This window comes from Actinomyces oris (assembly GCF_001937445.1).
GTDB classification, from domain to species: domain Bacteria; phylum Actinomycetota; class Actinomycetes; order Actinomycetales; family Actinomycetaceae; genus Actinomyces; species Actinomyces acetigenes.
This window is the reverse complement of sequence record NZ_MSKS01000032.1, coordinates 1-57,671: the sequence shown is the minus strand read 5'-3', so window position 1 is coordinate 57,671 and position 57,671 is coordinate 1. Positions and strand designations below refer to the sequence as shown.

The following is a 57,671-nucleotide window of genomic DNA, read 5'->3' as shown; positions in this document are numbered from 1 at the left end:
GGAGCATCGCCTGGGCGATCTCGGGGGCGTAGGCCAGCGAGGAGATGCGCACCTCGACGATCTCCAGGCCCGCCAGCGCCACCCGGGCCGCCACCTCGGCCGCCAGCTCGGCGGAGACGAGGTCCGTGCCGCCGCGCAGCGAGGTCTCGCCCGGTCCAGGCTCGTCGTAGGGGTGGGTGGTGGCCACGTGGCGCAGCGCGGACTCGGCCTGGGCCTTGATGAACTCCCAGTAGGCCTCGACGGCGAAGACGGCGCGGGCGGTGTCGGCCACCTGCCACACGACAATGGCGGCGATGTTGACGGGGTTGCCGTCCAGGTCGTTGACCTTGAGCTCATGGGTCTCGAAGTTGTGGACTTTGACGGAGACCCTCCTGCCGGTGGTCAGCGGCGGAACGAGCACGAGACCCGTGTGGCGCACAGTGCCGATGTAGCGGCCGAGGAACTGACGCACGCTGGTCTCACCGGGCACCACGATGGTGAAGCTGCTGAACAGCGGAAGGGCGATGAGGAGCCCCACGCCCCCGGCGACGATGCGCAATGCCGCCCCTGAGTTGCCTGCGTCAGCGGCGATGCCGCCGACGATGAGGAGGGTGATCGATCCGGCGGTGAGCGCCAGGATGAGGAGCAGGGCGAGGAGGGCGGGACCGGAGCCCGCGGCCAGGGCCGGCTTCTCCGTGATGTCGACGCGGCTGGAGGAGTGCTGAGGGGCGTTGGTGGGCTGCTCCAGTGTGTCGGTGGGGACGGGAGTGGGGGAGTCGGTGGGTGGAACAGGGGACGTGGGCATGAGAACCTCCTTGAGTTAGCAAAATGATATCTATTTTTTGTGGAGGTGCAAGTGATGCTGCTGGACTGTGCCGCCTGTGCTGCGCTGCGGGGTGCGGAGCGGTGGAGTCTGATGGCATTGCGTCACGGCCGGGGACAATCGACGCGTGCGGTGGCCGTTCCATGCGGCCGGGGGCATGCGACGCCGTCGGGGGCCGGAATCCCGTCCCCGAACGCGCAGAGTGCCCCCGGCCGGAGGGGAATGTCCCCGGACGCGCGGAGTGCCCCCGGCTGAGCCGACGGGGTGAGGTCGACGTCCGCTTACTCTTCGCCGCGGCGCACGGCCTCCAGCATGAGGGTGGCCACGTCCGTGACCCGCACGTCAGCGCCCTCGGAGGCGACGCCGTCGGAGAGCATCGTGGTGCAGAAGGGGCAGGCCGTGGCAATGACCTGCGCGCCGGTGCCGATGGCCTCGCGCGAGCGCTCCACGGCAATGCGCGTCCCGATCGTCTCCTCCATGAAGGCGCGCGCCCCACCGCCCCCGCAGCAGAAGCCCCGCTCGCGGCTGCGCGGCATCTCCACAGTGGTCGCGCCGGTCGCCTCCAGCAGCTCACGCGGCGGGGAGTAGACCTGGTTGTGGCGGCCCAGGTAGCAGGCGTCGTGGTAGGTGACCGTCGGGATCACCGGCTCGCCCGTTGCCTTGCTGGCGGTCTCCCCGCCCGACGGCCTCGCCGGGGCCTCGGCCTGCGGCTCGGCGGCCTCGGCGCTCGACGTCGGGGCGTCCCCGGCCGGTGAGTCGCTGACCCGCCCGGAGGCGGGTGTCGACGTGGCCGGGGCAGCGGAGGCCGATGGGGCGTCGGGCGCCGTCGAACCACCCGCGGCCTGCGGCGGCGCCGGACGCAGCCGACCCTCGCGCACGAGCCGGTTCAGCAGTTGGGTGTAGTGGACGACCTCGTAGCGGCCCCCGATCTGCGGGTACTCCCGCGAGATCGTGTTGAAGCAGTGCGCGCAGGTCACCACGATCCGCTGCGCCCCGACCTCGCCCAGGGTCTCCACGTTCTGCGCGGCGAGCATCTGGTAGAGGATCTCGTTGCCGGCGCGGCGGGCCGGGTCGCCGGTGCAGGTCTCGGCGTCGCCGAGGACCGCGAAGCTCACCCCCGCGGTGTGCAGCAGCTCGGCCACCGCCCGCGTCGTCTTCTTGGCCCGGTCCTCGTAGGCGCCGGCGCAACCCACCCAGAACAGGTAGTCGACGTCCGCGGCGCTCTCGACGTCGTCGCCGATGACCGGCACCTCGAAGTCCAGGCTCTTGGCCCAGTCCAGGCGCTTGCGCGCCGGCAGCCCCCACGGGTTCCCCTTGGACTCCATCTTGCGGAACATGCCGCCGAGCTCCTTGGGGAAGGCCGACTCCATGAGCACCTGCTGGCGGCGCACATCGACGACGTGGTCGACGTGCTCGATGTCCACCGGGCACTGGTCCACGCAGGCCCCGCAGGTGGTGCAGGCCCACAGGACGTCGGCGGGGATGACCTCCCCGGCCAGGGGCGCCGGCCGCGTGGCCACGCCCGTCTCGGTGGGGGCCGCCTTGGCCGCCAGCAGCGCGCCGAGCACGTCGCCGGTGTGGGCGGTGCCCGGCTCCAGGCCCAGGTTCGTCTCGCGCGCCAGCCCGTCGTGCATGCCCAGCGTCTTGCCGACCAGCCCGCCGGAGGTGGGGCGGGAGGCCACCATCTCCTCGGTGACGTCGTCGGGCTCGACCCCCAGGGCGCCGGCGGCCCGCAGGTAGGGGGCGGCCGCCGCGTGGTGGTCGCGCAGCGCCATGACGAACAGCTTGGGGGACAGGGGCTTGCCGGTGTTCCACGCCGGGCACAGATCCTGGCAGCGGCCGCACTCGGTGCAGGTGGAGAAGTCCAGCAGGCCCTTCCAGGTGAAGTCCTCGATGCGGCCCACGCCCAGGCGCACCTCGGGGCCCTCGCCGGAGTCGGCGGCCTCCATGGCCTCCTCCAGCGTGTCCATGGTGGCCTCGGTCAGGGGCTCGTCGCCGACCATGAGCGGCTGGAGCGGGCCCAGGGCCTTGGAGCCGTCCACCTCGCGGCGCGCGTAGACGTTGAGGATCGCCAGGAACCGGTGCCAGGCCACCCCCATCGAGGGCTGCAGGCCCACGACGACGAACCACGTCATCGACAGCACCACCTTAATGGTGGCGACGACGAGGATCGCGTTGGCCAGGGCGCCGGCGCTCAGGGGGGTGAGCAGCGGGCCGGTCCAGGCCGTCAGCGGGAAGTGCGTCCAGGAGGCCAGGGCCCGCTGCGCCGGGTCGGGGGAGGCGGCCAGGTGGGCGTGCTCCAGCATCCGCAGCGCCAGCACGCAGGCGACCACGCCGATGATGGTGGCCTCGACGAACTTCGCTTGGGCAGACGTCGACCCGGCGAAGCGGGAGGTGCGCGGACGCTTACCGCCCTCGGAGTCCGGGGCGTAGGGCGGGGCGGCCCGGCCGGCCCGGGTCAGGCGCCAGCGCAGGATCGTCAGGCCCACGATCCCGAAGGTGGACAGCCAGGCGATGATCTCGACGACCCAGGCCCACCAGGCGGCGTGGCCAATGAGCGGCAGCGCGAAGTCGGGACCGCCCAGTACTTGCCCGTAGCCGGCCACGAGCGTGAGGAACAGCAGGGGGAAGGAGACCATGACCAGCCAGTGGGCGGCCTTGATGAAGGGGCGGCCCTTGAAGGCGGTGTGGCCCACGAGTGCCCCCAGCGTGAGTGCCAGGCGCCGGCCGACCGGGTGCAGGCGCTCCGGCGCGGTCGCGCGGCCCACGGCCATGCGGGCGCCAATAGTGCAACAGGCGCGTGCGAAAACTGCGATACCGATCGTCGTAGCGATGACGACGATGACGACACAGACGATCTGCACGGCACTCATCGGGGCGGGTTTCCTCAGGTCTCCGAAGGCAAAGGCGAAAGCGCTGGGAGGTGGGCCGGCGGCGCCCCGGAGGGTCGCCTGCGCGGCACACCATTGGCGCTCCCCGTCAGCCTACCTGGGGGTCGGCGGGGAGCGGGGCGGCTGAGGTGCCACAGTAGAAAAGTGTCACGATTGGCGACTTTTCGAGGCGCGGCCATCGGCCGCGAGCTCGACTGGATCCTCAAAAACTGGCTCTGACCTGCGCAGACACCGTGGTTCCGAGTGTGCGGAGGCCTCTTGCGAACGGTGTGCTGGCTGGAAAAGTCGCCCAGAGTGACACAATGGCATGCGGAACTGGTATGTCGATTCATGCACGTTTCAGAGACGACCATTACCGTGCGGGCCGACATCTCCAGGAGGCGCGTACCTCCGTTCCCACCGTCCTGCGCCAGCAACAGAGCCTGTGACCACCATCAGCGACAGGAGCAACTGTGTCCCCTCGCAAGAAGCCGACTGCCAAGACTCGCCAGTCCACGACACCCCGTAAGCCTGCCGCTCCCAGGCCGACGAAGGTGACCCTCTCCCGGGTCAAGAAGATCCTGATCTGTGTCGACGTCCCCGTGATGGTCAGTTGGGATGGGGTGCTCGTGGGCCTGACCGACAACAGTGCCCTGAGGTTCCAGGTGGTCCCCGACCTCCTGACCGTCTCTATCCAATGGCATTCGAAGGCCCCGTTTTACATGTTGGAGGCGCTGTGTATCCTCGTCGAGTCCTGGAACGCCAGTCCGGATAACGATGACATGCTGAGGGCCTATGTCGTCCCCTCGCCGGAGGATGACTCGGTGCTGTTGTGCGCTGCCTCCACACTGCCGGTGTCGGCTGGGATGACTGACGATCAGCTCGGCCACTACCTGCGCGAGGCCATTGACGCGTGCATGTTCTTCGAGGACTTCCTGGAGGAGACTTTCCCGCAGACACGCTTTGACGACTTCGCCAAGGACGCCGGGATCCAGATACCCGACAGCCCGGAGGAGTTGCTGGCCGAGCTGGGCGGGGAACCTGCCGAGGCCGTGAGCCAGCTGGTCGAGCGCGCCCGGGTGCTCCTCGATAGTGACATGGACAAGGCCTCCATGCTCCTGACCCAGGCCTCCAGGATTGCCGAGGCCAACGGCCTCGACCCGGTGGAGTTGGGCATCCATGACGTCTTCGCTGCCACGATGGAGAAGGTCCTTGGGCAGCCTGAGATGTTGGGTAGCCGTGAGGAGGCGCTGGGACGGGCCATGCTCGAGGCTCTTAAGGCGGAACGCGACGAACCGGATCACGCCGAAGGTGACGAGTCCGATGGTCCCAACGAGCTTGCCGAGCCGAACATGCTCGACGACGGCCAGGCCGAGGCTGCCATCGCGGACCTGTTCGGACTGAAGGGCCTTGGTCGTGTTCCCTCTCGGCTGCCTGCGCTGACTCTCTCGCTCGTGGTCGAAGCGCTGAACCCCGACTACGACTTCCTGGAGAAGGACGGTGCTGTCATCATCCCGATCGGGGATGATGCCTGCGAGCTGGTGGTCGGGGTCGAGGGGACGGAGCTCGTTGTGACGGCGCGCTGGAGCGGGATGAGCCCGTTGGACCGGGTGCTGGCGCCGATGGTTGCCAATGACTGGAACGTGGTCAGTCATGTGATGGGTGTGCGCACGGGCTTCGCTGATCGAATGGGTGAGGCGATCAGTGACGCAGCCACCGCTGGTCAGGCCCCTCCTCAGGCAGGTGACTCGGTGCTGAAGGCCCGGCCCGATACCGGTGGTGACATCATCGCCCGTGCCTCGTGGTGCCTGGGCGCGGGGGTCTCCAGGGCTCAGATCGTCGCGATGGTGGATGCAGCCGCTGCGGAGGTCGAAGACATTGGCTTGTTCCTCCGCGGTGAGGTCGGCATCTGAGAACGGGGGCCTGGGGCTGAGGCGCGACAGAGGAGAAAGTGTCACGATTGGCGACTTTTCGAGGCGCGGCCATCGGCCGCGAGCTCGGCCGAATCCTCGGAGGCTGGCTCTGACCTGCGCAGATGTAGCAGCGCCCGGCGCGTGGAGGCGCCTCGTGAACGGTGTGCCGGCTGGAAAAGTCGCCAATCGTGACACGGGACCACCAGAATAGTGTGCCGACCCCGCAATGGGGCCGGCACGGAGTCCTCAGGCGCTGATGGCGCGCAGCGCGTAGGGGGAGTCGGGACGGCGGGCGCTGTACCACTTGGCGGCCTGGCGCAGCCCGAGCTCACGCACCAGGGTGACGGTGGCCCCGGAGATGATGGCGAAGGTGACGATCTCAGCCAGCTTGTAGTTGAGGAGCTGGTCCTCCTCGCGCGGGGCGGGCCGGCCTGAGATCACTCGCCATCCGAGCGCCACGACCTTCTCGGCCACGAACCCGGAGGCGAGCGTTGCCACGGCTGCGGTCGCCTTCCACATGAAGTCGGTGGTCTGGTCGGTCTGGGCGGGGTCCTGTGCGCTCATGAGTCCTCCTTGCGCCCCGGTCGGGCGGCGTCGTGGGTACCTGCGTGCTTGGTGGTGGGGCCGACGGAGTCGGCCCGTTCCGTCCCGATCATGCCGTACCCGGGCCGACGCTGCAGCCAGTCCCGCCCGCGTGGCGCCAACTGCGGGGCCTGGGTGCTCGTACCGTGCGCCGCGCGTTCGGGGGTCAGGGCTTGAAGCAGCGCCTCACCCCACGAACGCGCGGGAGAGTGATGGGTGTCGTGGTGTGTGGTGCTGAGCCGCTGCCTGAATGGGGCGGCGGGCTCACACCTGGAGGCTTATTCACAGGGCTAGCCGACTCCAGCATCTGCGCAGGTCAGAGCACCTTTGACGGATGCTGTGAATAAGCCTCCTGGACTCACGCCTGGGCGGGGCGGATGGCGGCGTTGATCTGTGCGGCCAAGCCGGCGGGATCGTCGACCGTGAGGTAGAGGTGCGTGAAGCGCTCGTCCTCCAGGGTGACGACCAGCGTGTTCTCGTAACCGGAGATGTTCCAGAACTGAGCCGTGCCCTCGGCGTGAAAGGTCCCGGAGAGCTTGCTGCCGGCCTGCAGGCCGGGCCCACGCCAGCCCTTGGGTTCGTGGCGCAGGCCGGGGTCGTGCGTGGCGCCGCGTACGTGCGCGAGCGGGATCTCCAGGCGGGAGGTGTAGGACCACATCTTGTCCAGCCCGTGCGGCTCAACGCTCAAGGTGGTGTCGGTGATGGTGACGGTGTTGCGGCTCATGATGTCTGCTCCTCTCGTGGGCAGGTCGGTTGGGTGGAAGTGAGCTGGTGGTCTGGCTAGTGAGCGCGGGGCTGGAACGGATTACGTCGGCGGTGAGGCCGATGTCTTTCGGGTCGCTGCGGCCGAGCTCGACGTCGCAGCGCCGGCCCGCTCCAGCAGGCGCCGGCCCAGCGCCTCGGCGGTGATCTCCGCCCGGTTCAAGGCGACCTCGAGGGCCTCGCGCACGGCCGCGTCCCCGGGGGCGATCTCCATGAGCGCCACGAGGACCAGGTCGAGCTCCTCGTGGCTCGCCTCTGCGGCGTCGGCCGGGCTGCCTGAGGTGTCCGCAGGACTCAGAGCGGCCAGTGCCTCGGTGAGGCAGCGTTGGAAGAGCCCGTCCTTGGAGCCGAAGACCCCGTAGAGGCTGGCGCGGTTGACGCCGGTGGCCCGCACCAGGTCGTCCACGGAGGCTCCCGCGAAACCGCGCTCGGCGAAGACCGCCGTGGCGGAGCTGATGGCCTCGCTCTCGATGAAGGTACGTCGTCGTCCCATGAATCCAGAATAGACGTTCTAGAACGGTCATTCAAGAACAACCATTCTGAAATTCTTGGGCGGGAAAGGCCGCCTCCCTCAGCCGATATGCCCCGTCTGCGCGCCGAGGACCAGCAGCGCGTACAGCACGGCGAAGACCCCGGCGATACCGGCGCAGGCCAGGGCGGGGCGGCGCCGGTAGGTCAGGACGGCGACGTACTCGCGCAGCCAGGCGTTGACGATGTAGAACCAGGCCGTGCGCGCCGGCGCGACTGCCCACGGCACCCCCATGTCGGAGGCCAGGATCGCGGTGCGCACTGCGTGGAAGGAGCTCGTCACCAGCAGCACCTGCGGGTCCGTCATGCCGCGCTCGGCCAGGAGGTCGCGCGTGTAGGAGATGTTCGTGCGGGTCGTCGTCGAGCGGTCCTCCAGGAGGATCCGCTCAGGCGGGACGCCGCGGGCGATTGCGTAGTCGGCCATGGCGCGCGCCTCGCTGACCGGCTCGTCGGCGCCCTGTCCGCCGCTCATGACCAGCAGCGGCACGCCGGGGCGCAGAGCCTCCTCGTCTTGCCAGGCCTCGATGCCGCCCTTGATCCGCGAGCCCAGCAGCGGCCCGACCTTCCCGTTGATGAGTCCGGCGCCATGGACCACGACGACGTCGGGGTGCGGCATCGCCCGGCGCCCGCCCCAGATCCGCTGCACCGCCGTCTGGCCCAGGAAGATGAGGAGGAAGACGCCCAGGTAGGCGCAGGCGCAGAACATGAGGGCGGCGACCAGCAGGGTCCAGGGGCTGGCGGTGGCCACGAGGGCGACGGCGGCCACTGGTGTGGCGATGAGTCCCAGGCCGGCCGCCAGGCACAGCAGGTTGCTCAGGCGCCGGCCCTCGCGGCGGATGAGGACGACGCCGTTGAACATGAGCAGGAACGGCATGAGGGCGATGAGCAGGAAGAAGGCGGCACTGCTCAGTCCCACCGGGAGCTTGAGGGCGGGGATGAGGGAGGCCAGGTGGAGCAGGGCTCTGACCGTAGCGCCGGCCAGGAGCAGAAACAGGATTCCGTTGCGCAGCCGACGGTTGTCGCGGCGTCGCGAGAGCTTGAGGAGCCCCCACCACAGTGCCAGGGCGGCGACGTCGACCAGCGGAGCGGGGAGGAACCAGGGGGTGCTCATGGGGTGGCTTCCTCTCGTGGTGCAGGGGTGTCGGGTTTTTCTGAGGCGCGGGGTGGTGGGGCCGACGAGTCGGCGTTCATCACAGGTGCGGAGCCGGCAGATGCCGCCTTGATCGCCTTGCGCTCATGCGATCAGGTTAGGAGGCGGCGCTCAGTGAGTGTGAGCGTCGTTGGAACGATTCGTGGGAGGCGGCCCTCCACCCTTCGGACGACGGCGCGCGCCCCGGCTCCTCCCTGGGGTGAGGTGACCGGGCCGGTCGTGTGCCGGCTGTCGACCCCACGCGTTCGTACCTTAGGTCGCGCGTTCGGGGGTTCAGGGTACGAACCGGAGGCCTACGGTACGAACTGGCGGCAGACGCCGGAACGCGCGGGAGGGCGATGCGGGCGGGGGCCGCGGCGAGGCTCGGGCGCGTGGCACGGGCCGGACGGGGTTGGTGTCAGCGGGCGCCCTCGAACTAGAGTCGACCTGCAACGACAGGGGAGCGCCCCGTCGTCGGCCCGGCCGCCACTGGCCGATGGGCCGACGCCGACGGCGCTGAGAGTGCGGAAGCCCGCAGACCCTCGAACCTGCTCCGGTTAGTACCGGCGAAGGAAGTCGAGACCATCTCCCCGGCGCGCCGCAGGTGGTCGCCGGGCCCTCCGGAGAACCATCCAGGAGGCACACATGAGTATCCAGTCCACCCGCCGCCCCGGCCGGCCCCACCCGGCCCTCAGCCGCCGCGCCCTGCTCGCCGGAACCGCCGCCGGCGCCGTCGGCCTGGGCCTGGCCGCCTGCGGCAAGGGCAAGAAAGCCGACTCCAAGACCGTCACCGTCGTCACCCACGACTCGTTCCACGTCTCGGAGGACCTCGTCAAGGCCTTCACCTCCGAGACCGGCTACACCCTCAAGGTCGCCACCTCCGGGGACGCCGGCGCCCTGGTCAACAAGCTCGTCCTGACCAAGGACGCGCCCCTGGGCGACGCCGTCTTCGGCATCGACAACACCTACGCCTCCCGCGCCCTCGACCAGGGTGTCATCGACACCTCCGCCACCGTCACCCCGCCCAAGGGCGCCGAGATCTACGTCGTCGCCGACACCCCGGCCCTGGCGCCCATCGACGTCGGCGACGTCTGCCTCAACATCGACACCGGCTACTTCACCGGCAAGGGCCTCACGCCCCCGGCCACTTTCGAGGACCTCACCAAGCCCGAGTACAAGGGCCTGCTCGTGGCCATCAACCCCACGAACTCCTCACCCGGCATGGCCTGGCTGCTGGCCACCATCGGCCACTTCGGCGCCGGCTCCTTCGCCGGCTACTGGAAGCAGCTCATGGCCAACGGCGCCCGGATCGCCGAGGACTGGAGCGCCGCCTACGAGACCGACTTCTCCGGCAGCGGCAAGGGCACCTACCCCATCGTCGTGTCCTACGCCTCCTCGCCCTCCTTCACGGTCTCCAAGGACAAGAGCTCCAGCTCCACCTCAGCCCTGCTCGACACCGCCTTCCGCCAGGTCGAGTACGCCGGGGTCCTCAAGGGCGCCGCCAACCCCGAGGGCGGCAAGGCCTTCGTGGAGTGGATGCTCTCCAAGGCCGTCCAGGAGGACATCCCCGGCCAGATGTACATGTACCCGGTCCTGCCCGACGCCGCCCTGCCCGAGGCCCTCACCAAGTTCGGGCCGCTGTCGAAGTCGCCGGTGAAGGTCGAGCCCAAGGAGATCACCACCTACCGCGAGGAGTGGCTGGGCACCTGGACCGAGGCCGTCGGCAAGTGAGCGCGCCGGGCGAGGAGACCGCCGCCGACGCTGCCGCGCGGCCCGACGCCGGAGCCTCCCGGAACGCTGAGCCCGTCGGCACGCGCCGCCGGGCCCGGGTGGTGGCCGGGGCGCAGCGCTCGGCGGATGGCTCGGGAGGCGGTCCGGTCCGGCCCGACGCCGGAGCCTCCCCGGTGACAGCGGCGTCGGCGCCGGGGGTGGGGCTGACGTCGGGGACGGCAGTCCGGCCGGCTGGGGGCGGCGCGGCGGCTGCCCGACGCGCCGGCGGCCCCCGGCCCGGCTGGGGTGAGCGGGTCGGCTGGACCCTGGCCGTCGTCGGCCCGCTGGCCTTCCTGGCGGTCTTCTTCGCCTGGCCCGTGGCCACGCTCATGGGTCGCGGCCTCGCCCCCGACGGTGCCCTGGACCTGAGCGGCTTCGGCGAGGTCCTGGCCCGCGAGCGCACTTGGCGGATCCTGGGACAGACCCTCACCCAGGCGGTACTGGGCACCGCCGTGTGCGTGGCCCTCGGCATCCCCGGTGCCCTCGTCCTCTACCGGCGCGCCTTCCCCGGCCGCGACCTGCTGCGCGGGGTGGTGACCGTGCCCTTCGTGCTGCCCAGCGTCGTCGTCGGCGTCGCCTTCCACGCCCTGGTCACCCGCGGCGGGCCCCTGGAGGCCCTGGACCTGGACGGGACCCTGACCGCGGTGGTGGCCGCGCTGGCCTTCTTCAACTACGGGCTCGTGGTGCGTACCGTGGGCACCATGTGGTCGCGGCTCGACCCGCGCGCCGTGGAGGCCGCCCGGGCGCTGGGGGCCTCGCCGATGCGAGCCTTCGCCACCGTCACCCTGCCCGCGCTGGCCCCCGCCATCGCCTCGGCCGCCTCCCTGACCTTCCTGTTCTGCGCCACCGCCTACGGGGTGGTGCTCGTGCTCGGCGGGGTGGGGATCGGCACCGTCGAAACCGAGATCTACCGGCTGACCACCCAGTACCTGGACCTGCGGGGCGCCGCCGTCCTGTCCGTGGTTCAGCTCGGCGTCATCGCCCTGGCCCTGTGGGTGGCCGAGCGGGCGCGCGCCGCCACCCAGACGCGCCTGCGCCTGCGCACCGAGGTTCCCGCCTCGCGGCTGCGGGCCGCCGACGCCCCCGCGCTCGCGGTCACTGCGGCCACGGTCGTAGGGCTGCTGGTGGCGCCGATGGCGGTGCTGGTGGCGCGCTCCCTGCAGCGCGACCGCGCCTGGACCCTGGCGAACTACACCGACCTGGGCTCGACCGGTGGGCGCAGCGCCCTGCTCGTGACCGTGTGGGAGGCGGCCGCCAACTCGGTGGCCGTGGCCGTGGCGGCGGCGGCCATCGCCCTGAGCCTGGGGGTGGCGGTGTGCCTGGTGGTCTCGCGCCGACCCCGCAGCCGGGCGCTGGCCCGGGTCATCGCCGGGCTCGACGCCGCTTTCATGCTGCCGCTGGGCGTTTCCGCCGTGACGGTCGGCTTCGGCTTCCTCATCACCCTGGCGCGCCCGCCGCTGGCCCTGACCCGCTCCTGGTGGATCCTGCCGCTGGCGCAGGCCGTGGTGGCGGTGCCGCTTGTGGTGCGCACCCTGCTGCCGGCGCTGCGCGCCATTGACCCGCGTCAGCGCGAGGCGGCCGCCGCCCTGGGGGCCGGGCCCGGCCGGGTGCTGGCGACCGTGGACGGGCCCCAGCTGCTGCGCGCCGGCGGGCTGGCGGCCGGCTTCGCGCTGGCGACGTCGCTGGGGGAGTTCGGGGCGACGTCGTTCCTGGCCCGCCCCCAGGAGCCGACCCTGCCGGTGGTCGTCTACCGGCTCATCGGCAGCCCCGGCTCCCAGAACCAGGGGATGGCGCTGGCCGGGGGCGTGGTTCTGGCGGTGGGCAGCGCCGCCGTCATGCTCGGCTGCGAGTGGCTCCAGACCCGGCTCGGCCCTGGGCGGGGCGGGAGCGCGGGCGCGACGGGTGGAAGCAACGAGGCGGCTCGGGTGCGCGGGCCCAGGACGGACGGAGGCGAGCGGCCATGAGCCCTACTGCCAGTGACACCAGTGCTTCGACGGGCCTGTCCGTGCGCGGGCTCGCCGTGACCTACGGGGACCTGCGCGCCGTCGACGGCGTCGACCTGGAGGTGGCCGCCGGGGAGGTCGTCGCCCTCCTGGGGGCCTCCGGCTCGGGCAAGTCCTCCCTGCTGCGGGCGGTGGCCGGCCTGGAGGACGTGGCCGCCGGCGAGGTCGCCTGGGGCGGGCGGAGCATGGTGCGCGTGCCCGTCCACAAGCGCGGCTTTGGCCTCATGTTCCAGGACGGCCAGCTCTTCGAGCACCGCGACGTCGGCAGCAACATCGCCTACGGGCTCACCGGCCTGCCGCGTGCCCAGCGGGGCGAGCGCGTGCGCGAGATGCTCGAGCTCGTCGGCCTGCCCGGCTTCGAGCGGCGGCGTGTGACAACCCTGTCCGGTGGGCAGGCCCAGCGGGTGGCCCTGGCCCGGGCGCTGGCCCCGGCGCCGAGGCTGCTGCTGCTCGACGAGCCCCTGTCCGCCCTGGACCGGGCCCTGCGCGAGCAGCTGGCCACCGACGTGCGCACCATCCTGCGCCAGGGCGGTACGACGGCGCTCTATGTCACCCACGACCAGGACGAGGCCATGACCGTGGCCGACCGGGTCGGCGTCATGGAGGGCGGCCGCCTCCTGCGCCTGAACACCCCCCAGCGCTTGTGGGCCGACCCCGGAAGCAGCAAGGTGGCGCGGTTCCTGGGATTCGACGTCGTCGGCGACTTTGCCCTCGCGCCTGGCGCGCTGCGCGTGGTGGAGGCCGCGGCGGGGGAACCGGGGGAGCGGGGCGGGTCCGCGCAGGCGGAGACACCGGCGGCACCGGAGACACCGGGGACGCTGCCGGCCACTCTGCCGGCCACTGTGCTGGCCTCGCGGCTGCGTCGCGGTCAGTGGGAGGTGGAGGTCGAGCTCGACCCCGAGCGGCTCGCAGGCCTGGCGGGACCGGACGGGTTGGCCGGATTGGCCGGGCCGGACGGGCCGGACGGGCTGGCTGAGCCGTCCGGCGTCGGGGCGGACGTCCCGGCTGAGCGTGAGCCGGCCCGTGCTACCCGTGCTACCGCCCTGACCCGGTGCCCCCACGCCCCCGGGACGCGCATCGCCCTGAGCCTCGACCCCGCCCGCACCGCCCGCCTCTAGGGTCACCGGCCGGCCGTACCTCGATGCACCGGCCCAGGTGACCGAGACGACTTTCGCGATTCGGCAGGCTTCCTGCTACTGTCGGCTCGTCATCTTCCGGTGCCTCTCAGGAGAACATCATGGCCAAGCGAATGTGGAGCTGTTGCTGTCGCTGACGACAGCCCACGCCCCATTCGTTGAGCGCCTGCTCCTAACACCTGTGAGGTGCCCCCGTGCACTCGTCCACCCAGGACACCCCTGCCTCCACCAGCGCTACTAGCCCCCTCGAGACCGCTGACCCTGCCGACGCCACCGTCGAAGTCGCTGCCGAGGCCTCTGCCTCAGACGCCGCGTCGCCCACCGCCGACCGCGCCTTCCACGAGCGCCCCGGCGGCTCCCACCAGGTATGGCGCCGCCTGGCCGCCGACCGCTGGGCCCTAGCCGGAGGCGCCGTCGTCATCGCGACCACCCTCGTGGCCCTCCTGGCCCCCTGGATCACCCGGGCCCTCGGCGTGGACCCCTACACCTACCACCTCGACCTGCTCACGCCTTCCGGCATCCCCGCCGGCCGCCTCGGGGGCATCAGCGTCGCTCACCCCTTCGGCGTCGAGCCCCAGACGGGGCGAGACCTGTTCGCCGTCGTCGTGGAGGGAACCCGCACCTCCTTCTCCATCGGCATGGGAGCCACCGTTCTGTCAATGCTCATCGCCATCAGCCTGGGGCTGAGCGCCGGCTACCTGGGCGGCTGGTGGGACGCCATCGTCTCGCGCCTGACCGACATCACCCTCGGCTTTCCCCACCTGGTCTTCATGATCGCCATCTCCGCGATCATCCCCGCCACCGCCCCGCGCGTACCGGTCATGATCCTCATCATCGGGATCCTCGGCTGGCCCTCGACCGCACGCGTCCTGCGCTCGCGGACCATGGCCGTGCGCGCCCGAACCTTCGTGGGGGCCTCGCGCGCCATGGGCGCCGGTGGCCTGCACATCATGACCACTCAGGTCCTGCCCAACCTCGTGGCCACCATCATCGTGCTCACCACCATCTCCATCCCCGGCAAGATCACGGCCGAGGCCGCCCTGTCCTTCCTCGGGGTGGGCGTGCCCCCGCCGACACCGTCCTGGGGCCGCTCCATCGGCTCGGCCATCACCTGGGTCGCCACCGACCCCTGGTACCTCGTCTTCCCCGGCGCCGCCCTGTTCCTGGTGACCCTGGCCTTCAACCTCTTCGGCGATGGCCTGCGCGACGCCCTCGACCCCAGGACCGGTGAGCACCGATGAACCGCCTGCACTTCCTCAGCCTCAGGCTCGTCCGCACCGTGGCGACCCTCGTCATCATCGTCTTCATCACCTTCGCCATCTTCTCCCTGTGGCCCTCCGACCCGGCCACTCTGGCCTGCGGCCGGCCCTGCACCCCGGAGAACCTCGAGCGTGCCCGCGCCTTCATGGGGTACGACCTGCCCTGGTACACCCAGTTCTGGCACTACCTCCAGGGCATCGTCGGGGGGCGCACCTTCGGTGAGGGCTCCGGCGCCATCGTCTGCGCCTCCCCCTGCCTGGGCTACTCCTTCCGCCTGTCGACGCCGGTCAGCGAGCTCGTGGCCAGCCGACTGCCCGTGACCGCCTCGATCGCCGTGGGCGCCGCCGTCCTGTGGCTGGCCATCGGCGTGGGCGCCGGCGTCGTCTCCGCACTCAGACGCGGCTCGCGCCTGGACCGCACCATCATGACCGGAACGGTCCTGGGCATCTCCTCACCCGCCTACCTTGTGGGGCTGCTGGGCATCCTCCTGTTCGGCTTCACCCTCGACATGGTGCCGGTCTCCGGCTACGTCCCCTTCGCCGACAGCCCCCTGGACTGGGCCTGGCACCTCATCCTGCCCTGGTGCGTCCTCGCCCTTATCTCCGCGGCCGTCTACGCCCGCATGGTGCGCGGCGAGATGCTGGAGAACCTCGGCGAGGACTACGTGCGCACCGCCCGCGCCGTCGGCCTGCCCGAGCGCCGCGTCGTCGGCCGCCACGTGATGCGCAACATCTCCCTGCCGGTGGTCACCTACTTCGCCCTCGACCTGGGGGGCCTGCTGGGTGGCGCGGTCATCACCGAACGCGTCTTCTCCATGCAGGGCCTGGGCGCCCTCCTCATGGATGCCGTCGGCACCTCCGACGTCCCCGTCGTCATGGGAGTCACGCTGGTCGCCGCGGCCTTCGTCGTCGTCGCCAACCTTGTGGCCGACACCGTCGCCACCCTCATCGACCCCCGCCTCTGACCGGCCTGCCCAAGGCCCTCCCCGCCACTCCTCCGGCGCCGACGGCGTCGGGACCCCGATCGGCGACCCACCACGGGCCGACCGCAGCACAGGAAGGACACCCATGTCTCACCCCCACCGCACCCTCATCGCCTCTCGCCGCGCCTTCCTGGCCGGAACCGGCATGACCGTCCTGACTGCGCTGACCCTGGCCGCCTGCGGGGCCAACTCACGCTCGTCGTCAAGCGCCTCGGCCAGCGCCAAGGCCGGCGGCAACCTCATCGTCCTGACCTCGGCCACCGACGTCGGCTGGGACCCCGCCAAGAGCCAGTCGATGCCCATGACCTCCCTCGGCCTGGTCCACCGGCGTCTGACCACCTGGAAGCTGGCCCCCGGAAAGCCCGTCGAGCTCGCCCCTGACCTGGCCACCGACACCGGCAAGGCCTCCGACGACGGCCGGACCTGGACCTTCACCCTCAAGAAGGGCCTCAAGCTCTCCGACGGCTCGGCCATCACCTCGGCCCACATCAAGCACGGCGTCGAGCGCTCCTTCGCGCCGGCCCTCTCCGGGGGCCTGGGTTACCACAAGTCCCTCCTGGCCGGCGCCGAGGGCTACCAGGGCCCGTACTCCGGCGCCCACCTGAGCTCGATCGAGACCCCCGACGAGTCCACCATCGTCTTCCACCTGGCGCGCGCCTTCGGCGACTGGCCCTGGATCGTCGCCCAGCCGGCCTTCGCCCCGGTGCCCGAGGGCGACGACCCCGCCACCTACTCCCACGCCCCCATCGCCTCGGGGCCCTACCAGATCGACCAGTACAAGCAGGGCTCCTCCATCACCCTCAAGCGCAACCCGCACTGGTCCAAGGACACCGACAGCATCCGCCTGGCCCTGCCCGACACCTTCACCTTCTCACTCGGCCAGGACGAGACCACCTCCGCTCAGCGGCTCATCGCCGACTCCGGCGAGGACCGCAACGCCTTCGGCGCCGACCGCGTCTCGGCCGCCCAGCTCGCCCAGGTTTCGGCCAACAAGAGCGCCAAGTCCCGCCTGGCCACCACGCCCGAGGGCGGGCCGCTGGCCTTCCTGGCCATCAACGTCCAGCGCGTCAGCGACGTCAACGTGCGCAAGGCCATCGCCCACGCGGTCGACAAGGCCGCCGTCGTCGCCGCCCTGGGTGGGGAGCTCGGTGCCCAGGCCGCCTCCACCTACATCACCCCGGGGATCCCCGGCCGTCAGAGCTACGACCTCTATCCCCACGACGCCGCCAAGGCCAAGGAGCTCCTGACCGGCAAGACCGTGCCGACCCTGGTCCTGCTCACCGACAACGGCGCCGCCTCCAAGGCGATGGCCGAGGCCGTGGGCCAGTCCCTCAAGGAGGTGGGCCTGAAGGTCACCATCGAGCCGGTTGAGCCCGACACCTTCACCGAGCGCGCCACCAAGGGCGATGGCTCCACCTACGACCTGGCGATCGCCAACTGGAACCCGGACTACCCCTCCGCCAACGCCAACATCCAGCCCTTGTTCGCCTCCTCCGAGATCGGCTCGGGCGGCTCCAACTACGCCCGCTACTCCAACGCGGAGGTCGACGCTGCCATCGCCCAGGCCCAGGCCAACCTCGACGCCAAGGCCGCGCAGGCCCAGTGGGCGGCCCTGGACCGCAAGATCGCCGAGGAGGTGCCCGTGGTGCCCCTGGCCTACCGGCGCAACTCCTTCCTGCACGGCTCGGGCGTGGCCGGGTTCTTCGTCGAGTCCTACCCCGCCTACCCCAGCTACCAGGTGGTCGGAGTGAGCGCCTCATGAGCCGGCCGACCCGGGGCGCCCACGCGCAGTCCACCGACGTACCGGGCGCCGACGACGCGGCGCTGAGCCTGCGCGGCTTCGGCGTCACCTTCGCCGGCTCCGAAGCTCCCGCCTCCACCGGGATCGACCTGGACCTTCGGCCCGGCCGCGTCCAGGCCCTCGTCGGAGAGTCCGGCTCCGGGAAGTCGGTGACCGCCCTGGGCGCCCTGGGTCTGCTCCCTCCCACCGCCACCGTCACCGGCTCGGCGCGCGTCATCGACCCCGGCCCGGTCCGCGAGGCCGGCCGGGACGGCGGAGAGCCCGGGACCGCGGAGGCCGTCGAGCTCGTGGGGGCCTCGCGCCCGGTGCTCGACGACGTGCGTGGACGCCTCGTCGGCACGATCTTCCAGGAGCCGACCACGGCCCTGGACCCGCTGGAGACCATCGCCTTCCAGATCGGGGAGGCCGTGCGTGCCCACCCCGACGCCTTCCGGCGGGCCCACGCGAGCGCCGGATCGGATGCCGGCCCTCAGACCGGTGGCGGGGGCCGACGGCGACCCGGCCGACCAGGAGGGTTAGGCCGGTCAGGCCGGCTCAGCCGCGCCGAGGTCGACGCCCGGGTGCGTGAGCTGCTCGCCCGAGTGGGGCTGGGCGGCGGCGGTACAGGTGGGAAGGACAGTGCTGACAGCGCTGACAGTGCCGCCGGTGCCGATGGTGAAGTGCTCGAGCGCATCGCCCGCTCCTACCCCCACCAGCTCTCCGGCGGCCAGCTCCAGCGCGCCTGCATCGCCCTGGCCATGGCCTGCGACCCGCCGGTCCTCATCGCCGACGAGCCCACCACCGCGCTCGACGTCACCGTCCAGGCGGGGATCCTCGACCTGCTGCGCTCCCTGACCCGGGACGAGGGCGTGGCGGTCCTCCTCATCACCCACGACATGGCCGTCGTCGCCGATGTGGCCGACGACGTCGCCGTCATGCGCCGCGGACGCATCGTCGAGCGTGCAGCCGTGCGCGAGATCTTCCGCAAGCCCAGGCACGAGTACACCCGCGAGCTGCTCGCCGCCGTGCCCCGCCTGGACTCCCTGCGCCAGGAGGACCCCTTCGCCGCGGTCGCTCGCGAGTCCGAGGCGCCGGCCAAGGGAGCGGCCGAGCCCGTCGTCGCCGTTGAGGGACTGAACGTCGTGTACCGCAACGGGCGCCGCACACTCCACGCCGTGCGCGACGCCTCACTGACGATCGCGCCGGGCGAGGTCCTGGGGCTGGTGGGCGAGTCCGGATCGGGCAAGTCGACGATCGCCGGGACCCTCACGGGGCTGGTGCCCATCGCCTCGGGCAGTGTGCGCATCGACGGCGTCGAGGTGGCCGGGGCCCGGCGCCGCGACCTGCTGCCCGTGCGCCGCTCGACGGGAGTCGTCTACCAGAACCCGGCCTCCTCCCTCAATCCGCGGCGCACCGTGGGAGCCTCGATTGCCGAGCCCATGCTCATCCACGGCGGCTTCGACTCCCCGGCCAGACGGGCGCGCGTGCGCGAGCTGCTGGAGGCGGTGCGCCTGCCGGCCGCCATGGCCGAGCGCTACCCCCACGAGATGAGCGGTGGCCAGCGCCAGCGGGTGGCGATCGCCCGCGCCTTGGCCCTGGACCCGCGCCTGGTCATCGCCGACGAACCCACCAGCGCCCTGGACGTCTCCGTTCAGGCCGTGGTCCTGGACCTGCTGCGCGCCCTGCAGGCCGAGCTGGGGTTCGCCTGCCTGTTCGTCTCTCACGACCTGGCCGTCGTCGATTCCATCGCCGCGCGCACGGTGGTGCTCAACGAGGGCCGAGTCGTGGAGTCCGGGCCCACGGAGCAGGTGCTCGCCCGCCCGCGCGAGGACTACACCCGGCGCCTGGTCATGGCAGTGCCCGTGCCCGATCCGGCCGTGCAGGCCGCCCGCCGCGAGCGTCGTCGAGCCCTCAAGGCTGTGGAGGGCGTGCACGCGTAGCCGCCGGCCCCGCCGTCGCGTTCGTACCTTAAGCCGCCCGTTCGGGGGTTAAGGGTACGAACCGGAGACCTACCCTACGAACACGCGGGGGAGGGGCTCTTCGGAGGAATGGTCTGTTCCTTTCAGGGACCGTTGTAATCTGCGCTTGTCGGCCGGAGCAATCCCTATCCCCTGCCCGCAGCGGCCGTCCACCGGCGGCCATCGGCGTCCCTCAACGACAGGCTCGTGGTGTGCGGGGCGTCCGAGCCGGCCCAGCCGAGTCGGGCGAGCGGGATGACGCCCATCCCTTCACCACCCATGAACCGCATGAACTCCATGACCTCTGACAACCTGCCCGTTTCCAAGGCGCCCACACCGGTCCAAAACTGGCAGAAGAGCCTGCTCGACCTCTCCCTGCGCAACCCCCTCATCAATCGCACCTCTCGCCACGCCGTGGAGCTGCGCGTCCCGCCGGCGCTCATCGGCGAGTTCGAGGATCTTGTTAATGACAAGGAGTACATCACCCTCGCCGCGGGGCGATACCGGCCCGCTGGGCTGTCCGACGACGACCTTCAGCAGGAGCAGATCCGAGCGGAATCACTCCTGCAGGAACGAACCGTCGAGGTCGAGCTGGCACCCAAGGAGCGTGTGCAGCGCCTCCAGGCCCTGGCCACCAGCGCCCGTACCGCCGTCGAGGAGACCGGCGCCAACAATCTTTACCTGGCCATCGGCACCCTCCATTGGGACAGTGACGGCAGCCGCCTGCACTCCCCGCTCATCCTCATTCCGGTCAACCTCGAGCGGATCGGCGACGACTTCAGGCTTATCCTCGACGAGACCGGCGCCTCCACACCCAACTACTCCTTCCTCGACCGTTTCGCGCGGGACACCGGTATCGAGCTCACCGAGCTGAGGAGCCCGAAGCTCGACGAGCACGGCATCGACCTTCGAGCCACTCTCGATAACGTGCGCGACCATCTGCGACGTGCCGGCTGGGACGACGTCGTCACCCCCACGGTCCACCTGGGACTGTTCCGTTTCTCCACCTACCGGATGTGGAAGGACCTCGAGGACCACTGGCCGACGATCTCCGCCAACCCTCTCGTCGCCCACCTCATGGCCGGAGGGCACCACAACTTCGTGGACCCGGCTGGGCCGGCTCACACGGATCTCGATATCGACGAGGCGACCCAGGACCTGCCCCTGGCCGCGGACTCCGCTCAGGCCCGAATCGTGGCCGACGCCGTCGCCGGGCGCAGCCTCGTCGTCGAGGGGCCGCCCGGAACGGGAAAGTCCCAGACCGTCTCCAACCTCATCTTCCGGGCACTGGCCACGGGGCGGACCATCATGTTCGTCGCCGAGAAGAAGTCAGCCCTCGACGTCGTCGCTCGGCGCCTGCGCGAGGAGACCGGCATCGGGGACCTGCTGCTCAACCTGCACGACAACGGAATGAAGCCGACCGAGGTTCGTCGGGCACTGCGCCGCGCCCTGGCCCTGCGGCGAGGAGAGCCCGGAGACGGCGCCGGGTCCGAGGTCGGCGCCGGTGAAGTGGCTGAGCGCTCTAACCCGACTGTGCTGCGCTCCGAGCTGGCCGGGATCCGCGCCGAGCTCGACACCTACCGTCGAGGCCTGTACGAGCCGGCGCCGGCTGGCCCGTCCTATAGCGGGCTCCGAGAGATACTTGCCCAGCTCGGGGGCTCTGAGGACTCCGCCGATTCTATGGCCGCCCAAGCCGCCCTGGAGGAGCGGGCCCGCGCCACCGGCCTGGACGCCTTCGACGCCGCCGCCCACAACCGGCTCATCGACCGCTACCGCAGCACTCTCCAAGAGCTGCGGGCAGCCCTCACCCCCGAACTGCTCGACGTCGTCCTGGCCCACCGCGACCAGGTCCTTCAGGGCGCCGCCGCCCGCGCCGAGGCACTGCGCCGCGAGCTCAACCGCCGTCGCAGCGCCATGAGTGTGCGCGAGCTGATCCGCACCTACGGCGACCTCATCACCGCCCTGACTCCCTGCCTGCTCGTCTCGCCCGACTCGGTGGCCCGGTTCTTCCCGGCCGACCGCCGCTACGTGGACATTGTCGTCTTCGATGAGGCCTCCCAGATCCGGGTGGCCGATGCCGTGGGTGCCATGGGGCGCGGCCGCAGCGTGGTCGTGGTCGGTGACCCCAAGCAGATGCCCCCCACCCCCGCTGCCGGCGAGACACGAGGGGAGCAGGCGGCCGAGGCCGACTCCATCCTCACCCGGTGCCTGGACAGTGGTCTGCTTCAGCGCCGTCTCACCTGGCACTACCGCAGCCGGGACGAGTCCCTCGTCGCCTTCTCCAACCGCCACTACTACGACAGCAAGCTGCTCACCTTCCCGAGCCCGCTGACCATGGCCGCCGGTTCTGATGACGGCCCCGGTGGGCACGGCATCTCACTGCGGCGGGTTCGCGGCCGCTACTTCCGGCCCGAGGACAGGGCTCGGCACCCCAGTGCTTCTCCCAACACCAATCCGCACGAGGCTCAACGCGTCGTGGAGGAGGTGCTCCGGCACGTCGAGGCATCCCCCGAGCGCTTGCCCTCGCTGGGCGTCATCACCTTCAACGACCGCCAGCGAGACCTCATCGAGAACAGGCTGCGCAAGGCCGCATCGCCGCGAGTTATTGAGGCCCTCGGCGCCCGCGACGGCCTGTTCGTCAGAAACCTGGAGAACGTCCAGGGTGAGGAGCGCGACACGATCCTGTTCTCAGCGACCTTCGCCGCCAACGCGCACGGTGACCTGCCGCTGAACTTCGGGGTGCTCAACCATGCCGGAGGCGAGCGTCGCCTCAACGTGGCCATCACTCGGGCCCGCAGGCAGATCATCATCTTCACCAGCTTCGACCCCCAGGACCTGCACGCCGAGCGCACGGCCCACCGAGGAGTCAAGGACCTGCGCGCCTACCTCCACCAGGCCGCCGAGGGACGGGCCCCACGGGCCCTGCCGGCCTCGCAGAGCCCCCTTAACTGGCACCGGCGTGAGATCGCCGAGGCGCTGGACGCTGCCGGGCTCGTGGTCCACACCGGCGTCGGTCACTCCACCTTCGAGATCGACCTCGTGCTGGCACGTGCCGACCAGCCAGAGCTCCCCACCGTGGCCGTCATGCTCGACGGGCCGCAGTGGAACAAACGAGAGGGCGTCGTCGAGCGCGACCTGCTGCCGGTCGAGGTCCTGCACACCATGGGCTGGCAGCGGGTCGAGCGGGTCTGGATGCCCGAATGGGTGGCAGACCCGAAGGCCGTCGTCGCTCGACTCGTCACGGCAGCCGGCGGCCACTGGGCGCCGCCGACGCCGTCAACAACCGTGCTCGAATCGGGGCAGGCTGCCCGTGCTGAGGACGCTGCGTCGCTGACCGACGACGACTCGAAGGCTGATGCCCGGGGCGCCACCGACGTGGGCGGCGAGGCGCCGGTTCCTGCTTCCGGCCCGCGTGCCCCTGGCGAGGAGTACACCGCTTGGACCCCGGCGGGTGTGCGCCCCCTGGAGATCCTCGACCGAGCCGGTACTGACCCTGAGGCCAGGAAGGTGCTTGTCGAGGTCGCCACTGCCATCTGCCAGGTCGAGGCCCCGATCTCCAAGCATCGGCTCTACGTCAAGATCTCCCGCGCCTTCGGACTGTCGCGAACCGTCAAATCACGCGAGGAGTCGATCCGGGCGGCCCTGGGGGAGGCCTTCGCCTACTTCGACGAGGACGGCTTCGTGTGGGCCTGCCGGGACGACGCGCTCGCGGCTCCGACCTACCGTCGTAACGCCTTGGACCATGTGGGGTCCATCCAGGAGATCCATCCCCGCGAGCTGGTGGGGCTCATGGCCCAGGCGCGTGCCAAGAACCCGGAGTGGGCCTCCCAGGAAGACCTGTTCAGGTGGGCGCTCAAGCGTCTGAGTGCGAAGAACCGCAGTCTTGGAGCGCGTGGGGTGGCGGAGGCTCTCACCAAGGCCCTCAAGGACGTGGAGGGCGTGCGCGCGTAGCCGCCGGCCCCGCCGTCGCGTTCGTACCTTATGCCTCGCGTTCGGGGGTTAAGGGTACGAACCGGCGACCTACCCTACGAACACGCGGTTCAAGGGCCGTTGGGCCACCCGCGGGTCACAGAAAGGTCTCGTCGCAGGCTCCGGCCAGCCGGATCACACCTGCAGCGACATCGTGATCCTTGTCACTTATCGGCGTTTCTCGGCTCGTTCCGACGTGGGTCACGCCAGGACTTTTCTCCTGCATGGCGCCGCCGTTGTGGGCGGACGAGAAGCCATGTCGTCGGAGGAATGGCAAGGGGGAGTCCTGCCCGGATGCTGAGCCTGGCGATGTCAAAAGATCACGAACAGGTCGCAGTTGAAGTCTCTAGTTGAGTAGCATCCGCAGTGCTGGCAGCCGTGGGCGTCTCTGTGCCGGGCTCGTGCGTCGGCGTGGTCGCCGGCCCCGGGTCGCGTGTCTACAGCCTCGGCAATCGGCGCCTTCCTCAGTGATAATCCCGATCCTCCACCGCAAGGAGCCTGACATGTCCGCCTACGTCCGCTACTACCGGCGGCTTCAGGCACTCACTCAGCGCCTGAGCACCTACCTGGACCGGTTGGAGGCTCGCGCCCGGGAGTTCGGCGTCAGCTCGGCCCGTACCGCGATGGAGATGCAGATCACCGATCCGGCCTCCGTCTCCGCCTTCCGCTCGGAGGTCGAGGCCCAGATCATGTTCCTGCACACCAAGGCCCAGAGGGTCTTCGCCAAGCACTTCGCCCCCTTCCTGGACATTGACGCCGACCTGTCCATCGACGAGGACCGTCAGCTCTCCGCCCGCCTCCAGGACGCGGCCAACCTCGTGGGCGGCTTCGAGGCGCGCCTGCGCAACATCATCGAGGAGGTCTTCGCCCCCGGCCGCGCCGAGCAGGCCCGCGAGGAGTGGAACCGGGCCATGACCGACTGGCGCCAGGCTCAGTTCTCCTTCACCTGCGACAAGTGCGGCGACCCGGTGCCGCTGCCCGAGCTCTACCACATGCCGGTGTTCATCACCTGCCCGCGCTGCAAGTCGCGCGTGGCCTTCCAGCCCACCGAGGCCATGGCGGCCGCGCCCACCTGGGCCAAGGAGGTCGCCAAGACCACCTGCTACGCCGAGTGGCAGAAGTCCGAGTCGGAGCAGGCCGCCGAGGAGGGGGTGGGCCTGGCCTTCTTCTACTACGTCGACTACGCCATCGCCCACTACCTCATGATGAACCGGCTGCTTCCCTTCTACGTGCGCTCCCAGGGCGGCCAGGAGGCTCTGCGCCGCGACGTGCGCAAGGCGCTGGAGACCCGCACCCACCAGCTGCGCCCCGACGAGGTCTCCCCCCAGTACCACGCCATGGAGTACGTCAACTTCATGGGAGGCCTGGGCCGCTCAGCCCAGATCCTGGGCCAGGAGGGCCTCGAGGACCGCCGCCAGCTCATCTTGCAGACGGTGCGCGACATCATGCGCCCCGACGAGCCCCTGGCCCGTTCCATCCTGGACAACACCTTCACCGAGGAGCTGTGGAGCCAGCAGGCCCACGCCGCCGACCAGCTCTCCTGCGAGGTGCCCCGCTAGCGTTCCCACCCGCCGTCCGCCCAGCCTGGCACTCGGGCGACCCGCAGACGGCTCGAGTCCGACGACGTGCCGCGACTCCTTCGCCGTCCCGTCGGCTTGTCAGTTCTTCGTCCCCCGTGCGGCCCGACGCCGTTCGGAACCGTTCCCGAAAGGACCACCATGGTCGGCTTCCGCAAGAAGTCCCAAGACAGCGCCTCCTTCTCCCGGTCATCCGGTGCCAGGGAGGACGGGAGAGTGGGGGCCGCCTCTGCGGGTGCCCCCCAGCGCACCCGCCCCGGGCGCAACGAGCCCACCGCACGCGCCGGCAAAGGACGACCCAGCCCGGCCGCCGGCCGCCGTGGTTACACGACCTCCGAGCAGATGGACTCGCGCTGCCTGACCCTGGCCGAGTCGGCCTCCGGTGTCCTGGGCCGCTCCCTGGACCAGGCGCTGGCACGACTCCCCGACGGTCCCGGCGCCCCCGGGGGTCCCGCCGGGCCGGCGGGCTCAGGGATTCCGGCTGCCGGGAGCCGACCCGACGCCGTCGGCGCCCCGCGCTCGACTAGGGGTCGGGGGGCCTCAACGGGTAGCGTGCGCAGCACACAGGTCGGCACCGGCCAGGTCGACACGGTCGCGGACATCGCCTCCGACATCGAGTTCTGACGGCCCGCCCTGCGTCACCGCCGGCCCCAGGCCGGATCATCAGCTGCGCGCCGCACGCCCCAGGCGGCGCCACCCGCACCGAATCCGCATCACGTCCCGCACCGGGAAGGAGGCGAGAGATCCCATGAGCGCCCAACCAGCTCTGACCCTTCAGCGGGTCGAGACCTGGCTGTCCCGGCACGGCATCACCGCCGGCCCCGAGGAGGACGGCGCCGTCTTCATGGGCTTCCCGGGCTGCGACATCGGCGTCTACCTGCACGACCAGGAGGCCGCCCTCGTCGTGGCCGGCATGTGGCGCGGGCGCCCGGCGGCCGAGCGCCTCGATGAGATGCGCGCCTTCATCGACGCCCAGCACCGTTCCACCTACGGTCCGGACCTGGCCGTCACCCCCGCCCACGACCCCGGCCGCCTCCTGCTGAGCACCCAGATGGTGGCCTACGTCGGCGCGGGTATGAGCCAGGCCCAGCTCGACGCCTTCATGGACATGGGCCTGGGCATGACCCTTGCCTTCTTCTCCACGCTGGAGGAGCGCTTCCCTGAGCTCGTCACCTGGGAGGAGGACTGATGGCCTGGTGGAATCAGCCGGAGGGGTCGGTGACCCCGACCGTGACTCTCAGGCGGCTCGCCGCCTGGCTGGCCGAGCGCGGCCACCGCTACGACCTTGACCTGTCCGAGGGGGTGGTGCGCTTCTCGGCGGCCGGGTTCGACTACGTGCTCATGGTGGTCGACCGCCGGATCCTCGCCGTGCGTGCCCACTACCAGCTCGCCGCCGACCTGCCGGGCTCCGCGGAGCTCTCGCGGGTGCGCGCCGTGGCCCAGGAGGTCTCCAGCGGCCGGCTCATCCCCGCCTTCTACACCGAGGTCGACGACGCCGGCCTGGGCCTGTGCGCCGAGGTCCTCACCAACATCGGGGTCGGGCTCGACGACGCCCAGCTGGCCGGCACCCTGGACTTCATCCTCGACGGCGTCGATACGGCCCTGCGCGAGGTCCTCGGTCTCCTGGCCGCCCAGGACGCCCCTGCCGACAGGCGGCCCGACGCCGGGTCGGAGGCTGAGAGCGCACCCGCGTCCCGGGCTGAGAGCGGGCCGGAGACCGAGGGCGAGACCCATGGCGACGGCGAGGGCGGCGGGGCGACCGTGATCGTCCTGCCTGAGGCGCCCCGGCCTGCCCAGGCCACCGGTGAACCCGCCGGCGGCGCCGGCGCTGCTGAGGCCGTGGGAGGAGAGCCCACGCACCTGAGCGCGCAGGCTCCTGTCGCCGCGATGACGGCCGGTATAACCGTCGGCGTGGCTGCCGACATGGCCGATGCGACAGTGGAGATGGCCGCCGTCGTCGACGGGCCGGCCCCCGGCGCTCCGGGTGATGCTGAGGGCGGAACCGGGGCTGAGACAACCGACACCCCCAAGCCCCTGCTCGTGTCCTAGCTCGCGCGGGTCTGACGAACCCGGCGCGGCGGCATCCGTTGGAAACACTGGAGTGGTGGGAGCCTGCGTCGGGGGTGGGCGGTCCTGGAGCCGGCCGGTCCGGTGGGGGCGCTCGTCCCCGACATGCCCTGAGGCGGAGTTGCCGCTGGCCGTTGCAGTAGCGGATTCTATAACTGTTCGATAACACTGGACGTCGGACAACCGCCCTCTGGACGAAAGGAGCCCGACATGCCCATGCCGCCGTTCACCGGTGAGCGGTGCGGGACGACGCTCCACCCACGGCGTCCCTGGGGTACACGGACCGCATTCCGTGCGTTCTTGCAGCACACGGTGGAAGCCTTCGCCTCATGACGGTGCAACGTCAGGCTCCGCCCGGAAGGACAGACTCCATGACCACACGCGAAGACATCCTCGAGCGTCTGGCCTACGCCGATGCCCTCGGCCACGGCCCCCAGACCTCGGCCCTCATCGCGGAGGCCGTCAGCTGGGCGGACGCACTGGGCGACGAGGACCTGCGGATCGCCACCCGACTGGCCCTGACCGAGGCCTACCAGCAGGGCAACGAGGCGTGGAAGGCGCTGGCGCCCTTCTCGTGGAACCTCGGCCGCTACCAGCGCCATCCCGAGGCCTTCGACGACGCCCAGGTGCGCACCCTGCACTGGCACTTCAAGTGGGCGGTGGCCGTGGCGGGCGCCAACCCCAGGGTCTCCAAGGACAAGGTGCGCCAGCTTGAGGCCAGTCTCGAGGAGTTCTACCGCTCCGGGGGCGCCTCCATGCACGTCGTTCACGGAGAGCGCGCCTCGGTCGCCGGCCTGCTGGGCCTCGAGGAGGAGGCCGCCGAGGAGCTGGCCGCCTGGCGGGCCACCCACCGCGACGAGAACGCCGACTGCGAGGGCTGCGACCCCATGCGCCAGGTCGCCTTCGCCTACCGCACCGAGGCCTGGGAGCTGGCCGTGGCCACCGCCGTGCCCGCGCTGACCGGCGCCGTCAGTTGTTCCGTGCAGCCCCAGACCACGCAGTCCCTCGTGTTGCTGCCGCTGCTGGCCTCCGGCCGGCCCCGGGCGGCCTGGGAGGCGCACCTGCGCTCCTACCGGGAGATCCGCCGCAACCCCAAGGCCCTCATCTCCCTGTCCTACCACCTGGAGTACCTGGCCCTCGTGGGGCGGGTGGACCGGGGCCTGGAGATCCTGCGCCGTCACCTGTCCTGGCTGGCGCAGGCCGAGTCCGCCTACGTGCTGCTGTCGGCCTTGCGCGGCATGAGCCTGGTGCTGCGCGAGGCCGAGCGGGCGGGCCGCGGCGAGGAGCCCCTTGGTGTCGAGGTCCCGGCCGCCGACCTGTGGTACCCGCTGCCGGGGCTGGAGTCCTCCACCACGATCTCGCGCGCCTACGCCGAGATGACCGGCTGGGCCCGGCGCCTGGCCCAGCAGTTCGACACGCGCAACGGCAACTCCACCATCTCCGACCACCTGGAGCGATCTCTGGCCCGGGCCGCCTTCGACGCCGCCCCCGGCGCGGTCCACGGGCTGGGCGTGGAGGTCGACCTCCTGGAGCCCTCCGAGGAGCTGCCCGAGGCTGCCCAGACGAGCCTGACCGTGGACGAGGACGGCGCCGCCCCCGACGTCGCCTCCCTCCTGGGTCTCGTGGCCGACGACAACGGCCTGGTCCAGGAGCACGCGCCCCGCACGACATCGTCGAGCCAGGAGACGGCCGGCCGACGCGCCCACGCCGCCACCAGCCACCAGAGCGGCGACGAGCCCTTCCCTCTGGTGGACCTCGTGCGGCCCCGGCCAGTGCGCAACGGCGAGGAGGCGGTGCGCCGCTACGCCGACCACCGCCGCACCATCGGCTCCTCGACGATGGACTACTGGTACGTCGTCGACCAGGTGGCCACGCGCGACCTGCTGCCCCCGATCGGTGAGGAGATCCCGGGCCTGGAGTACCACACGGGGCTGCTGCGCGCCGCCGCCATGACCTGCCGCACCGAGATGGACGAGGCCATCGCCGAGCGCCTGCGGATCCGCCCCCTCATCGAGCTGGCCTTCGGGCCACTGGGCGCCTACTACGTGGACCTGCTCAACCTCGACAACGAGATCACCGCCGACTCCATCGCCGAGCGCTCCCAGGACGCCGTGCGCGATGAGCGCCTGCAGCGGGCCACCTCCCTCATCGGGCAGATCGAGGCGCAGGTCGAGGACCTGGTGTCCACCGAGCTGCTCGACCCCGGGGGCACCGACGCGCTCGTCCTGGCCGCCGACGCCCTGCTCGTGGGGGCCTCGGTCCTCACCGACCTGCACGCCAAGGACGAGGCGCTCGGGGCGATCCAGGTCGTCGCCCGCGCCGCCGACGCCGTCCCCGAGGACCGCCACGCCGAGCGGATGGACGACATCCTCGACATGGCGCGCGCCGAGGTCCTGGCCGAGTGCGGCGACGTCTACAACGGCTGCCTCCTGGCCGAGGAGGTCATGCGCCGCCACGAGAAGGTCTCCCCGGTCCTGGCCGCCCGCGGTCGGCGCCTGCTGGGCATCTCCTCCATGGAGGTGGGCCAGTTCGACGAGGCCATCGCCCAGTTCCGCGAGCAGGCCAACATCATGCTGGCCGCCGGCATCACCCTGTACGCCGTGGCCTCCCTGCTGTCCCTGGGCTCGGCGCTGGAGGCCTCCGAGCGCTACCTGGAGAGCGCCGAGGTCCTGGAGTCCGCGCTGGCTCTGGCCCAGCGCACCGGGGCCAGGAGCATCGCCCTGTACCTGCACCGGCTCCTGGCCCAGACCGGCATGGCCATGGGTGAGGAGGAGAGCGTCGCCGAGCACTCGCTGGAAGCCGCCCGGATCCTGCAGGACCAGGGGCGCCGGGCGCTGGCGGGGGAGTACCTCTCGCACGCGGCGATGGCCGCCTCCAACCTCAAGGACAATGTGCGCGCCGCGGCCCTGTTCCGCCAGGCCGCCGACCTGGAGGACACCCGCACCGACCAGGGCTGCCTGGACCGGGGGCGGGCGCTGCGCCGCTCGGCACGGGCGCTGGTGGACGACCTCACCCTGCCCATGGCCCGGGCCCGGCTCGACGAGGCTCGCCGGATCATGGAGGAGGCCCGCCAGGCCTTCGCCGGCGTGGCCGACACCGAGGGCTACTCCTCGGCGTGGGAGATCGGCGACTGGCACGACGACATGGCCTGGATCCTGTGGCGCACCGGCCAGAACTGGCAGGCCGTCCAGCACTGCGAGGCCGCCTACGACGGCTACATGGACACCGAGGACCGCGACTCGGCCTCGCGCGCCCTGTGCATGCTGGCCCGCCTGCACGCCGAGCGCGGCGAGCGCGACGAGGCCCTGGCCGCCTGCGCCCGCGTGCGCGACCTGCTGGGCGAGCCGTACTGGGACGGGCATGACGCCCTGGAGTTCGTGGCCTCCATCGAGGAGACGCTGCGCTGACGTGTGGCGCGGGCTGCGCGGCCCGCAATGCGGTTCCTCCCTGTCCCGCAACACTGTCCTGGACTGCGACGCCGCCCTGGCTCACGGCCGGGGACATTCGACGCGGCCGGGGGCGTGTCCTTCCGGGCGGGGGCGTTCGACGTCGGCGGGTACGGGATGCGAGATTCCGCCCCGTGAGAATCGGGTGACGGCGGCCGATATGCGAGGAATGATTAGCCGTGGGCATCCAACCCCTCGACGACCCTCCCGGGAGGCACCCCTTGGCCATCGCAGTCTCACACCGATTCGTACCCAGCGGCGACCTGCCCGTGGAGGCGGGGCGCTACCGACTCGTGGCATCGGGGGCCTGTCCGTGGTGCCGCCGCGTCCTCATCGCCCGGCGCCTGCTGGGCCTGACCGAGGCGATCCCCGTGTCCTGGAGCTACGGCAAGGGTGCGGACGGCTACTGGGAGCTGACCGGTCCCGACGGCGAACCCGGCGTGGATCCGGCGCTCGGCGCCCGCTCCCTGGCCGAGGTCTACGAGAAGACCCCCGGCTACGAGCCGCCCCCCACCGTTCCGGCCCTCGTGGACACCACTACCGGCGAGGTCGTCAGCGACGACTCCGGCGACATGCTCTTCGACCTGTCCACTGCTTGGTGGGACCTCCAGCGCGAGGGCGCCCCGGACCTCTATCCGCTCAACCGCCGCAACTCCACCGACGCCTGGGATACGTGGATCGGCTCGCAGATCAACGTCGGCCACGCGGTGGCCACTCACTCCCAGGACCCGGAGAAGGCCACGGCGGCGGCCAACGGCGTCCTCGTGGGCTTCGACGTCATCGACACCCTCCTGGCCCGCGCCACGCGGATGGAGGCCTCCCGTGAGGACGGCCTGACGATGCTCGACGGGCCGTCCCTGTCCGCCGTCGTCGCCATCGGCCAGTACCTGTGCGGCGACAAGCCTACCGGCAGCGACATCCGCCTGTTCACCACCGTCCAGTCCTACGAGTACGGCGGGCGCCAGCACTACCCCGGCGGGGAGGCGCCGTCAGTCTCCTTCTGGCCGGCGCTGGCCCGCTGGTTCCGTGCCCTGGAGAGCCGCTCGGGCTGGGTGGGGTCAGAGGAGCGCAGCGCCCTGGGCTGCTGAAGGCCGCGCCGGTCCGGTGCGGGGCCGGCGACGTCGGCCCGAGCCGGCGCTTGGTTCTCGCGGCCGGTTCGGGTCAGGAGGACCCGAGCAACCGGCTCAGCTGCGGTGGTTGAGTCCCTGGGGCGCATCGTCGCGGGAGTATGTGGCCGTCGTGATGGCGTAATAACCGAGAATGGCGTCATCCTGGGCGGTGGCCCCGCTGCGGAAGCCGGCCGTGACGTCCTGGCGCCTGAGGCGCCGCGGGGACTCGAGGCCTCCGGCGCTCACGATTCGTCGTCAAGGTTGATGCGGGTTCCGAAGGGGGAGGGGCGGTCCCATAGGTGGGCGAAGCGGGACGTCTCCTCCAGCGGAGCGTCCAACACGGCCTCAATGGCTTCGAGTTGCTCTGACGTCACGGAGAACCAGCGGCGATCAGCGACAATGCGCTCGGCTTCCCGTGTCGCTGCGGACAGGATGAACTCGCTGACGGAGCGGTCCGTCTGGGAGGCCGCTTGCTGAATGAGGGTCTCCTGGCGCGGCGTGGCGCGCAGATCGATTCTCTGGGTTCTGCGGGCTGTTGAGATCGACATGCTCCGGCCTCCTTGATGGAACGGAAAATGTACGTACAGGTGGGAGGGCGTGCAAGGCCAGTGACGTGCACGGTGTGGGCGCTTGGGCGAGGCCGGCGTTGCGTCGGCCCCGCCCTGCACTTGGCTCTCATAGCCGGTTCGGTTACACACCGTTACAGGTCGTCGCGGCGGGCGTCCTCGAAGACCGGCGGGCTGCCGGGGCGGTCGATGATGGCGTGGGGGGTTCCCTCGGGCTTGGGGCCATCCTTTTCGCGGATATCGGCGGTGTCGAGCTTGTTGAGCTCCATCATGGACAGGTAGTAGTCCAAGAAGTCGTCATATCGCTGCATCACTTCGCCGCGTACCCAGGAGACGGTCCCCTCCGCCGGAGTGCCGGGCTTTCCCATGAGGGCGATCTCAATAGATTCTTGGGAGGCGACGACGGGGAAGTGATCGGCGGCGACGACGCCTCCGGCGGCCATGGCCTCGACACACTCCTCCAACTCGAGCTGAATCTGCCCGGCCTTGTGTAGGTCACCCCCCAGCAGGTCGGAGGTGGAGAAGATCGTCATGTCCTGGAAGAAGTAGGGCCAGCCATCAGCCGCCAGGAGGAAACCCCGGTAAGACTCCGGCAGGCGGAAGCCCAGCTGGGCTTCGGTGCGGGCAACAGTCTCCTCCGACGCCTTCGGATTTGGCATCGCGTAGTCCCACAAACCGGTCCAGTCTGCCTCCATCCGCTGCTGGACGATCATCCACCCCCAGCCGATGTAGTCCGGCCACGTCCAGCGGGGAACGCCTTGACTCGGTCGGCTTTCCTCACGGGGTGCGTCAGCAGAGGTGTCATTCATGGTCTTCAGCTTCTTTCCCCAACGAGAATCATCGTCGGTTCGAATCCTACCGGGCAGTGGTCATCCTGTTCCTCCTGAACCGAAGCTCACTGAGGGCGACATTGGCGGTCATGTGAAGGCGATCGAGGCGGTCAGCCACCATGAGGAGCCGGAACAGGTCAAGAGGAGAGGGCAGGGTCAGTTGGCGAGGACGGCTGGGATCGCTTCATCCAGGTACCACAACCAGAACGCTCGACGCGCAACCACACCAGCCTCCTCCACCGGTTGCCAGTTCAAAGCCCCGGCAGCTGCGCTGGCGCATGCATAACTTGTCTCGAGTGAGTCCGGCAGGAATTCATCATCGTCTAACGTGTCGTCAGATATGTCATACTCGGGGGCGCGATGTGTTGCAGAGCTGACCGCATGGGCGGCGCCGTCAGCGACAAATACGGCTGGCTGTGTGATGGAGTTGTAGTCCTCAACCTTATCGTACACATCCATGAGAAAATGGTCGCTGCGACGCGAGGCAGCATCCGCGTCAAGTTGACGCTCGACCAATCCTTGAGCCAGGGAGAGCATTTCTTCAACCCTCTTGTCGCCAGGAAAGGCTCGATCCCAGTAGTGTTGGACGTGTCGGACGCACCGAATTTTCAATTCGATTCGATATCGGTATGACGTGTGGGCGCACTCAGGGTCCAGTATCGCCGTCCAGATGCGAGTGCGAGTCCCGAGAGAAAGAACTCCTTTGACATTATCTTTCGACTCAAGTTCAGCGTGAGCCACCATGATCTCCCGATTCACGGCATCCATATTAATCATCGCAGTCTCCCTCCTTCGCCTTCTTCGTCCTGTCGAAGGCTTCCTGGGACTTCTTGGTGGGATCGTCACTTCACTGCCGTTGCCGCTATTGTTAGTCGGAACGGTGACGGCACTCCTTTGAAGGGGCGTCAGTCGGGTCGTCGGCGTTCTTGAGGCCATGCCCTGGAACCACGACCACCATACCGGAGAGGTTCTCACCGACGTCAGCGATCGCGTCACGAACCGGTGCGTGCAATCTTCTCCGGGAAGGATCAGCCGGCGAGGACGGCTGGGATCGCCTCATCCAGGTACCACAACCAGAACGCCCGACGCGCAGCCACGTCAGTCTCCTCCAATGGCTGCCAGTTCAATGCCCCGGCAACTGCGCTAGCGCATGTGTAACTGGCTTCCAGCATGTCTGGAAGCATACCGTCATCATCGTCAGCAGTATCGACGATATCGAGATCAGGATCCATATAACAAGCTGATACCACAGTGTCGGATACTGCGTCAGCTATCATAATAGCTGGAAAGTTGGACTTCTATTCCCATATCGATCTGTAATCTTCTGGAGAAATTTTTCGCCAGCAGTCTCTCCTTCTTCTTTAGGTGTGTTTCCAGAAACGAGATTGTAGACCAAAGAAATCATTTCATCTAGTTCTGCTTCTTCTTGAAGTATGCTGTGCCATACATGGCTCTTCGCGTTTGAGGGTGCAGTAAATAAAGCTTATTTATGTGTTCGGGGTGGGGGTGGGTGGCCTGGTGGTGGCAGTGGTGCGTCAGGCTGAAGCTGAATGACTATCGTCTAATCCGTGATATCCAGGGTGTCGCGGAGGGCGTTGCCTGGGATTGGTATACCCTTGGAGTAGTCGATGATGGCGTGGGGGACTTCCTCGGGCTTAGGGCCGAAATCTCTTCGTAGACGTGCGATATCGAGTTTGTTGAGCTCCATCATGGACAGGTAGTAGTCCAGGAAGTCGTTGTATCGCTCGATCACTTCGCCGCGCGCCCAGGAGACGGTGCCTTCTGCTGGGGTGTCGGGCTTTCCCATGAGAGCGACGTCGATCGACTCCAGCGAGGCGGCTACGGGGAAGTGGTCGGCGGCGACGACGCCTCCGGCGGCCATGGCCTCGACGCACTCCTCCAGCTCCAGCGGGATCTGGCCGGCCTCGTGCAAGTCACCTCCCAGCAGGTCGGAGGTGGAGAAGATCGTCATGTCCTGGAAGAAGTAGGGCCAGCCGTTGGAGGCCAGGAGGAAGTCGCGGTAGGACTGCGGTAGGCGGAAGCCCAGCTCGGCTTCGGTATGGGCCACGGTCTCCTCCGTAGCGTGCACGTGTGGTAACGCGTAGTCCCACAGGCCCTTCCAGTCGGCCTCCATCCGCTGCTGGATGATCATCCATCCCCAGCCGATGTAGTCCGGCCACGTAAACTCCCGCGCTCCCTGACTCGGTCGGCTCTCGTCATTGAGCACCTCAGCTCCTACGGCCGGGCGGTGAGGACCGGGTTGTACAGGAGCCGGTTGGGCGCCGTCGGGCACTCCTCGCCCACTGCCATCGGCGCGATGAGCCGGTCGGCCCGCAGATCCTCCAGGCGCGCCACCACGCGGTCGCGCAGCGTCCACGGGTCAATGGTGTTGAGGTAGATCTTCGTGCCGCCCTCGAAACCGGCCAGGGTGGAGACCCGCCACTTGAGCGTGATGTGCCAGGGCATGGGCTGGTCCACGTCGAGTGGCTTGTGGTGCCACTCCTCGTTGCTGGGCACGTCCGCGCCCGTGGCCGCGTGCAGGGCGTGCACCAGGTCGGAGACGGCGTCGACCTCCTCGCGGCTCATGAGCCACGGCTCGGGCATGGCCGACGTCGAGTACACCTCCAGCGTCGGGTAGCGGTGCCCGAACCCGGCGAAGGCCACCGCGTGCTCGTTGCTCGCCACCAGCAGGCCCTGGTAGGCGGCGTAGTCCACCGCCATCTCGTTGTACAGGTTGGGGTTGACTCGCACCTTCTGCAGCTCCAGCTGACTGGTCACCCCGCGCTCGTCGATGCCCACCAGCTGCTTGTGCAGGTGGTCGAAGCTCGCCCCGGCCGGCCGCAGCCAGTTCTGGAACACGGCCACGTAGCGCACCCACCGGTTGGCCTCGTACAGGCTGTGCATCGCGTGGATCGCCAGGTGCGTGTAGGCGCGGTGCTCGGCCACGCTCAGCGTCCCCGAGCCGGCCAGGCCCGTGGTGTCGAGGGCGTCGTCGGTGAAGTGGCGCCGGCCGATGATGACGTCGTGCCCCCCGGCGAAGAAGGCCGCCAGGAAGGTGCGGCGGTCCCGCTCGCTCATGGTGTCCCAGGAGGCCGGGTCCGCGCCCGCGGCCGCCAGCTTGGTGCGCGCCACCCGCTCCACGTGCTCGACGCCGGCCGGGTCAGCCAGGTAGGCCTCCATGCGTTCGCGGGCGGCGTCAGGGATCTCGTAGCCGTGGTTGGTGTGCCAGTAGTCGAAGGAGAGGATCTCGAAGAGGTTGGGCACCCGCCGGAACTCGGCCACCGTGTCGAACAGGGCGGAGGCGGCGACGGCGTCGAGGCGCTCAAAACCGCCGTCGGCCCCGCGCACGATGCGTGCCTTCTCCGGGGGCGTATCCAGGTAGCGCGCCGCGCAGAAGGCGCAGCTGTGGGTGCGGTCGGCCTCCTCCAGCGGGCGGACCTCCGCCACCGGGTGCGAGATGGGCCGGTTGGCGCGGCCCGGCACGGTCCACACCTCGGTGCCGGTGAAGGGGCTGATCTGCTTGACCGTCCCATCGGCCAGGCGCGTGAGTGGTTCGGCGGAGGGGGAGTACGGCATGAGCATGCTTCCATTGTGACGCCTTGTGGCGGCTCGCGCGCCCGGTAGCCCCGATGACGGGCCCGGCCGGCCGGGGTCGGGGTAGTCTCACTGGCTCGTGCGGACCTGCGCCGGGCCTGGCCCCGCGCCCCGCACTGCCCGCATCCCCTGCACCCCCGCACCCGACTGGAGACAAGGAGACGATATGGCCGAGGTCTTCACCTCCCTGCTGCTCATCGTCGCGGTGGCCTTCATGGCGCCGCTGATCTCCTGGACCATCCCCAAACGGCTCGTGCCCGAGGTCGTCCTGCTCATCCTGGGCGGAATGCTCATCGGCCCCCACGGCCTGGGGCTGGCCGTCGAGGACTCCTCGATCGAGCTGCTGCGCGAGCTCGGCGTCGCCTTCCTCTTCCTCATGGCCGGCTACGAGATCGACGTCAACGAGCTGCGCGGGGCGGGCGGGCGCCACGCCGCAGTCGCCTGGCTGCTCTCGCTGGGGCTGGCCTTCGGCGCGGTCAGCGTCATCGGGGTGACCGGAGGGGCGGCGTCGGCCAACGGCATCGCCATCGCCACCGCCATGACCTCCACGGCCATCGGCACGATCCTGCCGATCCTGCGCGACCGGGGCCTGCTGCCCACGGCGGTGGGCGCCTCGATCCTCAACCACGGCGCCGTCGGCGAGGTGGGGCCGGTCATCGTCATGGCGCTGCTGCTGGGCTCGCGCTCCACCTGGGCGAGCATGGTGATTCTGGGTGTCTTCCTCCTCATCACCCTGCTCATCGTCCGCTTCACCAGCCGCGTCAAGCGCGTGGGGCGCCGCCTGGTCGAGGCCATCCACCTGGGGGCCTCGACGACGGCGCAGACCACCATCCGCGCCACCGTCCTGCTCCTGGTGGGGCTGTGCGCCATCGCCGCCATCTTCGACCTCGACGTCATCCTGGGGGCCTTCGCCGCCGGCTTCGTCCTGCGTCACGCCCTGCCCGAGGGCGACGCCGAGTTCGAGGAGAAGCTCGACGGGCTGGCCTACGGGTTCTTCGTCCCGATCTTCTTCGTCACCTCCGGTATGGGTATCGAGGCCAGGCTCAACGGCGGGGACCTGGTCAACCTGCTGGCCTTCTTCGTGCTGCTGGTGCTCGTGCGGGGCGTGCCGGTGTGGCTGGCCTCCCGGGCGGAGCGCCGCAGGGACGGCTCGCGCGCCTACTCAATGCGCCAGAGCCTCCAGATCGCCGTCTACTCGACGACGGCCCTGCCCATCATCGTGGCCGTCACCCAGGTGGCGGTCAGCGCCGGGGCCATGTCGACCTCCTTCGCCTCCACGCTCGTGCTGGCCGGGGTGCTGTCGGTGCTCGTCCTGCCGGCCGCCGGGCTGGCGCTGGGCGACCGGAGCGACCACGTTCCGGCCAACGAGGTGATGCGCGTGGTCCAGGGGCCGGCCGCCCCCGACGGACGCACTCCCGAGGAGGCCACGGTCCCGGTCGGCGAGCAGGTCTCGGAGCCGCGCCGACCGGCGTCGCCGCCCAGCGGCATCAGGCTGCCGGCGACGGAGCGCACCCCGGCGACAGAAGCGAGGCGGCCGGAGCAGCCCGACCTGGTGGGCCTGCCCGACCTGGTGGGCCTGCCCGACCTGCGCGAGCAGGCGACACCGGCGATGGCGCGTCTGGCCGAGCTGGGGATGCACGCCCGGGGCCTGTCGCTGGAGGAGTCCCACCGCCTGGCCGCGCGCCTGGCCGAGATCGAGCAGGAGCACGCCCTGTGGCGCGAGCGCTGGCACCACGTGCGCAGACACGGCGCCACCTCCCGGGCGGCCCGACGTCGTCGGCCCCGCGGCGAGTGACGGCATCCGGCGGCGGGCAAACGGGTGCCTATCCCCGTTGGCCGAGCATCTGCTCGACCATCTCCTCCAGCGACGCCTGCACCGGCCGGTAGCGGGTGCCCAGCTCGTGCCGACTCCGCGAGGCGTCGGCGCGGACCGTGTAGCCCACGTTGCGTCGCACGTAGGCACGTGTCAGCCCGACCCTGGGTGCCATCGCCAGGAGCACCGGTCCGGGCAGGGGCCGCCGCGGCAGAGGAAAAGACCGCCCGAAGCGCGGCAGCAGTCTCCCGGCGAGGGCCAACAGATCGGTGTCCTCAGCGGAGACGATGTAGCGCCCGCGGGCCTCAGGCAGGAAAGCGGCGGCAATATGCGCCTGGGCCACCTCGCGGACATCGACGGCGCTGATTCCCAGGCGTGGCGCTCCGAGGCGAGCAGTGCCGTCGATGAGCATCCGCGCGGTCGAGAAGCTTTCACTGGTGGGTGCGCTCCCCAGGGCGGGACCAACGATCATGGCCGGGTTGATGGTCACCAGGTCCCATCGCCCCTGCTTAGCGGCCAGCCGCCACGCCTCCTTCTCCGCGAGGGTCTTGGAGTAGGGATAGGGCTGGTGGCCGGCGGAGGAGGTGGTGTTCCAGCAGGTCTCGGTCAGGATTCGCCCCGGGTAGCCCTCGATGTCGACGGCGTCGCCGTACATGGCCACGATCGAGCTGGTGAGGACCACCCGCGTGACCGACGGCGTGCGCTCGACTCCGGCCAGCACGTTACGGGTTCCCTCCAGGGCCGGCTCGATCAGGTCGTGCTGTGGGTCGTCCGTCGAGTGCAGAATGGGCGAGGCGGTGTGAATGACGATCGCGCAGCCCTCCAGCGCCTCGTCGTAGGAGCCGGGCTGGAGCAGGTCGCCGGCGAAGAGACGCAGAGTACCCGGTGTCTGCTCGGCCATGCGGTTCAGGTGGGCCACCTTGTTCGTGTTCTGGGGGTCGCGCACGGCGGCACGGACGGTGATGCCGGCGTCGAGCAGGCCCTTGGTGACCCAGCTGCCCAGGTAGCCGGTGGCGCCGGTGACCATAACGGGGCTGCTGGTGTCGACCGGGATGCCGCTCAGGTCGATGGTGGAATCGAAGTCGTTGATGGAGCGCGTTTCCGAGGATCGCATGGGCGTAGCCTGACAGCCTTGGGAAACGAAGTCAATCAGTTTCACTATTGGTCGGTACCATCTCCCCATGAACGCAGTCGGTTCACAGGCACCGAGGAGCAAGCGCACTCCTGGGCGGCCGGTTGACGCCGCTCTGGGGCCGGCGATCATGCTGGCCGTGCGTGATCTCCTGGCCGAGAGCGGTTACGCCGCGCTGACGACGGCGGCCGTGGCCCGGCGCGCGGGCGTCTCCACCGCCACCCTCTACCGCCGGTGGCCCACCAAGCGCGAACTCGTCCTGGCCTCGGCCAGGCGCATGATCGAGACCGGCGTGGCCGACGAGGCTGTAGGCTCCGGCGCCGCCGCGGCCAAGACCTTCGATACTGGTTCACTGCGAGGGGACCTGCAGGCCTTCATCGCCCACAAGAACCGGGCGCTGTCGGGGCCCACAGGTCAGGCGGTGCTGTCTCTTCTGGGCGAGCTGCCGCAGGATCCGGAGCTCAAGGAGCTGCTCCTCGGGGAGCTCCTCGCCGCCACTCGCTCTCACCTGGAGCAGATTCGGGATCAGGCCCTGGCGCGCGGTGAGGGCGCCGTCGACCTGGATCCTCATGCCGGAGCCCGGCTGGTCCTGGGGGCGGTCCTCGCCGGGATCGCCTTTACGACCGGGGATGATGAGACCGAGCCATTGTCCGACGTCGAGCAGGATCTGCTGCTGCGGGCCCTCGGAGATGAATGACGCTACCTGCCGACGGGGCCGGGACGGGCCCGGAGGGGCGGCCCCGAATCAGCTGGACGAGGCCGCCGCAACGCTCCCTGCGGCGATGATGGCCATTGTCATGGCCTCCACGGCCCGCTGCACCGCACGCCCCACGGGGCTCTCCCCCGAGATCTCCTGGATCCGGCGCTTGAGCTCCCCGCGGCTGAGACCGGTCTCCTGCTGCGGCAGGATGGTCGGCGCGACCCTGAGCGCCTGCAGGATCGACAGCAGGGCGACATCAGAGGCGGTCGGTGGCTGCACCCCGCGCAGGGTGGCGTCGATGCGTGCGCGCAGGTGCCGCTCGGGGACGGGGTCGAGCGTGGGGTAGCTGGGGTTCAGCGACCCGAACAGCCCGCCGGTGTAGATGCGCACCACCCCGGCCGCCTCCAAGGACTCGGCGATGTGACGGGTGGGGTTGAGCCTGCCCCAGGACACCAGGGAGGAGAATCGCTTGCCGTCCTTGGCAGGCAGGATCTCCAGGGCCCGGTCCAGGACGGGGTGCCCGGTCGGCTCGGAGCTGACGATGTAGATGCGGGGGCTGCGCTCCTCGGTCAGGCCGATGCGGCCGGCCAGCAGCAGGTCGGTGAGCAGTGCGCCGGTGAGCCCGTAGGCCGGGTACGTCATGCGGCTCTCCGGCTTCCCGGAGTCCTTGGTCAGCAGCAGGAACAGCTCTTCACAGATCAGCATCGCGTTCATGAATCCAGTACAACGCGCCGTCATCGGAATGTGATCCCTCTGGGGTGCGAGATCCGGGCCCGACCCGGCTCCTCCTCGTGGGGGAGGTGCCCGCTCGTCGCCGGCTCCTCCGACCGGGCTGTGGCCGCCCTCACCCCGGCCCACGTGACCGGGAGCGAGACCGGCGCCGTTCGCGCTGGGCGTGCGCTCAGCGGCCGGATGACGCCCGAAGGTGTCGTACCCCCCGTTTAACCTGGGACCATGGCTCGCGCGATTCGGTATGACGACTGGCCGGTGGAGCTCACTGATGACCAGATCATCAGTCGGGTCGGCCACCGGGCCTTTCTGCGCGGTCTGGACTACGCGCGCAAGGGCCGGGTGCGCGGCATCGGCGTCGCCGGGGACGGGGACATCATCACCGCCCAGTCCAAGGGATCGGGCGCGCACACCTACCAGACCATGGCCTTCCGCAAGCAGGGCGCCCGCAGTTCCCGTAGCGCCCCGGCGGCCTGGTCCGGCACCTGCTCGTGCCCGGTGGGCAGCAACTGCAAGCACGTGGCCGCCCTGCTCATCACCGCGCGCGCCCTGGCGGAGGAGGGGCCCGACGACGCCGCCTCCGGCCAGGTCTCCCTCTGGGAGAGCCGGCTGGCCGGCCTGCTGCGGGTGGAGCGTGCGCCGCGCCGTCGGATGGCCCTGGAGATCATCGACGATCCCGGCAGCATGTGGGGCACTCCTGCCGGCCTGTCCATGCTGCCGCTCATTGAGGGCAAGCGCGGCTGGAACCGGCAGGGCGCCTCCTGGAGCCAGATCGCCGCCGGGGGCCTGGATGACGACGTCGACCCCACCGTCATGGGCGTTCTGCGCGAGCTGTCCGGCATGGCCGGCGGCTACGGCTTCTACTACGCCGACGACCGCCTCTCCCTGATGACGGCGCCCGCCCGCGTCTGGGACGTGCTGCGCCGCGGGGTGGCGGCCGGCCTGACCCTCACCACCGCTCAGCGCCGCGGCATGCCCGTCCACCTCGCCGAGGGCCTGCGCGGCGGCGTCCACCTCACCCGCCAGGAGGACGGCGGCGTCGCCATCACCCCCGCCCTGGACTTCGACGACGTCGCGGAGCTGCGCCGCCTGCAGGTCCCCGGACTGCGCCTGAACTTCTCCCTCATGCCGATCGGCGACCCGGTTCACGGCTTCTACACGTGGATGCCCGGGCGTGAGCTGCTTCTCATGCCTCTCGAGCCGCGCCCCACCGAGGTCCTCTCCCGGTTGCTGCTGGGCGACGGCGAGGCCATCACCATCCCGGCCGGGGACGTCGCGCGCTTCGAGACCGAGCACCTTGAGGCCCTCACCCGGGCGCTGCCGGTCCTGTCCGCCGACGCCTCCATCCGCATGCCCCGGCCCACGACGCTGCGCGCCGCGCTCGCGGTCCACGTCGACGCCGCCGAGCACCATCTGACCACTGAGTGGTCCGTCCGCTATGTCAGCGAGGATGGTGAGGTCCGGCACGCTCACGGCCTGCCCGACCTGTCCGCGGCGGCCGAGGGCCGCATCGAGGGCGAGGCCACCGGCCGAGACCTGGAGGGCGAGACCCGCCTGGCCCGCGAGGTCCTCAACCGCCTGCTGCCCCTGGCCGGCCAGCACCCGGCCCTCTGGCAGCCCCTCGACCTGCGCGGCATGGCCACGGCCCGTTTCATGACTGAGACGCTGCCGGTCCTGCGCGAGCTGGAGGCCTTCGATGTCGAGGTCGACGACGACGTCCCCGACTACCGTGAGGCCGACGCCGCCCCGGTCATCACCACCAGTGTCAGTGACGACGAGGACCGCCCCGACTGGTTCTCCCTGTCCGTGCGCGTCCACGTGGGCGAAGAGGAGATCCCTCTGGCGCTGCTCATGGCGGCTGTGGCCGCCGGGGAGCCCGAGGTGCTCCTGGAGTCGGGCACCTGGGTGAGCATCGACCGTCCGGAGATCGAGGCCCTGGCCCGCCTCATGGAGGAGGGCCGCGAGCTGGCCGACCCGCAGGCGCAGGGCGAGCTGCGGGTCAGCGCCCTGCACGCCGGCTACTACGAGGTCCTGGAGTCCCTCGGCGTCATCGAGCGGGCCACGGCCCGCTGGAAGGAGCGGGTCGGTCGGCTGCTGGAGCGATCGCGCGCCGCCGAGGCCGCGGACGGGTCGTCCGGCGGGGCCGCTGACGACGCGGGCGCTGGTGAGGGTGCCGGTGATGGGGCGGCCGTGCCCGAGGGGATGCGGGCGACGCTGCGCCCCTACCAGCTCGAGGGCTACCGGTGGCTGGACTTCCTGCGCCAGGCGGGCCTCGGCGGGGTCCTGGCCGACGACATGGGACTGGGCAAGACCGTTCAGGTGCTCGCCGCCGTCCAGCGCCTCATCGAGCAGCGCGAGGAGGCCCAGGGGCGGGAGCCGGTCGACGCCGGAACCGACTCGGGGGGCACCCCGCAGGACGGGGCAGGCGGCCCGGCCGCTGAGCCGGTCGCCGAGCCGGCCGACGAGCAGACCGACTCCGGTGAGCCTGGTGAGCCGGAGGGGAGCGGGCCGGTGCTTGTCATCGCGCCGACCTCCGTCGTCGGCTCCTGGGTGGAGCAGGCCGAGCGCTTCTGCCCGGGGCTGCGGGTGCGGGCCGTGAGGCGGACCGCCGCCAAGCGCGAGCAGACCCTGAAGGAGATCGCGGAGGGCTGCGACGTCGTCGTCACCTCCTACACGATCGCGCGCCTGTGCGAGGAGGAGTTCATCGCCCAGGACTGGGCCTGGGTGGTGTGCGACGAGGCCCAGTTCGTCAAGAACCACACCTCGGCCACCTACAAGGCCGTGCGGCGGCTGCGGTCGCCGTCGACCATCGCGATCACGGGCACGCCGTTGGAGAACTCGCTCATGGACCTGTGGGCGCTCATGAGCATCGCGGCGCCGGGGCTCCTGCCCGACCCGGAGCGCTTCGGGCAGGTCTACCGCAAGCCGATCGACCGTGGGGACGCTGAGGCGCTGGGGCGGCTGCGGCGTAGGATGCGGCCCTTCCTGCTGCGGCGCACCAAGGAGCAGGTGGCCGCGGACCTGCCGGCCAAGACCGAGCAGGTCCTGGCCGTCGAGCTGGGCGCCAAGCACCGCAAGGCCTATGACCAGCGCCTGGCCCGCGAGCGCCAGAGGATCCTTGGGCTGCTGGAGGAGGACACCGCCCAGTCGCGCTTCACCGCGCTCAAGGCGCTGACCACCCTGCGGCAGATGGCGCTCGATCCGGCGCTCGTTGACGGCGGGGACGGGACCGAGCCCGGGGACATCGACACTGCCGGGACTGAGGGAGCCGCGGACGCGGGCGGCGGTGCGGCTGGCGGGAAAGGCGGTTCCGGCAAGAGGGCGGCCCGCGGCGCGAGGGCCGCGAAGGGCAAGGCGGTCACCGCCCCCGCAGCGGGCCGCAGGGGGCCGGGGCGGCGGTCGAGCCCGTCGGCCAAGGTTGAGGTGCTGGTCGAGTACCTGGGGCCGATCCTCTCCGAGGGGCACCGCGCCCTCGTCTTCTCCCAGTTCACGCGTTACCTCTCCGGTGTGCGCGAGCACCTGGAGGCCACCGGTGTGCGAACCGCCTACATGGACGGCTCCACCCCCAACCGGCAGGAGGTCATTGACGCCTTCCGGGCCGGCCAGGCCGACGTCTTCCTCATCTCCCTCAAGGCCGGAGGCTTCGGGCTCACGCTCACCGAGGCCGACTACGTCTTCCTGCTGGACCCGTGGTGGAACCCGCAGGCCGAGGAGCAGGCCATCGACCGCACCCACCGGATCGGCCAGGACAAGCCGGTCATGGTCTACCGGCTCGTCTCGGCCGACACCATCGAGGAGAAGGTCATGGCCCTCAAGGAGAAGAAGGCCGAGCTCTTCGCCCGGGTCGTCGAGGGGGCCGGTGAGGCCGAGACCGGCGGCGAGGGCGGTACGGGTGCTGCGGTGGGCTCGGGTGGGCTCAGCCCGGCGGCCCTGACCGCCGCCGAGATCCGCGAGCTCATCGAGGGCTGAGGCGCTCGACGTCGTCGGGCGCCGCTGTGGGCGGGCCGTCCCCAACCACCTGTACTGCGGCCCCTACCCGGTTCTGCCCTGGCGGGGGCCTTCTACGTGATCGGGCGGATCGGCCAGGGCGCGGGCGATCCCCGGGTCCACAGGGCTGGGACTGCAAGTGGTCTCCACAGGGCTGACAAGCCCCCGAGCGCGCAGGCTCGGGGCGGTCCGATGCTGATGGTGCGGGCACGGCGCCCGCTGGGGAGCAGCGGTGCGCTGGTCCCCACCGACCAGAGGAGAACCACCATGAGGAGACCCACCAGGACCACCCTGCGCGCTCTGCGCACCAGTGTGATGCTGGCCCGCCCGGGTGATGCGTCAGCGCTGCCGTCACTCCTGCAGCGACTGGCGACCAAGGAGGAGGGCATGGCCACCGCCGAGTACGCCATCGGCACCTTGGCGGCCGCGGCCTTCGCCGGCCTGCTGCTGGCGCTCATGCGCTCGGGCAGCCTGAGCGGGGCGTTGCAGTCCATCATCGAGTCGGCGCTCTCGGTGTGATGTGCGGCGTCATCGCAGCAGGTGGGCGCGCTCGCCCCCGAGCGGCCCGGGTACCCGGTGTGGGCCGACGTCGCCGCCCGGGTCCCGCATCCCGCCGGCCCTCCGGCCGCGCGGAACCGCACCCCTCACCTGGTCGCCGGCCTCGACGAGACCGTGGGACCGGCGGCCAGGACGGGTGTACCGGACGAGGAGAGCAGGGGATGGTGACAGCCGAGACGGCGCTGTCACTGCCCGCCGTCGTCCTCGTCCTGCTGATGGTGCTGGCGGCGGTCAGCGCAGGCGTCACCCAGCTGCGGGTGGCCGACGCCGCCCGCACCGCCGCCCGCCAGGCCGCCATCGGCCAGGGCGACTACGCCGGCGCCGCCCAGCGCGTGGCCGGAGGGGTGAGCCTCGACCTTGAGCAGGGCGAGCTCACCTGCGTCACTGCCGCCCGACCGGTTCCCGGACCCCTGGGCGGACTGGGTCTGACGGCGCGCGCCCGCGCCTGCACCTACACCGAGCCGAGCAGTCCATGAGCCGGCGTGGAGACAAGAGCCGACAGGTGGCCCACGCCCCGGTTCTGTCGGAGTTGCTGGCCTTCGCTCACCGAGCCGAGCACTTCATGGGCCGCCGTGGAGATACGTCCCGGCAGGCGGCCCACACCCCGGATCCGCCAGACCTGCTGGCTTTCGCCGCGACTGCGCTCGCGACCTTGAGTCGGCGGACCGGTGGGCCGCTCAGCCGCCCGGCTGGACGAGCTGTGCGGCAACCAGCCACTCGGGGTGCCTGGGGAAATCGCCCCGGCTGGGACGAGCGCGGCTCGGGGACCGTCTACGCGCTCGGCGTCATCACGGTGCTGCTGGTGGCGGCGCTCGGCATCACGGGCCTCATTCAGGCCCAGAGCGCCACCGGCCGGGCCCGGGCCGCCGCCGACCTCGCTGCTGTCTCCGGTGCCACGGTCCTGTCCTCGGTCATCGCCCCCGGCGACCCCTGCGCCATGGCCGGGCGCGTCGCCGCCGCCAACGGCGCCTCGGTGAGCTCCTGCTCCGTGACCGGCGAGGACGTCACCGTCAGCGTCGTCGTCCCGACGACGATCCTCGGTCGACCCCGCCAAGCCACGGCCCAGGCCCGCGCCGGCCCCGTCGATGCCCCACCCAAGCCGTGAACCGGCCCGAATCCGGTCGTTGAGACGGTGCGCTGGGGCGCCCCAGCCTCAGTCCTCGACGGCGACGGTGGCGCCGCCCGCGAACTGGGCCGCGTGGAGGCGCGCGTAGGCGCCGCCGGCCGCGATGAGCTCGTCGTGGTTGCCCTGTTCGACGATGTCGCCGTGCTCCATGACCAGGATGGTGTCGGCATCGCGGATCGTGGACAGACGGTGGGCGATGATGAAGCTCGTGCGGCCTTCGCGCAGCGCGTTCATCGCCTGCTGGACCAACAGCTCGGTGCGGGTGTCCACGCTGCTGGTGGCCTCATCGAGGATGAGCACGGCCGGGTTGGCCACGAAGGCCCGCGCGATCGTGAGCAGCTGGCGCTCGCCGGCGGAGATGTTGGCGGCGTCCTCCTCCAGAACCGTGTCGTAGCCCTGCGGCAGGGCCTTGATGATGTGGTCGACGAAGCACGCCCTCGCGGCGGCCTCGACCTCCTCATCAGTGGCCCCGGGCCGCCCGTAGCGGATGTTCTCGCGGATCGTGCCGGCGAACAGCCACGGGTCCTGCAGGACCATGCCGGTGCGGCGCCGCACGTCGTGGCGCGTCATGGTGGCGATGTCGCGCCCGTCGATGAGGATGCGCCCCCCGTCAAGCTCGTAGAAACGCATGAGCAGGTTGACCAGGGTGGTCTTGCCCGCTCCCGTGGGCCCCACGATCGCGACCGTGTGCCCGGGGTCGACCCGCAGCGACAGGTCCCGGATGAGCTCGGCCTCCGGGCTGTAGGAGAAGCGCACGTGCTCCATCTCGATGACACCCGGACCCGCCGGGCTCTTCGGCGAAGCCGCCGCGGCGCTGGGGCCGGCCCCGGCGGCCCGGTCGGCATCCGCAGCCTCTGCGGCGTCTCCAGCGGCATCGGCGGTCGCGGTGCCTGCTGCGCCCGAGGCGTCGGCCGTGCCTGCGGGGGTCTTCGGGGCGACGTCGTCGGGACGCTCCTCCTCGGCGTCGAGCAGCTCGAAGATCCGCTCGGCGCTCGCGGTCCCGGACTGCACGGCCGTGGCCATGCCACCGAGCTGGCCCAAGGGCTGGGAGAACTGCTGGGAGTACTGGATGAAGGCCTGCACGTCGCCCAGGCGCAGCGACCCGGAGGCGACCATGGCGCCGCCGACCACCGCGATGGCCACATAGTTGATGTTCCCGATGACCAGCATGATCGGCATCATGATCCCGGAGAGGAACTGGGCGCGCAGCGAGGCCCGGAACAGCTCCTCGTTCTCGGCGGCGAAGGCCTCGCGCACCGAGGCCGTGCGCCCGTAGACCTGCACCAGGGCGTGCCCGGAGAAGGACTCCTCCACCCGGGTGTTGATCTTGCCGGTGCGCGCCCACTGGTGGGTGAAGGCCTTCTGCGAGCGCGGCCCGATCACCCCGAAGACCACGCCCATGAGCGGGAACACGATGAGCGCCACCAGCGCCAGCTTCCAGGAGATCGAGAACATCATCCCCAGCACGCCCACCACCGTGAGGATCGCCGTCAGGGCACCGGACAGGGACTGCTGCAGGGTGTTGGTGACGTTGTCGACGTCGTTGGTCAGGCGACTGAGCAGCTCACCGCGCTGGACGGTGTCGAAGTAGCTCAGCGGCAGGCGGTGGACCTTGTCCTCCACCTGGGCGCGCAGCCGGTAGAGGGCCTTGATGGTGATGCGGTTGATGAGCCAGCCCTGGAGCCAGTTCAGGACCGCCGAACCCACGTACAGGGCCAGCACCACCGTCAGGATCCGACCCAGGCGGGTGTAGTCGATGCCCGCGCCGGGGACGACGTCCATCGCCGAGAGCATGGTGGCGAAGTCATCCATCCCCCGCGCTCGCAGGGCCTCAATGGCCTGGGCCTTGGTGGTGCCGGCCGGCAGCATCGTGGAGACCACGCCCTCGAAGATGACGTTGGTGGCCTGGCCCAGCACCTTGGGGGCCGCCACCGCCAGGACCACCGTGCCCACGGCGGCCAGGGCCACGACCACCAGCGAGACCCGGTAGGCGCCCAGCAGCCCGACCATCCGCTTGAAGGAGGGCCAGAAGGCCTCGGCCTTGCCCGGGGGTGGACCGTCGTGCCAGTCACCCGAGGACGCCTGCGCCTCAGCGGCCAACTTGAGGTCCTCCTCGCTGAGCTCGTCGGGGCCGACGGTGGTGCCCGCGCCGCTCCCGGCGCTCTTGCCAGTGTTCCCGCTGGTGTTCTTGCCCATGCGGCTGCTCGCGTTCCTGCTCATGCTGCGGCCTCCGCTCCGAGCTGGGAGGTGACGATCTCGCGGTAGACGGAGCAGGTGGCCAGCAGCTCGGTGTGCGTGCCGCTGCCCACCAGGTGGCCGCCGTCCAGGACGAGGATCTGGTCGGCCTCGGTGATCGTGGAGACGCGCTGGGCCACGATCACCTTCGTGATACCGGCCGTGGCCGGTCCCATGGCCTCGCGCAGCCGCGCGTCGGTGGACACGTCCAGGGCCGAGAAGGAGTCATCGAAGATGAGGATGTCGGGCCGGCGCACCAGGGCCCGGGCGATGGCCAGGCGCTGACGCTGACCACCCGAGACATTCGTGCCGCCCTGGGCGATGGGCGCCTCAAGGCCCCCGTCCATCTTCGAGACGAAGTCCTTGGCCTGGGCGACTTCCAGGGCCTCCCACAGCTCGTCGTCGGTGGCCTCCTCGCGCCCCAGGCGCAGGTTGGAGGCCACGGTGCCGGCGAACAGGAAGGGCTGCTGGGGCACGAGCCCCATCTGGGCCCACAGCGCCTCGGGGTCAGCCTCGCGCACGTCGGTGCCGCCGATGAGCACCTGCCCGCTGCTGGCCTGAAGCAGCCGGGCCAGCAGCCGCACCACCGTGGACTTGCCCGACGCCGTCGAGCCGACGATCGCCGTCGTCGTCCCGGGCTGGACCGTGAAGCTCACCTCCGCCAGGACGCGGGCGTCGGCGTCGGGGTAGACGAAGGTGACGTCCCGCATCTCAACCGTTCCGGGAGCCGGGAAGGTGTCGACGGCGTCGGGGGAGGAGGTGATGGTCGGCGCCGTTGCCAGCACCTCGCTGATGCGTTCGGCGCACACGGCGGCGCGCGGGATCATGATCGTCATGAAGCTCGCCATGACGATGCCCATGAGGATCTGCATGAGGTAAGACATGAAGGCGATGAGGGTGCCGACCTCCACGTCGCCGTCGCCGACCCGGTGGCCGCCGAACCAGATGACGCCGACGATCGTCACGTCCAGTACCAGCATCACCAGCGGGAACAGCAGGACGAAGAGCTGCCCCACGCGCTCGCCGACCCGGGCGATATCGGTGTTGGCGTCCCCGAAGCGCTCGGTCTCGGCCTCCTCGCGCACGAAGGCGCGGATGACCCGGATGCCGGTGAGCTGCTCGCGCATCACCCGGTTGATGGCGTCGAGCTTGTCCTGGTAGGAGCGGAACAGGGGCAGCATCCGGCCCACGATGAGTCCCACCGCGACGAGCAGGACCGGCACCGACAGCCCGATCAGCCACGACAGGCTCGGGGCGCGCGTGACTGCCATGACGATGCCGCCCACCGCCATGACCGGCGCCGTCACCAGCATCGTGGCACTCATCATCACCAGCATCTGGACCTGCTGGACGTCGTTGGTGTTGCGGGTGATGAGCGAGCCCGCCCCGAAGGCGGAGATCTCCCGCTCCGAGAAGCCGCTGACCCGGTCGAAGACCTTGCCGCGCAGGTCCCGGCCCATGCTCATGGCCGCGCGCGCCGCCAGATACGTCGCCGCCACCGAGCACACGCCCTGGGCCAGGCTCACCCCCAGCATGAACGCGCCCATCCGCCAGATATAACCGGTGTCCCCGGTGGCCACACCCTTGTCGATGATGTCGGCGTTGAGGGTGGGGAGGTACAGGGAGGCCATCACCTGAGCGAACTGAAGCACCAGGACGCACACCAGCAGCCCCGTGTAGGGGCGCAGGTGCGTGCGCAGTAATCGAAGGAGCATGCCGGGAACGTATCAGTCTCACGGTGCGTGAGGGCGAGCATCTCATGAATATGAGGGCGAGCGTCTTATGAATTTTGGTTCATGCCCAAGTATGGGGCGGCCTCACGTCGCGTCAGGTCTGGCGGCCGGATTGACCGTTTCGGACGACTTTGCCGCTGCTCCTGGGGAGTGCGATTCGCAAAGCAGCAGGTCGAAGCTCAGTTACTTCTGGTTACTGGGCTGGAGGGTGCGTCAAAGTCGTCCGTTCTGGACAGTTCTCGCTGAGCGGGGTCGGCGGTTGAGGGGTGCTGGGGCGCCGCCTCGAGCAGGAGCCGCAGCAGGACGGCGGCCCCGGCCTTGTCCAGGGGCTCGTTGTTGTTGCCGCACTTGGGCGACTGCACGCACGAGGGGCAGCCGCTCGCGCACCCGCAGCCCTCGATGACTGCCAGCGTCGCCTCCAGCCAGTCGCGCCCGGCCCGGTAGCCGCGCTCGGCGAAGCCCGCCCCGCCGGCGTGCCCGTCGTGGACGAACACCGTGGGCGCCCCCGTCTGCGGGTGCAGCGCGGTTGACAGCCCGCCGATGTCCCAGCGGTCGCAGGTGGCCAGCAGCGGCAGCATCCCGATGCTCGCGTGCTCGGCGGCGTGCAGAGCCCCGGGCAGGTCGGTGGGCTCCAGGCCCGCCGCCTCGCAGACCTCCTGCGGGATCGTCCACCACACGGCGGCGGTGGGCAGCACGTGCTCGTCCATCTCCAGGGCGTGCTGGGAGACGACCTCCCCACCGGGCAGCGCCATCCGCTGGTAGCCGGTCACCTGACTGGTGACCTCCACCGAGCCGAAGGACCAGGTGATGGCCGTCGTGCTCGGGGGCTCGTGCCCTGCGCCGGGGGCCGGCCCCGCCTGCCCGCTGCCGGCCGAACCGGGACCGCCATTGGCCGGATTGGGACCCGCGCCGGAACCGGCCGGCTCTTCGGACTTGCGAGCCGACGGCTCACGGCAGTCGCCCGGCGTCGTCGGACCCGGCCGGCCCCAGACCTGCTGCTCGCGCTCGGCGATGATGCGCACGCTCGAGCGCGACCGGGCCCGCGTGCGGTAGCCGACCGCCGCCTTCTGCCGCACGAGGGCGACGTCGTCGGCCAGCTCCTCGACCACGTAGACGCGCCCCTGGTGGACGTAGACCGCGCCCTCGTGGACGGTGGAGTCGGCGGCCGCGCCGTCCACCGTGCCGATGACGACGCCCGTGTCGGCCTCCACCACCGGCACCTCGGGCGGCCCGTCACCGCGCAGGGAGGTCAGGTCCTGGGGTCGCCCGGGCAGGTTGACGTTCCAGAACCAGCCCGTGGGCCGACGCCGCAGCGCGCCCCGACCCTCCAGCTCGCGCAGCAGGGCGTCGTCGGGCAGGCCGAACAGGGCCAGGTCCGGGGTCCGCAGGGGCGCCTCAGAGGCGGCGGCGCACAGGTGGGGCGCGAGCACGTAGGGGTTGGCCGGGTCGAAGACCGTGGCCTCGGGGGCGGCGAAGACCGCCTCGGGGTGGTGTACCAGGTAGGCGTCCAGCGGGTTGTCGGAGGCGATGAGGACGGCCAGTCCGCGGGTCCCGGCGCGTCCGGCCCGGCCCGCCTGCTGACCCAGTGAGACGCGCGTGCCCGGCCAGCCGGCGATGAGGACCGCGTCCAGTCCGGTGACGTCGATGCCCAGCTCCAGGGCGTTGGTGGTGGCCAGGGCCCGCAGCCGGCCCGAGCGCAGGTCGGCCTCCAGGACCCGGCGCTCCTCGGGCAGGTAGCCGCCGCGGTAGGCTGCCACCGTGCCGACGAGCTCGGGCAGGGAGAGCCCCAGGGTGTGGCGGGCCCGCTCGGCCACGACCTCCGCCGAGCGACGCGAGCGCACGAACACCAGCGCCCGGGCGCCCACGCTCAACAGATCCACGAGTAGCTCGGCGGCCTCGACGACGGCGCTGCGCCGCGCCGAGGGGTCCTCACCCGGGTCGCCCGAGTCCGGTTCGGCGCTGCCGGGTGGGGTCGCGCCGCTCGTGACCAGAGGCCGGCCGTGGGCGGCGGAGGCGATGACCTCGGTGCTGGCCTTCGGCGGGGTCTCTGTTCCCGACACCTGCTGCGGGAGTGACGTGACGCTGGAGGCGGGGAGGCTGTTGTCGTCGTCGCGCGCGAGCCGGGGTGCGTTGGGGCTTGGGGAGTCCTCGGGCGCCGGGCTGCCTTCGCCGAGGGCCGGTAGCACCCAGGGGTCGCGCAGGGCCGGCTGCCACAGGGCCAGAGTGCGCTCCCCGGCGGGTGCGGCGTCGTCAGTGACGGCCACGACGTCGTTGGGTTCGACGCCGATGAGGCGGGCCGCGGTGAGGGCCGGCTCGGCCGCCGTCGCCGAGGTGCACAGGACGACCGGCTGCGGGCCGCGCGGTCGCAGGCGCGCCACGAGCCGCAGGAGGCGACGCAGCACGAGGGAGACGTGCGCGCCCAGGATCCCACGGTAGGCGTGGCACTCGTCGATGACGATGTAGCGCAGGCCCCGTAGGAGGCGGCTCCAGCGCTCGTGGCCCGGCAGCAGCGAGAAGTGAAGGAAGTCGGGGTTGGTCAGGACGACGTCTGCGTGGGCGCGCACCCAGTCGCGCTCGGGCAAAGGTGTATCCCCGTCGCAGGTGCCTGCGCGCACCGTGCGCAGAGAGCCCGCGGGCGTGCCGGCCTCGCGCTGGACGGCCTCGAGGTCGCCGATGAGCCGGGCCAGGGCGGCGGCCTGGTCGGCGGCGAGCGCCTTGGTGGGGGAGAGGTACAGGGTGGTGGGGCGCCGGGTGTGGGCGGAGATGCGCGTGTCGGCGCCGGGGGACTGGGCGGCCAGGACGTCGGAGAGCGCCGGCAGCCAGGCCGCCAGGGACTTTCCCGAGCCGGTGCCGGTGGCCAGGACCGTGTGGTGGCCGGCGTGGGCGGAGTGCGCGGCGGCCACCTGGTGCGTCCAGGGGCGCTCGACGCCCAGGCGGCGGTAGGCGGCCACGAGGTCGGGGTCCGCCCAGTCTGGCCAGTCGGCGTGGCGTCCAGGGCGGGCCGGGGTGCGCTGGAGGTGGACGAGCCGGCCGTCGCGCCCACCGATGGACTCCAGGAGCCCGGTGAGGTCGCGTGCGGTCCCGTCTGCCATGGGGCTCAGTGTGCACCACCGGTGGCTTGAGGCGTCCGTCGGGCTTCGGCGGTGTCCCGGGCCGAGCACGGCGATCCCTCTTTGCTAGAAGTATCCCGTGTAAATCATCCGCACGAACCACCTCGACCTGGCAGAATCCTTCCATGGGATTGAATGCTTCCTCTGAGACTCGTCAACAGACCCTGCAGTACTGGTGGATGCTGGAGCTGTTCAGTCCACAAAAGGTTCCTGAGCTGACCAAGCCATCGACGCGTCCGAAGGACCGCCAGGTTATCGACTGGCAGCCTCAGTTGCCCTTGTCGTGGGAAGCGTTGCGTCCACCAGCGCCGGTGAACGGAACGCCTATGAAATGGCAGCACACCGTCTACCTCGGTGTGTACGACCTCGAGGACATCTACCAGGACCTGCACGATATCTTCGCAGAGGATCGGGATGCCTACGATGAACGTACGGCTGGACTCAGCGCCTGCGCGGCGGTCATGCTCGACGAACGTGGTGCGCTCATGGTGGACTCTGCAACGCTTTCCTCGGCGCTGTGGGCCGTCGCCCGGATCCGGAGCACCCGTGAAGTGCCAAGTCCGCACTGGGGTGGTGGATTCTCCCAGGCTGCAGAAGAGTTCACGAAAGAGGTGGATTCCTTCGAGGGAGACCGACGTGAGGCGGCCGATGCGGAAAAACCTCCTCCTCAGGATGCGGACTCGCTGCACGAGCTGTTGCGTATTGCCCACAAGGTCTCTAGGGTCGCCGGAGTCCCTAAACTGGCCAGTGAACGCATCATCATCTCGTCAGTTGCCGTCTCCAGCCGTCGTGCCGACGATACGGGTGCGGACATTGACTTTCTCAACAGCTTCTTCCTTGACGATCTCGCAACCGTCACGAGAGGGCTGTCCAATGGGGAGTGCCCGCAGGCATTGTCGGAGTACCTGACCGCCGACGCTGATCTTCCTGCGGGGCAGCGGGCGGACGTTATTCGGGACAACGCCGTTGCCGATGCAGGAGTCCGAGTCGACAGGCTGCCGAAAGGTCGCTGGCCCTCCAACCCTGAACACGGCCTGGCACTGCGTCAGCAATTCGCCGTCAACCAGGCCTTGGAAGATCTGGCTGATGCGGGTGGTCTGATGGGGGTCAACGGGCCGCCCGGCACCGGCAAGACGACGATGTTGCGCGACATCCTCGCCGGTAATGTCGTCAAACGTGCGCAGTGCCTCGCCGAATTGGAATGCCCTGACGACGCCTTCACCGCGACCACGCACTGCTGGCAGTCAGGTGATGGCTATCGACGTGAGGTTCGTCAGCTTCAATCGAAACTCACCGGATTCGAGATGGTCGTCGCTTCAGCGAACAACGCCGCCGTTGAGAACATCAGTGTTGAGATTCCCGCTCTTGATGCAATCGATGGCAAATGGCGGGAAGATGCCGACTATTTTGCTGACATCGCCTCCGCGACTCTGATGGATTCAGATGTGGGTGGCAAGGAGCGCAGGGCCTGGGGTCTGGTAGCGGCCCGACTGGGTAACAAGCGAAATCGGGGGGCCTTCCGCTCGGCCTTCTGGTTTGACGTCACAGGGCGGGACAAAAAGCCCATTCCGGGAACGGCTCCGCGCATGCAGACGCGTCTGAATCAGTGGCGCGACGGAAAGATGCCATATAAGAGCTGGTCTCAGGCGCGAGAGGACTTCCGTCGGGCCGAGCGGCGTGTCGACGAGCTCCTCGCTCAGCGGGAGGCGGCTCAGTGTCGAAGAGAACGTCTCAAGGATGCCCTTAGGGAGGAACCGGAGCTTGCTGTGCAGGCTCAGCGCCTCACGATGGAGGCCACCGAGGTTGCGGATGACAGGCAGAGGTATGCGAATGTCGTCGAGCGTGCACAGACGGAGTACTCCGAGGCCAGCAGCATACGGAACCGGCACGCGGAGGCCAGGCCCGGGGTGCTCGAGACGTTCTTCACCATGGGGCGAGCTGTTCGCGAATGGAGGGAACGGTTGGAGCCACTCGAGGAGCAGCTGCGGACAGCGGAGCAGAACTGGCAGCAGGTGCGTCAGCATGCACAGTCCCTCGACGAGCGAGTGCGGTACATCTCTGGCGAGCTGGTAAGCGTCGAGAATCGACGTAAGCACCTCTCACAGGAAGTAGCTGATCTACACCGGCAAGTCGCTGAGGACCGCGAGCGCTACGGCCGTGGGTACCCAGAGGAGGATCGGGAAAGAGAAGACCGCGAGAAGTATGCCCCGTGGCTCGACGCCGAGCTCGATGCAGCTCGGTCCGACCTGTTCCTGGCAGCGTTGCGCCTGCATGAGGATTTTCTAGCCAATGCGGCTGGGGACATGGTGAAGGGGTTACGTGCGGCCATTGAGGTGGTTGCCGGTGCCTACCCGCGTAACCTGGAGCCGGAAAAGATACGTGCAGCGTGGCAGACCTTCTTCCTGGTTGTGCCGATGGTTTCGACGACCTTCGCCTCCTTTGGGCGTATGTTCGCCGGTCTTGGTGCCGAGTCTCTCGGATGGCTGCTCATTGACGAGGCCGGACAGGCCTGCCCGCAGTACGCCGTCGGAGGGATCTGGCGCTCCCGGCGGGTTGTTGCCGTTGGTGACCCGTTGCAGTTGCAGCCGGTAGTGACGATGCCGCGCAAAGCCCAATACGACATCGCTGCTGCGTTCGGTGTCTCATTGGTTTGGATTCCGCCGCTCGCCTCGGTCCAGACTCTCGCTGACCGCGTTTCACGCTATGGGACCACTCTGTATCATGGAGAGAAGCCCATGTGGGTGAGCGCACCGCTGACAGTGCATCGCCGATGCGACGACCCGATGTTCAGACTGTGCAATGAGATCGCCTACGGGAGTATGATGGTGAGCGGCGTCCAGCGTCGCCTGGATGATCCCGAGCACCCCGATCTCTTTGACGGGCCTCATGAGCAGAAGATTTTACCGAGCCAGTAGATCGACGTTCTTGCGAGAACCCCTGGCACGCATCTTCAAGACAACCAGATCGAGGAGTTGCGCAATCAGATTGAGCAACTCCAGGATCAAGGCGTCGCCATGTCGCAGATCATAGCCATTTCGCCGTTCCGGGTGGTGGCCAACGCGCTGGGGTGCCTCAGGGGGAGATACCCTGGGTTGCGCGGCGGCACAATCCATACCGCCCAGGGCCGGGAGGCGGATGCGGTCTTCCTCGTTCTGGGCGGCGATCCGGGTGCTCCCGGAGCAAAGGCCTGGGCCTCGTCGACCGTCAACCTTGTCAATGTCGCTGCAAGCCGAGCGAAGCGCCGTCTATACGTCATCGGTGACCGCGCTGCGTGGGCGCAGTATCCGTACTTCGCGGACCTCGCCTCTGTACTCGCCTCAGAGCCTCTGCAGGCTGCGGGTAAGGCGACTGAATGAAGGAGCGTCGTTAGGACTGGAAGGTTCAGGGTGTCGTTCGAGGTTCGGTGAGATGCCGTTCTCCGATCGCCTGCACCCTGACTGGTGCGTTCGTACCTTGTGAGTGGAGCAGGGGTGCGAATGTGGACGGCCTACCCTACGAACGCGTGTACCAGGCGTCGGGCGGGTGTGGTTAGTGGCCTTGGGCTTCTTCGGCGTCGTCGGTGAGGTAGGTGATGACGCGGACCAGGTCGTAGGGGGTGGAGGTCTCGGTGGTGGTGATGGTGCCTTCGATGGGCCGCCAGGTGGGGTCTCCTTGGGGGCGGTATCGGGTGGTCCAGGTGGTGGTCAGGGTGGTGGTCACGCCGGTGGCGGTGTGCTGGTAGTGGTGGGTCACGGTCTGGTTGGGGTAGGGGGCTCCGGGGTCGGTGGTGGTTGTGGTGGTGCCGTCTCCCCAGCCCCAGGTGTAGGAGGTGGGGGTGAACTCGACCTCGATGGGGGTGCCCAGGATCGTGGTGGTCTGATACCGGGGGGTGGGGTTGGTGTAGACGATGAAGGCCATGGAGATGATGACCTTGGG

Annotated in this window: 41 protein-coding genes and 1 pseudogene (1 of these 42 running past the window's edge); 23 read left to right on the top strand and 19 right to left on the bottom strand. The window is 70.1% G+C overall.

What is annotated here, in order from left to right:
* Window positions 1–784 carry the 5' portion of an SPFH domain-containing protein gene (locus BKH20_RS09930; protein ID WP_075390930.1) on the bottom strand. Its footprint begins 215 nt before the window's first position, so only the first 784 of its 999 coding nucleotides appear in the window; it begins with the start codon at window positions 782–784; the stop codon falls past the left edge of the window.
* 299 nt (window positions 785–1,083) lie between these two features.
* Window positions 1,084–3,675 (bottom strand): (Fe-S)-binding protein, encoded by a 2,592-nt coding sequence (locus BKH20_RS09925; RefSeq protein ID WP_075390929.1) that lies wholly within the window; start codon window positions 3,673–3,675, stop codon window positions 1,084–1,086.
* A 626-nt stretch (window positions 3,676–4,301) separates the two neighbouring features.
* Between BKH20_RS09925 and BKH20_RS09920 the strand changes: the two genes are divergently transcribed.
* Window positions 4,302–5,585 carry a hypothetical protein gene (locus tag BKH20_RS09920; protein WP_143224987.1) on the top strand — a complete coding sequence of 428 codons (1,284 nt, stop codon included), beginning with the start codon at window positions 4,302–4,304 and terminating at the stop codon, window positions 5,583–5,585.
* Window positions 5,586–5,831: 246 nt separating this feature from the next.
* On the opposite strand, the gene BKH20_RS09915 is transcribed toward BKH20_RS09920, so the two are convergent.
* The 4 genes from BKH20_RS09915 to BKH20_RS09900 form a co-directional block, all read right to left on the bottom strand.
* Entirely contained in the window at window positions 5,832–6,149 is a 318-nt protein-coding gene (locus tag BKH20_RS09915) for a DUF4235 domain-containing protein (protein ID WP_070658065.1), read from the bottom strand.
* 376 nt (window positions 6,150–6,525) lie between these two features.
* The gene (locus BKH20_RS09910) at window positions 6,526–6,891 is read right to left on the bottom strand and encodes a hypothetical protein (protein WP_003788709.1); all 366 of its coding nucleotides are present in this window, start codon (window positions 6,889–6,891) and stop codon (window positions 6,526–6,528) included.
* A gap of 81 nt (window positions 6,892–6,972) precedes the next feature.
* Window positions 6,973–7,422, bottom strand: a complete 450-nt coding sequence (locus BKH20_RS09905; RefSeq protein WP_075390927.1) for a TetR/AcrR family transcriptional regulator — start codon at window positions 7,420–7,422, stop codon at window positions 6,973–6,975.
* 78 nt (window positions 7,423–7,500) lie between these two features.
* Complete coding sequence (locus BKH20_RS09900; protein WP_075390926.1) at window positions 7,501–8,568, bottom strand: YdcF family protein; 1,068 nt, start codon at window positions 8,566–8,568, stop codon at window positions 7,501–7,503.
* 663 nt (window positions 8,569–9,231) lie between these two features.
* Here BKH20_RS09900 and BKH20_RS09895 point away from each other — a divergent pair.
* From BKH20_RS09895 to BKH20_RS09830, 14 genes are all read left to right on the top strand, one after another.
* Window positions 9,232–10,317 (top strand): thiamine ABC transporter substrate-binding protein, encoded by a 1,086-nt coding sequence (locus BKH20_RS09895; protein ID WP_075390925.1) that lies wholly within the window; start codon window positions 9,232–9,234, stop codon window positions 10,315–10,317.
* On the top strand, window positions 10,314–12,320 hold the full coding sequence (locus tag BKH20_RS09890) for an ABC transporter permease (protein ID WP_346477292.1): 2,007 nt from the start codon (window positions 10,314–10,316) through the stop codon (window positions 12,318–12,320). Before BKH20_RS09895 ends, BKH20_RS09890 begins: the two co-directional genes overlap by 4 nt.
* Complete coding sequence (locus tag BKH20_RS09885) at window positions 12,317–13,477, top strand: ABC transporter ATP-binding protein (RefSeq protein ID WP_075390924.1); 1,161 nt, start codon at window positions 12,317–12,319, stop codon at window positions 13,475–13,477. The genes BKH20_RS09890 and BKH20_RS09885 overlap by 4 nt, the downstream gene beginning before the upstream one ends.
* A gap of 212 nt (window positions 13,478–13,689) precedes the next feature.
* On the top strand, window positions 13,690–14,736 hold the full coding sequence (locus BKH20_RS09880) for an ABC transporter permease (RefSeq protein ID WP_075390923.1): 1,047 nt from the start codon (window positions 13,690–13,692) through the stop codon (window positions 14,734–14,736).
* The gene (locus BKH20_RS09875) at window positions 14,733–15,719 is read left to right on the top strand and encodes an ABC transporter permease (protein WP_075390922.1); all 987 of its coding nucleotides are present in this window, start codon (window positions 14,733–14,735) and stop codon (window positions 15,717–15,719) included. The genes BKH20_RS09880 and BKH20_RS09875 overlap by 4 nt, the downstream gene beginning before the upstream one ends.
* Before the next feature lie 103 nt (window positions 15,720–15,822).
* Window positions 15,823–17,499, top strand: coding sequence for an ABC transporter substrate-binding protein (locus tag BKH20_RS09870; protein WP_075390921.1), 1,677 nt, complete (start codon window positions 15,823–15,825; stop codon window positions 17,497–17,499).
* Complete coding sequence (locus tag BKH20_RS09865; protein ID WP_075390920.1) at window positions 17,496–19,457, top strand: ATP-binding cassette domain-containing protein; 1,962 nt, start codon at window positions 17,496–17,498, stop codon at window positions 19,455–19,457. Before BKH20_RS09870 ends, BKH20_RS09865 begins: the two co-directional genes overlap by 4 nt.
* Window positions 19,458–19,772: 315 nt before the next feature.
* Window positions 19,773–23,426, top strand: coding sequence for a DUF3320 domain-containing protein (locus BKH20_RS09860; RefSeq protein ID WP_256693134.1), 3,654 nt, complete (start codon window positions 19,773–19,775; stop codon window positions 23,424–23,426).
* A gap of 521 nt (window positions 23,427–23,947) precedes the next feature.
* Window positions 23,948–25,003, top strand: a complete 1,056-nt coding sequence (locus tag BKH20_RS09855) for a hypothetical protein (RefSeq protein ID WP_070659301.1) — start codon at window positions 23,948–23,950, stop codon at window positions 25,001–25,003.
* Window positions 25,004–25,162: 159 nt separating this feature from the next.
* The gene (locus tag BKH20_RS09850) at window positions 25,163–25,645 is read left to right on the top strand and encodes a hypothetical protein (protein ID WP_075390918.1); all 483 of its coding nucleotides are present in this window, start codon (window positions 25,163–25,165) and stop codon (window positions 25,643–25,645) included.
* Between the two features lie 124 nt (window positions 25,646–25,769).
* Window positions 25,770–26,210: a YbjN domain-containing protein gene (locus BKH20_RS09845; protein WP_075390917.1), complete on the top strand. Its 441-nt coding sequence runs from the start codon at window positions 25,770–25,772 to the stop codon at window positions 26,208–26,210.
* Complete coding sequence (locus BKH20_RS09840; RefSeq protein ID WP_075390916.1) at window positions 26,210–27,070, top strand: hypothetical protein; 861 nt, start codon at window positions 26,210–26,212, stop codon at window positions 27,068–27,070. The genes BKH20_RS09845 and BKH20_RS09840 overlap by 1 nt, the downstream gene beginning before the upstream one ends.
* A gap of 389 nt (window positions 27,071–27,459) precedes the next feature.
* Window positions 27,460–30,495 (top strand): hypothetical protein, encoded by a 3,036-nt coding sequence (locus BKH20_RS09835; RefSeq protein ID WP_075390915.1) that lies wholly within the window; start codon window positions 27,460–27,462, stop codon window positions 30,493–30,495.
* Between the two features lie 260 nt (window positions 30,496–30,755).
* A complete protein-coding gene (locus BKH20_RS09830) occupies window positions 30,756–31,622 on the top strand; it encodes a glutathione S-transferase C-terminal domain-containing protein (protein WP_081381681.1) in 867 nt (288 codons plus the stop codon).
* 96 nt (window positions 31,623–31,718) lie between these two features.
* Here the strand turns inward: BKH20_RS09830 and BKH20_RS13790 are convergent, their stop codons facing one another.
* The 7 genes from BKH20_RS13790 to BKH20_RS09800 form a co-directional block, all read right to left on the bottom strand.
* On the bottom strand, window positions 31,719–31,889 hold the full coding sequence (locus tag BKH20_RS13790) for a hypothetical protein (RefSeq protein WP_256693133.1): 171 nt from the start codon (window positions 31,887–31,889) through the stop codon (window positions 31,719–31,721).
* Complete coding sequence (locus BKH20_RS09825; protein WP_075390913.1) at window positions 31,886–32,191, bottom strand: DUF1778 domain-containing protein; 306 nt, start codon at window positions 32,189–32,191, stop codon at window positions 31,886–31,888. The genes BKH20_RS13790 and BKH20_RS09825 overlap by 4 nt, the downstream gene beginning before the upstream one ends.
* Before the next feature lie 152 nt (window positions 32,192–32,343).
* Complete coding sequence (locus BKH20_RS09820; RefSeq protein WP_075390912.1) at window positions 32,344–33,018, bottom strand: SMI1/KNR4 family protein; 675 nt, start codon at window positions 33,016–33,018, stop codon at window positions 32,344–32,346.
* Window positions 33,019–33,195: 177 nt separating this feature from the next.
* Window positions 33,196–33,816 (bottom strand): Imm5 family immunity protein, encoded by a 621-nt coding sequence (locus BKH20_RS09815; protein ID WP_178388585.1) that lies wholly within the window; start codon window positions 33,814–33,816, stop codon window positions 33,196–33,198.
* Window positions 33,817–34,067: 251 nt separating this feature from the next.
* On the bottom strand, window positions 34,068–34,271 hold the full coding sequence (locus BKH20_RS09810) for an Imm5 family immunity protein (RefSeq protein WP_256693132.1): 204 nt from the start codon (window positions 34,269–34,271) through the stop codon (window positions 34,068–34,070).
* Window positions 34,272–34,600: 329 nt separating this feature from the next.
* Window positions 34,601–35,266 carry an SMI1/KNR4 family protein gene (locus BKH20_RS09805; protein ID WP_075390910.1) on the bottom strand — a complete coding sequence of 222 codons (666 nt, stop codon included), beginning with the start codon at window positions 35,264–35,266 and terminating at the stop codon, window positions 34,601–34,603.
* Between the two features lie 8 nt (window positions 35,267–35,274).
* The gene (locus BKH20_RS09800; RefSeq protein WP_075390909.1) at window positions 35,275–36,621 is read right to left on the bottom strand and encodes a DUF4921 family protein; all 1,347 of its coding nucleotides are present in this window, start codon (window positions 36,619–36,621) and stop codon (window positions 35,275–35,277) included.
* Between the two features lie 178 nt (window positions 36,622–36,799).
* On the opposite strand from BKH20_RS09800, the gene BKH20_RS09795 reads away from it, so the two are divergent.
* Window positions 36,800–38,428 carry a cation:proton antiporter gene (locus tag BKH20_RS09795; RefSeq protein WP_075390908.1) on the top strand — a complete coding sequence of 543 codons (1,629 nt, stop codon included), beginning with the start codon at window positions 36,800–36,802 and terminating at the stop codon, window positions 38,426–38,428.
* A 28-nt stretch (window positions 38,429–38,456) separates the two neighbouring features.
* Here the strand turns inward: BKH20_RS09795 and BKH20_RS09790 are convergent, their stop codons facing one another.
* The gene (locus BKH20_RS09790) at window positions 38,457–39,560 is read right to left on the bottom strand and encodes an NAD-dependent epimerase/dehydratase family protein (RefSeq protein WP_075390907.1); all 1,104 of its coding nucleotides are present in this window, start codon (window positions 39,558–39,560) and stop codon (window positions 38,457–38,459) included.
* Window positions 39,561–39,627: 67 nt separating this feature from the next.
* Here BKH20_RS09790 and BKH20_RS09785 point away from each other — a divergent pair, with 67 nt between their 5' ends.
* Window positions 39,628–40,275 (top strand): TetR/AcrR family transcriptional regulator, encoded by a 648-nt coding sequence (locus BKH20_RS09785; RefSeq protein WP_143223455.1) that lies wholly within the window; start codon window positions 39,628–39,630, stop codon window positions 40,273–40,275.
* Between the two features lie 48 nt (window positions 40,276–40,323).
* Here BKH20_RS09785 and BKH20_RS09780 read toward each other — a convergent pair whose 3' ends face one another.
* Window positions 40,324–40,983 (bottom strand): GOLPH3/VPS74 family protein, encoded by a 660-nt coding sequence (locus BKH20_RS09780; RefSeq protein WP_075390906.1) that lies wholly within the window; start codon window positions 40,981–40,983, stop codon window positions 40,324–40,326.
* Window positions 40,984–41,232: 249 nt separating this feature from the next.
* On the opposite strand from BKH20_RS09780, the gene BKH20_RS09775 reads away from it, so the two are divergent.
* The 4 genes from BKH20_RS09775 (at window position 41,233) to BKH20_RS09755 (ending at window position 46,657) form a co-directional block, all read left to right on the top strand.
* Window positions 41,233–44,976 (top strand): DEAD/DEAH box helicase, encoded by a 3,744-nt coding sequence (locus BKH20_RS09775; RefSeq protein WP_075390905.1) that lies wholly within the window; start codon window positions 41,233–41,235, stop codon window positions 44,974–44,976.
* Between the two features lie 285 nt (window positions 44,977–45,261).
* Complete coding sequence (locus tag BKH20_RS09770) at window positions 45,262–45,513, top strand: DUF4244 domain-containing protein (protein WP_081381678.1); 252 nt, start codon at window positions 45,262–45,264, stop codon at window positions 45,511–45,513.
* Window positions 45,514–45,713: 200 nt separating this feature from the next.
* Entirely contained in the window at window positions 45,714–46,028 is a 315-nt protein-coding gene (locus tag BKH20_RS09760) for a TadE family type IV pilus minor pilin (protein WP_075390903.1), read from the top strand.
* Between the two features lie 224 nt (window positions 46,029–46,252).
* Complete coding sequence (locus BKH20_RS09755; protein WP_075390902.1) at window positions 46,253–46,657, top strand: Rv3654c family TadE-like protein; 405 nt, start codon at window positions 46,253–46,255, stop codon at window positions 46,655–46,657.
* A 48-nt stretch (window positions 46,658–46,705) separates the two neighbouring features.
* Here the strand turns inward: BKH20_RS09755 and BKH20_RS09750 are convergent, their stop codons facing one another.
* The 3 genes from BKH20_RS09750 to BKH20_RS09740 all read right to left on the bottom strand — a co-directional run bounded on the left by BKH20_RS09750 (window position 46,706) and on the right by BKH20_RS09740 (window position 53,738).
* Complete coding sequence (locus BKH20_RS09750) at window positions 46,706–48,898, bottom strand: ABC transporter ATP-binding protein (RefSeq protein ID WP_075390901.1); 2,193 nt, start codon at window positions 48,896–48,898, stop codon at window positions 46,706–46,708.
* Window positions 48,895–50,628, bottom strand: a complete 1,734-nt coding sequence (locus BKH20_RS09745; RefSeq protein ID WP_075390900.1) for an ABC transporter ATP-binding protein — start codon at window positions 50,626–50,628, stop codon at window positions 48,895–48,897. The genes BKH20_RS09750 and BKH20_RS09745 overlap by 4 nt, the downstream gene beginning before the upstream one ends.
* 197 nt (window positions 50,629–50,825) lie before the next feature.
* Window positions 50,826–53,738, bottom strand: a complete 2,913-nt coding sequence (locus BKH20_RS09740) for a DEAD/DEAH box helicase (protein ID WP_075390899.1) — start codon at window positions 53,736–53,738, stop codon at window positions 50,826–50,828.
* 143 nt (window positions 53,739–53,881) lie between these two features.
* Between BKH20_RS09740 and BKH20_RS09735 the strand changes: the two genes are divergently transcribed.
* Both BKH20_RS09735 and BKH20_RS14730 read left to right on the top strand, forming a co-directional pair.
* A complete protein-coding gene (locus BKH20_RS09735) occupies window positions 53,882–56,671 on the top strand; it encodes an AAA domain-containing protein (protein ID WP_256693130.1) in 2,790 nt (929 codons plus the stop codon).
* Entirely contained in the window at window positions 56,672–57,112 is a 441-nt protein-coding gene (locus tag BKH20_RS14730) for an AAA domain-containing protein (RefSeq protein WP_346477293.1), read from the top strand.
* 172 nt (window positions 57,113–57,284) lie between these two features.
* Here BKH20_RS14730 and BKH20_RS09730 read toward each other — a convergent pair.
* Window positions 57,285–57,671 (bottom strand): annotated as a pseudogene (locus tag BKH20_RS09730) (zinc transporter); the annotation flags it as partial.

Bases quoted from the DNA above. Each gene is read 5' to 3' on its own strand.
- BKH20_RS09745 (WP_075390900.1), bottom strand. From the start codon at position 50,628: ATGCTCCTTCGATTACTGCGCACGCACCTGCGCCCCTACACGGGGCTG.
- BKH20_RS09815 (WP_178388585.1), bottom strand. From the start codon at position 33,816: ATGATTAATATGGATGCCGTGAATCGGGAGATCATGGTGGCTCACGCT.
- BKH20_RS09750 (WP_075390901.1), bottom strand. From the start codon at position 48,898: ATGAGCAGGAACGCGAGCAGCCGCATGGGCAAGAACACCAGCGGGAAC.
- BKH20_RS09845 (WP_075390917.1), top strand. From the start codon at position 25,770: ATGAGCGCCCAACCAGCTCTGACCCTTCAGCGGGTCGAGACCTGGCTG.
- BKH20_RS09865 (WP_075390920.1), top strand. From the start codon at position 17,496: ATGAGCCGGCCGACCCGGGGCGCCCACGCGCAGTCCACCGACGTACCG.
- BKH20_RS09800 (WP_075390909.1), bottom strand. From the start codon at position 36,621: ATGCTCATGCCGTACTCCCCCTCCGCCGAACCACTCACGCGCCTGGCC.
- BKH20_RS09795 (WP_075390908.1), top strand. From the start codon at position 36,800: ATGGCCGAGGTCTTCACCTCCCTGCTGCTCATCGTCGCGGTGGCCTTC.
- BKH20_RS09840 (WP_075390916.1), top strand. From the start codon at position 26,210: ATGGCCTGGTGGAATCAGCCGGAGGGGTCGGTGACCCCGACCGTGACT.
- BKH20_RS09905 (WP_075390927.1), bottom strand. From the start codon at position 7,422: ATGGGACGACGACGTACCTTCATCGAGAGCGAGGCCATCAGCTCCGCC.
- BKH20_RS09855 (WP_070659301.1), top strand. From the start codon at position 23,948: ATGTCCGCCTACGTCCGCTACTACCGGCGGCTTCAGGCACTCACTCAG.
- BKH20_RS09790 (WP_075390907.1), bottom strand. From the start codon at position 39,560: ATGCGATCCTCGGAAACGCGCTCCATCAACGACTTCGATTCCACCATC.
- BKH20_RS09785 (WP_143223455.1), top strand. From the start codon at position 39,628: ATGAACGCAGTCGGTTCACAGGCACCGAGGAGCAAGCGCACTCCTGGG.
- BKH20_RS09860 (WP_256693134.1), top strand. From the start codon at position 19,773: ATGACCTCTGACAACCTGCCCGTTTCCAAGGCGCCCACACCGGTCCAA.
- BKH20_RS09825 (WP_075390913.1), bottom strand. From the start codon at position 32,191: ATGTCGATCTCAACAGCCCGCAGAACCCAGAGAATCGATCTGCGCGCC.
- BKH20_RS09735 (WP_256693130.1), top strand. From the start codon at position 53,882: ATGGGATTGAATGCTTCCTCTGAGACTCGTCAACAGACCCTGCAGTAC.
- BKH20_RS09885 (WP_075390924.1), top strand. From the start codon at position 12,317: ATGAGCCCTACTGCCAGTGACACCAGTGCTTCGACGGGCCTGTCCGTG.
- BKH20_RS09775 (WP_075390905.1), top strand. From the start codon at position 41,233: ATGGCTCGCGCGATTCGGTATGACGACTGGCCGGTGGAGCTCACTGAT.
- BKH20_RS09870 (WP_075390921.1), top strand. From the start codon at position 15,823: ATGTCTCACCCCCACCGCACCCTCATCGCCTCTCGCCGCGCCTTCCTG.
- BKH20_RS09760 (WP_075390903.1), top strand. From the start codon at position 45,714: ATGGTGACAGCCGAGACGGCGCTGTCACTGCCCGCCGTCGTCCTCGTC.
- BKH20_RS09835 (WP_075390915.1), top strand. From the start codon at position 27,460: ATGACCACACGCGAAGACATCCTCGAGCGTCTGGCCTACGCCGATGCC.
- BKH20_RS09850 (WP_075390918.1), top strand. From the start codon at position 25,163: ATGGTCGGCTTCCGCAAGAAGTCCCAAGACAGCGCCTCCTTCTCCCGG.
- BKH20_RS09810 (WP_256693132.1), bottom strand. From the start codon at position 34,271: ATGGATCCTGATCTCGATATCGTCGATACTGCTGACGATGATGACGGT.
- BKH20_RS09770 (WP_081381678.1), top strand. From the start codon at position 45,262: ATGAGGAGACCCACCAGGACCACCCTGCGCGCTCTGCGCACCAGTGTG.
- BKH20_RS09925 (WP_075390929.1), bottom strand. From the start codon at position 3,675: ATGAGTGCCGTGCAGATCGTCTGTGTCGTCATCGTCGTCATCGCTACG.
- BKH20_RS09915 (WP_070658065.1), bottom strand. From the start codon at position 6,149: ATGAGCGCACAGGACCCCGCCCAGACCGACCAGACCACCGACTTCATG.
- BKH20_RS09740 (WP_075390899.1), bottom strand. From the start codon at position 53,738: ATGGCAGACGGGACCGCACGCGACCTCACCGGGCTCCTGGAGTCCATC.
- BKH20_RS09875 (WP_075390922.1), top strand. From the start codon at position 14,733: ATGAACCGCCTGCACTTCCTCAGCCTCAGGCTCGTCCGCACCGTGGCG.
- BKH20_RS09780 (WP_075390906.1), bottom strand. From the start codon at position 40,983: ATGCTGATCTGTGAAGAGCTGTTCCTGCTGCTGACCAAGGACTCCGGG.
- BKH20_RS09820 (WP_075390912.1), bottom strand. From the start codon at position 33,018: ATGAATGACACCTCTGCTGACGCACCCCGTGAGGAAAGCCGACCGAGT.
- BKH20_RS09900 (WP_075390926.1), bottom strand. From the start codon at position 8,568: ATGAGCACCCCCTGGTTCCTCCCCGCTCCGCTGGTCGACGTCGCCGCC.
- BKH20_RS09910 (WP_003788709.1), bottom strand. From the start codon at position 6,891: ATGAGCCGCAACACCGTCACCATCACCGACACCACCTTGAGCGTTGAG.
- BKH20_RS09895 (WP_075390925.1), top strand. From the start codon at position 9,232: ATGAGTATCCAGTCCACCCGCCGCCCCGGCCGGCCCCACCCGGCCCTC.